This window comes from Pseudomonas sp. SAS7 (assembly GCF_052112345.1).
In the GTDB taxonomy this organism is placed as follows: domain Bacteria; phylum Pseudomonadota; class Gammaproteobacteria; order Pseudomonadales; family Pseudomonadaceae; genus Aquipseudomonas; species Aquipseudomonas putida_Q.
In genome coordinates, this window is record NZ_JBEGGO010000013.1 from 57,136 (window position 1) to 112,585 (window position 55,450).

The window sequence follows — 55,450 nt, forward strand, 5'->3', positions numbered from 1 at the left end:
GTACGTTCATGAACGGGTTGAGCCCGTCCACGCCATAGCTCAGCCAGTCATGGGTGATGCTTTCCGGCAGGTTGCCCAAGGCGAAGACGTTGACCACGTTGGCGCCGACGCCCGCTACCACGGCCACTGCACCCAGCGGGATCTCGTAGACCTCCCGCCAGGGCTGGTAAGGCGTGTAGCGGTCATAGCGACGGGTGACTTCGAACTCGGTGACTTCGAAGCGCTTCTGCTCATGCACGCGCACACGTCGTTGCGGCAGCTCCATCACCTTCGGCTCGCCGACATCGATCTGCAGGGTGTGCTCGAGCAATTTGCGCTCGACGCGCTCCTCATGGTCGCTGCGCTGGGACATCTGGTTGGCGCAGCCGCTGACGAGCAGGGCGCCGCACAGTGCGGCGCCCCCCAGGGTAAAGGTACTTCGCTTGAACATGATCACTCGTGCATTGGTTATCAGCGGCGAACGCGGGCCTGCAGGAAGCTCAGCACTTCATTGAGCGGCAACGCCTGGGCGTCCTGCTCGGTGCGGTGCTTGTACTCCAGGTTGCCTTCGGCCAGGCCGCGATCGCTGACGACGATGCGGTGTGGGATGCCGATCAGCTCCATGTCGGCAAACTTGATGCCTGGGCTGGTCTTCTTGTCGCGGTCGTCCAGCAGCACTTCAAAGCCGGCAGCGGTCAGTTCGGCGTACAGCTTGTCGGTTGCCTCGCGAACCACCTCGGTTTCATAGCGCAGCGGTACCAGAGCGATCTGGAACGGCGCCAGGGCATCGTTCCAGATGATGCCCTTGTCATCATAGCTCTGCTCGATGGCAGCGGCGACCACGCGGGACACGCCGATACCGTAGCAGCCCATCGACAGAACCACCGGCTTGCCGTTCTCGCCCAGTACCTGGCACTTCAGCGCTTCGCTGTACTTGGTGCCCAGCTGGAAGATGTGGCCCACTTCAATGCCGCGCTTGATCACCAGGGTGCCCTGGCCGTCCGGGCTTGGGTCGCCTTCGACCACGTTACGCAGGTCGGCGACCTGTGGAACCGGCAGGTCGCGCTCCCAGTTCACGCCGAAGTAGTGCTTGTCGTCGATGTTGGCGCCGATGCCGAAGTCGCTCATCAGGGCAACCGAACGGTCGATGATGCATTCCAGCGGCAGGTTCAGCGGGCCGAGCGAGCCGGCACCGGCGCCAATGGCGTCGCGCAGTTCGGCTTCGGTGGCCATGACCAGAGGTTCGGCAACCTGTTCCAGCTTGGTGGCCTTGATTTCGTTCAGCTCGTGGTCGCCGCGAACGATCAGGGCAATCAGCTTGCCTTCTTCAGCGCCGCGCACGATCAGGGTCTTGACGGTCTTCTCGATCGCCAGGCCGTGGTTTTCAACCAGTTGCGCGATGGTCTTGGCCTCTGGCGTGTCGACCAGGCGCAGCTCCTCGGTAGGAGCAGGGCGCACGGTTTCACGCGGAATGGCTTCGGCCTTCTCGATATTGGCGGCATAGTCGGAGCTGTCGCTGAAGATCACATCGTCTTCGCCGGAGTCGGCCAGTACATGGAATTCGTGCGAGTAGCTGCCACCGATCGAACCGGTGTCGGCCTGCACTGGACGGAAGTCCAGGCCCAGGCGGGTGAATACGTTGCTGTACGCCTGGTGCATGCGGTCGTAGGTTTCCTGCAGGGAAGCCTGGTCGGCATGGAACGAGTAGGCGTCCTTCATGATGAACTCGCGGCCGCGCATCAGGCCGAAGCGCGGGCGGATCTCGTCACGGAACTTGGTCTGGATCTGGTACATGTTGAGTGGGAGCTGTTTATAGCTGGACAGCTCGTTACGGGCCAGGTCAGTGATGACTTCCTCGTGGGTCGGGCCAACGCAGAAGTCGCGCTGGTGGCGGTCCTTCAGGCGCAGCAGCTCAGGGCCGTACTGCTCCCAGCGGCCGGACTCCTGCCACAGCTCGGCAGGCTGGATGCTTGGCATCAGCACCTCCAGGGCGCCGGCGGCGTTCATTTCCTCACGCACCACGGCCTCGACCTTGCGCATTACCCGCAGGCCCATCGGCAGCCAGGTGTACAGGCCGGAGGCCAGTTTGCGGATCATGCCGGCACGCAGCATGAGCTGATGGCTGATGACCACTGCGTCGGCAGGGGTTTCTTTCTGGGTGGCGAGCAAATATTGACTGGTGCGCATGGTTAGCCGTGTCGATTGCCTAAGACGTTGAAATAGCCCCGCATTGTACGGGGGCGAAACGAAGGCGTACAGGATGCCCCAGGGCGGGCCGCTTGTCAGCCAAGAAAAAGCCCGGCGAGATCGCCGGGCTTTTCAGGTGCGGGGCACTGCAAGCCAGGCTTACAGGATGCTCAGCGGGTACTCCACGATCAGGCGCAGTTCGTCGATCGATGGGGAACCGTAGTAGACGCCATCGCCCGAACGGTAGGTGGCCTGACGTACGCGCAAGCTCAGGTCCTTGGCAGGGCCGCTTTGCAGCACGTACTTCACGTCGATGTCGCGTTCCCATTCCTTGCCGTCGTCGGTGGTGCGGGTAGTTGCACCAGTACCGCGCACGTAACGGGTCATGAAGGTCAGGCCTGGTACGCCGAATTCGGCGAAGTTCAGGTCGTAGCGTGCCTGCCAGGACTTCTCGTCTTCGGCGTTGAAGTCGGAACGGGCCACGGAGTTGGCCAGGAAGACCGTACCGCCACCGTCGACGCCGTAGGCATAGTCGCCGTCGCCGCTGACTTTCTGGTAGGCCAGGGTGAAGGTGTGGGCGCCAATGTTGTAGGCGGCCGAGAGGCTGGCTGCAATGTTGTCGAGTTCGTTGCTGCCGTCGGCCTTGCTGACGAATGCGCCGGTCAGGTTGTTGCCGATGGACTTGGTGTCATAGATGTTGAAGTCGAACACCAGGCCTTGCTTGTCGCTGATCGGCAGCGCCCAGTTGATGTTGCCGTACCATTTGCGGAAGTGGTCTTCGATATGCGAGTAGTAAACGCTGGTGCTGAGGTTGTCATTAATGGCGTAGGTGCCACCAAAGACGTTGGCCTCGGTCATGTTCAGGCTGTCGTGGTAAGTCTGGGCCTGGGCGTTCATGGCAGTGAAGTGACCGGCGTGCAGGGTCAGGCCATCGATCTCGTTGCTGGTGATCAGGCCGCCTTCGGCAACTTCCGGCAGCAGTCGGCTGTCGTCGGTAGCCAGCACTGGCAGGGCGGTGAACTGGTCACCCCATTTGAGCACAGTGTTGGAGATGCGCATTTTCACTGCGCCGCCGCCTTCGGAGTAGTCGTCCTGCGAGCGACCGTCGGAACCTGTCGGGAACAGACCGGTGCCGGCGCGGCCCCTGCCGCTGTCCAGTTTGAGGCCCAGCATGCCGATGGCGTCGACACCGAAGCCTACGGTGCCTTGGGTGAAGCCCGATTCGAAGGTGCCGAGGAAGCCAAGGCCGGTTTCTTCAACGCGGCTCTGGGTGCCAGGCGCGTTGTTACGGAAGTCACGGCTGAAGTACAGCATGCGGGTTTTTACGTTCAGCTTGCTGTCTTCGATGAAACCTTTGGACTCGTCTTGTGCCGAGGCCATTGCCAACTGCGAGGTCCCTGCCGCAACGGCCAGGGCGATCATGCTCCACTTCATCACGCGCATCGTGATTTGCTCCTTTGGTTTTTAGGAAGAGTACCGCCGCGCCCAAGTGTTTTAGTTATAGGGTGCAGCTCTTTCTTGTTATGTCGGCGAAAATGTATAGCACGCTGACTGTTGTTGGCGATATGGCTATATAGACTCTTTACGGAACTTTTTTGCCATGTCGCTTTTAGGTATATCCATGTCGCAAATCACGCCCCGGTTTATGGGCCGTATAACGCCAGCGCTGTTCCTGTCACCGTAACGAATCTGTAACTGCGGATTCTGGTTGAGGAAACTCCCTGGTAACCAATGCGGCTGTTGTTATTTGTCGCGTACACCTGCCAGTGCAGATGTCGTGCCGACTTGGTGTGAAGTGAATGCAACAAGCGTGCACAAAATTCGCAACACTTCATGAAATTTTCACAAAACCTGCTACCGAGGGTCGGAAAGTGCCGTAAACACGGGGCGAAGGCTGCCTGAGGGCATGATGGAGTCGAGAATCATTAAAATTTAAAAAGCTGTCATGAAAGTCAATGTGTTACCGCAACTTGTTCATCCAGAGTCGTTTGTGGGGTGACAAGTGTGGTGGCGGCGTGCAGGCGGCCTCATTTTGGTGCGAAAAGTAGCGCTGTGTTACCGGGAATGTGCAGGGTATCCTTGCAGGCCTGTTTTCCGCTTGAAAGCGGGTTGTTTTTGCCTGAAGGAGATATGCCGTGTTCGTCCTGGATTCGCGTTTGCAGCAGGATTCCCTGGTGCTGGGGGAGTTTGCGTTGTGCCAGCTGTTGCTGAGCAAGGATGCCAACTACCCATGGTTCATCCTGGTGCCCAAGCGCGCCGGCATCAGCGAGCTGTTCGAGCTGGAAGCGGCAGAGCAGGAGCAGCTGTGGCAGGAAACCACCTTGCTGGCTGAGGCACTGAAGGCCAGCTATGGCGCCGACAAGATGAACGTGGCCACCCTCGGCAATGTCGTCAGCCAGTTGCACATGCACGTGATCGTGCGCCAGCGTGACGATGCCGCCTGGCCAGCACCGGTGTGGGGCAAGTGCCCGGCCGTGGCATACAGCGACGAGCAGCTGCAAGCCGTGCGCCAGCGCCTGCGTGGGTTGCAACTTGCTGGTTATCAGGAGGCCTGACATGTCGCTGGAGTTGCGTATCGTCGAACTGGAAACCCGTCAGGCGTTTCAGGATGACACCCTTCAGGCGCTGAATGATGTGGTGGTCGAGCAAGCGCAGGTGATCGAGCGGCTGAAGCTACAGGTAGCCGAGCTGATCAAGCGCCATGAAGAGATGGTCGGCCAGTACGGCACCGAGGGGGAAGAGGCGCCGCCGCCTCATTACTGATCGAATCTTGTGGGAGCGGGCATGCCCGCTCCCACAAGCAGCGTTACTGCAAGAAAATCAGCGGCGGTTAACTGCCACCACATCCTCGGCCTGCAGGCCCTTATCGCGGTGCATCACCGAAAACTCCACGCGCTGGCCTTCGACTAGAATGCGGTGGCCTTCGCCGCGAATGGCGCGAAAGTGCACGAAGATGTCATCACCCGAATCGCGGGAGATGAAACCAAAGCCTTTCGAGGTGTTGAACCACTTCACGGTGCCGGTATCACGGCTGCCGGCATCCTGGGCGGTATGCTGGCTGCTGCGTGCCTTGCGCGGGCTGCGGGCAAAGCCCACCGCCAGGTGCAGGGCAACGGCCAAGGCCGCGCACACCAGCGCGGCAAGGTTGCCCATTTCCGGGCGGGCCAGCAGCGTCAGGGTCTGCAGCACCACTGCCACCACCAGCAAGGCGCAGGCAAGGTGCTGCAACTGCTGGCGTGCGCCGCGGTAGTACAACGGCACGACCGGGGCCAGGACCAGGTTGAGCAGGCCGAGCAGGGCAAGGTAGACCGCGTCGGGTTGTAGCAGGAAGGGTGTTGCATCGGTTTTCAGGCTGGGTATGAGCGATAGCAGCAAGGCTGCCACGCCCGTCACCAGATGGACGATCTTGAACATGGGGTTGGCTCACAGTTGATAAGGCCGATCACAGGAAGAGCTGGCAGCACGGTGCGCATGAGGTGTAAAGCGCGAACACGTGACAGGCCAGCCTATGCACCCGGCAATAACAGTCCGCACGGGTGGCACGGTGCCTATTTAACAGCAAAGCCGAAGGCTACTCAAACCGCAGGCCCCGGTGGGCGATGTGTTGCGCCATGTCACAGGCGGGGTGGGGCAAGTGTTGCTACAGTGGTCGGCGTCCGCTTGAGTCTCAAGCCTTATGAAAAGGGGAACTTCAATGGCAATTGATATCGGTATCAGTGAAGAAGATCGCAAGTCCATCGTCGATGGGCTGTCCCGCCTGTTGTCGGATACCTACGTGCTGTATCTGAAAACTCATAATTTTCACTGGAACGTCACCGGTCCGTCGTTCCGCACCCTGCACCTGATGTTCGAAGAGCAGTACAACGAACTGGCACTGGCAGTCGATTCGATTGCCGAGCGCATCCGTGCCCTAGGCTTTCCTGCGCCGGGGTCTTATGCATTCTATGCACGGCACTCCTCTATCAAGGAGGAGGAAGGCGTACCCCCGGCGGACGAGATGATCCGCCAGCTGGTCCAGGGTCAGGAGGCCGTGGTGCGTACTGCACGCAGCATTTTCCCGGTAGTGGACAAGGTCAGTGACGAGCCGACTGCCGACTTGCTGACCCAGCGCATGCAGGTTCACGAGAAAACCGCGTGGATGCTGAGGGTATTGCTCGACGGCAAGTAATCAACAAGCGGTGCGTCCCCGGCAGGTGCAGCACAAGGCTGCGCCTGTCGGTAACTGTGCGGGAAGACTTTGCCGCTGCTCTAAACCTGCTGCCCAGCGCTTCATTGGTCACCTGTTACCGGTGACGAGGAAGTAGGGCGCATGATGCAAGCGAGCAAGCGTGTGGCTGGTCAGGGGAGCTGGCCAGGAAAACAGTGCATTGATCCGTTCAAGGCAGATTTCGATATGTTGCAGACGCAGCCGGTGTCACGTTCGGTGCGGCTCAACGGTTTTTCCACCTGTCTGCGTCTGGAGGCCGTCTACTGGGGCATCCTGGAACGCATCGCCGCCGCCAACCGCTGCTCGGTCAGCGCGGTGTTGTCCTACGTGGACCGCGAGGTGCACCTGCGCCAGGGCGGGGTGCGTAACTTCAGCGGGCTGATCAGGGTAATCTGCGTCGCCTGGCTGCAGGACCCGCCAAGTGCGCGCTGATCGCCTGGCGGGCTGCGCAGTGCTTGCTAACCATATATAATCCCGCTTTTTGCTGCCCCGGCAGCCAGCGTTATGGTTGACGAGAGACACCCATGCCCCTTTATGACTATCTATGTGCGTCCTGCGAGCATCGCATGGAAGTGCTGCAGAAGATCAGCGCCGCGCCGCTGACAGATTGCCCGGCCTGCCAGGCACCGGCGCTGAAGAAGCTGCTGTCGGTGCCAGGCTTCCGCCTGAGCGGTAATGGTTGGTACGAAACCGACTTCAAGACCGGGGCGAAAAAGAATCTTGCAGGCGGCGACAAGGCCGACTGAGTTGAATGCTGTGACCGGGTCTTGCAGTATTAGCCCTCCGGGCGGCCAAGGCCTCCACCGAATACACGAATCACGAGAAGCGAAACCACCATCATGATGCGCAGCCATTATTGCGGCCAACTGAACGAGAGCCTGGACGGCCAGGAAGTCACCCTTTGCGGCTGGGTCCATCGTCGCCGCGACCACGGCGGGGTGATCTTCCTCGACATCCGTGACCGCGAAGGCATGGCCCAGGTCGTGTTCGACCCGGATCGCGCCGAAACCTTCGCCGCCGCCGACCGCGTGCGCAGCGAATACGTCGTGCAAGTCACCGGCAAGGTGCGCAAGCGCCCTGACGGCGCGGTGAATGCCAACATGGCCTCCGGTGCCATCGAGATCCTTGGCTACCAGCTGACCGTGCTCAACGAAGCAGAAACCCCGCCGTTCCCGCTGAACGAATACTCCGACGTCGGCGAGGAAACCCGCCTGCGTTACCGCTTCATCGATCTGCGTCGCCCGGAAATGGCCGAGAAGCTGCGTCTGCGTTCGCGCATCACCACCAGCATCCGTCGCTTCCTCGATGAAAACGGCTTCCTCGACGTCGAAACGCCGATCCTGACCCGTGCCACCCCGGAAGGCGCGCGTGACTACCTGGTGCCAAGCCGTACCCACGCCGGTAGCTTCTTCGCCCTGCCGCAGTCGCCCCAGCTGTTCAAGCAGCTGCTGATGGTCGCCGGCTTCGACCGCTACTACCAGATCGCCAAGTGCTTCCGTGACGAAGACCTGCGTGCTGACCGTCAGCCGGAGTTCACCCAGATCGACATCGAGACCAGCTTCCTCGATGAATCCGAGATCATGGGCCTGACCGAGAGCATGATCCGCAAGCTGTTCAAGGAAGTGCTGGACCTGGAATTCGGCGAATTCCCGCACATGACCTTCGAAGAAGCCATGCGCCGCTACGGCTCCGACAAGCCAGACCTGCGTAACCCGCTGGAACTGGTCGACGTTGCCGACCAGCTGAAGGATGTCGACTTCAAGGTATTCGCAGGCCCGGCCAACGATCCGAAGTGCCGCGTTACCGCCCTGCGCGTGCCTGGCGCCGCCAGCATGCCGCGCAGCAAGATCGACGAGTACACCAAGTTCGTTGGCATCTACGGTGCCAAGGGCCTGGCGTACATCAAGGTCAACGAGCGCGCCAAGGGCGTCGAAGGCCTGCAGTCGCCGATCGTCAAGAACATCCCTGAAGCCAACCTCAACGTGATCCTCGATCGCGTTGGCGCGGTCGATGGCGACATCGTTTTCTTCGGTGCCGACAAGTTCAAGATCGTCAGCGAGGCTCTGGGCGCACTGCGCATCAAGGTCGGCAACGACTTCAACCTGCACACCTGCGAGTGGGCACCGATGTGGGTCGTCGACTTCCCGATGTTCGAAGAGAACGAAGACGGCAGCTTCACCGCGCTGCACCACCCGTTCACCGCGCCGAAGTGCTCGCCGGAAGAGCTTGAGGCCAACCCGGCCACAGCCCTGTCCCGTGCCTACGACATGGTCCTGAACGGTACTGAACTGGGTGGCGGTTCGATCCGTATCCACCGCAAAGAGATGCAACAGGCTGTGTTCCGCCTGCTGGGCATCGAAGCGGCGGAACAGGAAGAGAAGTTCGGCTTCCTGCTCGACGCCCTGAAGTTCGGTGCGCCGCCGCACGGTGGCCTGGCCTTTGGTCTGGACCGCTTGGTCATGCTGATGACCGGCGCCCAGTCGATCCGTGAAGTGATCGCCTTCCCGAAAACCCAGAGCGCCGCGTGCGTCATGACTCAGGCCCCTGGCCTGGTCGACGCCAAGGCCCTGCGCGAGCTGCACATCCGACTGCGCGAACAGACCAAGGTCGAGTAAGCGGTCCCCGGGCGCATCCACATGGATGCGCCTTTGCGTTTCGGCGCAGGTATTTTCCCGTCCCGCCCCGTACAGGGGCGGGGCTGTTTGTGATTCAAAGGATTCGGAGTCGTTATGGCTGGTCATTCCAAGTGGGCGAACATCAAGCACCGCAAAGAGCGCCAGGATGCCAAGAGAGGCAAGGTCTTCACCAAGTGGATCCGCGAGCTGACGGTCGCTGCCAAGCAGGGCGGCCCTGACCCGGCATCCAACCCGCGCCTGCGTCTGGCGCTGGACAAGGCCTTGGGCGCCAACATGAGCCGCGACATCATCGATCGCGCCGTGGCCCGTGGTGCTGGCACCAATGAAAGCGACAACGTCGAAGAGCTCAGCTACGAAGGTTACGGTCCGGGTGGCGTGGCGATCATGGTCGAGACCATGACCGACAACCGCAACCGCACCGCCGCCGCCGTGCGGCATGCCTTCACCAAGTGTGGCGGCAACCTGGGTACCGACGGCTCGGTGGCCTACCTGTTCGAGCGCAAGGGGCAGATCAGTTTTGCCCCGGGCGTGGATGAAGACGCGCTGATGGAAGCGGCGATGGAAGCCGATGCTGACGACGTGGTGGCCAACGATGACGGCTCGTTCGACGTGTTTACCTCGTTCAACAGCTTCTATGCCGTGCGTAACGCCCTGGAAGAGGCTGGTTTCAAGGCCGATGACGCGGAAATCGTCATGCAGCCGACCACCAGTGCCGAGCTCGACCAGGACGGTGCTGAAAAGGTGCTCAAGCTGATCGACATGCTCGAAGACCTGGATGACGTGCAGAACGTCTACTCCAACGCCCAGATTTCCGACGAGATCATGGAAAACCTCGGCTAAGGTGACCTGGCGATCCACGCCGGCTCTTTGAGTTTTTCAGTGCCTGTACCGGCCCTTTCGCGGGTGAACCCGCTCCCACAGGTACTGCACCGCATTCGAACGCGGTGCAGTACCTGTGGGAGCGGGTTCACCCGCGAAAGGGCCGGTACAGTTTGCAAAGACGCATCATTTTTACGACAGGCACTATGACGCTTATTCTTGGTATCGACCCCGGTTCGCGCATCACCGGCTACGGCGTAGTACGCCAGACCGCCCGTGGTTGCGAGTACGTGGCGTCGGGCTGTATCCGCACCGGCAGCGGCGAGCTGCACGAGCGGCTGCAGATCGTTTTTCGTGGTGTCAGTGAAATCATCGCCCAACACGAACCGGTGACCATGGGCATCGAGCGCGTGTTCATGGCGCGCAACGCCGACTCGGCGCTGAAGCTCGGCCAGGCCCGCGGCGCGGCTATCGTCGCTGCCGCCGAAGCCGGCCTTGAAATCGCCGAATACAGCGCCACACAGGTCAAGCAAGCGGTGGCCGGCACCGGTGGGGCGAACAAGGAGCAGGTGATGATGATGGTCATGCACCTGCTGAAACTGACGCAAAAGCCGCAGATCGACGCCTCCGACGCCCTGGCCATCGCCCTGTGCCACGCTCATACCCGTTCCAGCCTGGTGCCGCATGGCCTGGCCACGGCGCGGCGACGTGGCGGACGCTTGCGTCTGTAGGCGCTTCATGCGCTGATACATATTTTGTGCGGGTGATGCGTTCACCCGTTGCATTTGCTGATAGGGTTGAGCGGTCTTTGACCGGCTCCCCGAGAGGAAGGATCGGAACGTGATTGGACGTTTGCGCGGCACCCTGGCGGAGAAACAGCCGCCGCACCTGATTATCGACATCAACGGCGTGGGTTACGAACTGGAAGTTCCCATGACCACCCTGTACCGTCTGCCCAAGGTGGGCGAACCCGTCACCGTGCACACCCATCTGGTGGTGCGTGAAGACGCCCATTTGCTCTATGGGTTTGCCGAAAAGCGCGAGCGCGAGCTGTTCCGCGAGCTCATCCGGCTCAACGGCGTGGGGCCGAAGCTGGCACTGGCACTGATGTCCGGCCTGGAAGTCGACGAGCTGGTGCGTTGCGTGCAGGCCCAGGATACGTCGGCCCTGGTGCGCGTGCCCGGTGTCGGCAAAAAAACCGCCGAACGCCTGCTGGTAGAGCTCAAGGACCGTTTCAAGGCCTGGGAAACCTCCCCGGCCATGTTTACCCTGGTGTCCGATGGCCCGTTGCCGGTCGCCAGCGAATCCAGCGCCGAGGCTGATGCCGTCAGCGCCCTGGTCTCGCTGGGCTACAAGCCGCAGGAAGCGAGCAAGGCGATCGCCGCGATCAAGGACAAGGCCGGCCTGAGCAGTGAAGAGCTGATCCGCCGCAGCCTGAAAGGGATGATTACCAAGTGATCGAAGCCGACCGCCTGATCGCCGCAAGTGGCCGCGACCGCGAAGAGGTCCAGGACCGTGCGATTCGCCCGCTGAGCCTTGACGATTACATCGGCCAGCCGGTGGTGCGCGAGCAGATGGCGCTGTTCATCCAGGCTGCCCGGGGCCGCAGCGAGTCGCTCGACCACACCCTGATCTTTGGCCCGCCCGGGCTGGGCAAGACCACCCTGGCCAATATCATTGCCCATGAGATGGGCGTGTCGGTAAAAAGTACCTCCGGGCCGATCCTCGAGCGCCCCGGCGACCTGGCAGCCATGCTGACCAACCTCGAGCCGCACGACGTGCTGTTCATCGACGAGATCCATCGCCTGTCACCAGTCGTCGAAGAGGTGCTGTACCCGGCCATGGAGGACTTCCAGCTCGATATCATGATCGGCGAAGGTCCGGCGGCCCGCTCGATCAAGCTCGACCTGCCACCGTTCACGTTGGTAGGGGCTACTACCCGTGCCGGCATGCTCACCAACCCGTTGCGTGACCGCTTCGGTATCGTTCAGCGCCTGGAGTTCTACAGCGACAAGGACCTGGCCACCATCGTCAGCCGTTCTGCCAACATCCTTGGCCTGGTTATCGAAGACCAGGGCGCCTACGAGATTGCTCGGCGTGCCCGGGGCACGCCGCGTATTGCCAACCGCCTGCTGCGCCGCGTACGCGACTACGCCGAGGTGCGTGGCAAGGGCCAGATCACCAAGGCCGTGGCCGACATGGCGCTGAACCTGCTGGACGTCGATGAGCGTGGTTTCGACCATTCCGACCGCCGCTTGCTGCTGACCATGATCGAGAAGTTCGATGGCGGCCCGGTGGGCGTCGACAACCTGGCTGCGGCCATCAGCGAAGAGCGCCATACCATCGAAGACGTGCTGGAGCCTTACCTGATCCAGCAGGGCTACATCATGCGCACGCCGCGCGGTCGCGTGGTCACCCGGCATGCCTACCTGCACTTTGGCCTGAATATTCCCGGGCGGTTGGGGGAGGGCGCTGATTTTTCCGAGCCAGGCGATGAATGACAGATCAAAAGCGACTTTTCGTGGTCCTACCGCTGGCATGCCCAAGGTGCGCTGGCAATAAGACATTAATGAAGAAAAAACAGTTGCCGCAGCGGATTGGCAAGCTGAGGAGTAAGCACTAGAGTATGCGCGCGCAAAATCAGCTCGAACCGTTCGCACACCGTTGTCGCGTCTATTACGAAGATACCGATGCGGGCGGCGTGGTGTATTACGTCAACTACCTGAAATTCATGGAGCGCGCGCGCACCGAGCGCCTGCGGCACCTGGGTTTTTCCCAGTCGCAGCTGGCCGAAGACAACCTGCTGTTCGTGGTCCATTCCAGCGAAGCGCGCTATCACGCGCCGGCGCGGCTGGACGACGAATTGCGGGTGACCGCGCACGTACTTGAACTCAATCGCGCCAGCCTGCGTTTTGTACAGCAGGTCTGGCGGGAAAAGGATGAAACGCTGCTTTGCGAAGGGCAGTTCCTGGTGGCCGCCGTGCGCGCCGACACTTTCAAACCCCGAGCCATACCCCCCCAGCTGCGCGACGCCTTTGCGGCGGACGGCTCGGGTAATCAATCGAATGCAGGAGAATAAGCGTGGAAGCTAACGTCGTCGACCATACCTCCATGTGGAGTCTGGTCAGCAATGCCAGCGTGGTGGTACAGCTGGTAATGCTGATCCTGGTGGCCGCCTCGGTCACTTCATGGATCATGATCTTCCAGCGCAGCACCATGCTGCGCGCCGGTCGTCGTGCGCTGGATGCCTTCGAGGAGCGCTTCTGGTCGGGCATCGACCTGTCCAAGTTGTACCGCCAGGCAGGCAGCAACCCAGACCCGGATTCTGGCGTGGAGCAGGTGTTCCGTGCCGGCTTCAAGGAGTTCTCGCGCCTGCGTCAGCAGCCGGGCGTTGACCCGGACGCCGTCATGGAAGGCGTTGGCCGTGCCATGCGCGTCGCCATCTCGCGCGAGGAAGAAAAACTCGAGCAGAGCCTGCCGTTCCTGGCCACCGTCGGCTCCACCAGCCCGTACATCGGCCTGTTCGGTACCGTGTGGGGGATCATGAACTCCTTCCGCGGCCTGGCCAGCGCCCAACAGGCCACCCTGGCAACCGTTGCCCCGGGTATCGCCGAAGCGCTGATCGCCACCGCCATCGGCCTGTTCGCAGCAATCCCGGCGGTAATCGCCTACAACCGTTTCGCCGCGCGCAGCGAAGTGCTGATCGGTCGTTACTACACCTTCGCCGACGAGTTCCAGGCGATCCTGCACCGCAAAGTGCACACCAGCGAAGAGTAATCAGGTAGAAGCCCATGGCCCGAGTTCGCCACAAACGCAAGCCCGTCGCCGAGATGAACGTGGTGCCCTACATCGACGTGATGCTGGTGCTGCTGGTCATCTTCATGGTGACGGCGCCCATGCTCAACCAGGGCGTGAAAGTCGACCTGCCCAAGGTTTCCAGTGAAGCCTTGCCGCAGGACAACAACGTCCAGATCCTCACCATCTCCATCAAGGCCGACAAGACCTACTACTGGAACCTTGGCAGCGAAGTCGATACCGACAAGCAGATGGACAAGGCCATGACCTTGCCCGACATGACCAATGCAGTGACCAAGATCATTGCTGCCGGCCGTGACCAGGGCAAGCAGACCCAGGTGTTCATTCGTGGCGACAAGGCTGTCGACTATGGCGCGGTCATGGGTGCCATGGGCGGGTTGCAGAAGGCCGGTGTCGGTAACGTTGGCCTGATTACCGAGGCGCCCTGATGCAACAGCGAGAGCCATCCGCCTCGGAAAGCTACTTCTGGCCCAGCGTCTGGGCCATCGGCCTGCATGTGCTGGTGTTCGCCATGCTGTTCGTCAGTTTTGCCATGACGCCTGAACTGCCGCCTTCCAAGCCGATCGTTCAGGCTACCCTGTACCAGCTCAAGTCCAAGAGCCAGGCGACCACCCAGACCAATCAGAAGATTGCCGGGGAAGCGAAGAAAACCGCTTCGCGCCAGACCGAGGTCGAGCAGCTGGAGCAGAAGAAGGTCGAGCAGGAGGCCGTGAAGGCCGCGGAACAAAAGAAGGCCGACGCCGCTCAAAAGGCCGAGGAGGCTCGCGAAGCCGCCGAGGCGAAAAAAGCCGAGGACGCTGCCAAGGCTGCCGAAGCCGCCAAGGCTAGCGAGGCCAAGAAAGCCGCAGAAGCCAAGAAGGCCGATGAGGCGAAGAAGGCCGCCGAGAAGCAGCAGGCCGACATCGCCAAGAAGAAGGCCGAGGACGAAGCCAAGAAAAAAGCCGAAGAAGAGGCCAAGAAAGAGGCCGCTGAAGAGGCGAAGAAACAAGCCGCCGAGGACGCCAAGAAAAAGGCAGCCGAAGAGGCCAAGAAGAAAGCAGCCGAGGACGCCAAGAAGAAAGCGGCGGCCGAGGACGCGAAGAAGAAGGCAGCTGAAGAGGCCAAGAAAAAGGCCGCTGCAGACGCCCAGAAGAAAAAGGCACAGGAAGCGGCCCGCAAGGCGGCAGAAGACAAGAAAGCCCAGGCCTTGGCCGAGCTGTTGTCCGACACCACCGAGCGGCAGCAGGCGCTGGCTGACGAGCAGGGTGACCAGGTGGCCGGCGACTTCGACGACCTGATCCGTATGCGCGCGGCCGAGGGCTGGGCGCGTCCGCCTTCCGCGCGCAAGGGCATGACGGTGGTCCTGCAGATCAACATGTTGCCGGACGGTACCATCACCAGTGTCAGCGTGGCCCGTTCCAGTGGTGACGGCCCGTATGACAGTTCGGCGGTGGCTGCGGTGAAGAACATTGGTCGTTTGACCGAGATGCAGGGTATGAAGCCGAGCGATTTCAACCAATATCGTTCGTTCAAGATGACATTTACACCTGAGGATCTAGCGTTGTGATTAAACGTCTGAGAGGACTGCTGGTCATGCTCTGCTGCGTGGCAGGCATGGCGGTGGCAGAGGAAAAAAACATCCTGGTCACCAGCGGCAGCGACCGGGCAACGCCCATCGCGGTAGTGCCGTTCGGTGTGCAAGGCGGTAGCGTGCTGCCCGAAGACATTGCCGACATCATCGGCAACGACCTGCGCAACTCTGGCTACTACTCGCCGATTCCGCGGCAGAACATGATCAGCCAGCCGTCGCAGGCCAGCGAAGTGATCTTCCGTGACTGGAAAGCGCTGGGTGCCCAGTACGTGATGGTCGGCAGCATCGTGCCATCGGGCGGTCGCCTGCAGGTGCAGTACGCCCTGTTCAACGTCGCCACCGAGCAGCAAGTGCTGACCGGCAGCGTTGCGGGCAGCACCGACCAGTTGCGTGACATGGCGCACTACATCGCCGACCAGTCGTTCGAGAAGCTCACCGGCATCAAGGGTGCGTTCTCTACCCGTATGCTGTACGTGACGGCCGAGCGTTTCTCCACCAACAACACCCGCTACACCCTGCAGCGTTCGGACTACGACGGTGCACGTGCGGTCACCCTGCTGCAATCGCGTGAGCCGATCCTGTCGCCACGCTTTGCGCCGGATGGCAAGCGTATCGCCTATGTGTCGTTCGAGCAGAGACGCCCGCGCATCTTCATCCAGAACATCGATACCGGCCGCCGCGAGCAGGTGACCAACTTCGAAGGCCTGAACGGTGCGCCAGCCTGGTCGCCGGATGGTTCGCGCCTGGCATTCGTGCTGTCCAAGGACGGCAACCCGGACATCTATGTGATGAACGTGGCGTCGCGCCAGATCAGCCGAGTTACCGCGGGCCCAGGTATCAATACCGAGCCGTTCTGGGGTAAAGATGGCAATACCCTTTACTTCACCTCCGACCGTGGCGGCAAGCCGCAGATCTACAAACAGTCGGTCAGCGGTGGTGGTGCCGAGCGCGTAACCTTCGTCGGCAACTACAACGCCAACCCGAAACTGTCGGCTGACGAAAAGACCCTGGTGATGATCCATCGCCAACAAGGCTTTACCAACTTCAAAGTGGCGGCACAGGACTTGCAACGCGGAAGTGTAAAGATTCTCTCGGAAACAAGTCTTGATGAGTCTCCCACTGTTGCGCCAAACGGCACCATGCTAATCTACGCCACCCGCCAGCAGGGCCGGGGAGTCTTGATGCTCGTGTCGCTTAATGGCCGCGTGAGGCTCCCACTTCCTACCGCTCAAGGCGAAGTCAGAGAACCGTCCTGGTCCCCTTACCTGAACTGATTGCGGCGTAATACGTTTTGCTTAACACACTGGGGTTTCATTAGGAGTTTCACGATGGAAATGCTGAAGTTTGGTAAATTCGCTGCGCTGGCTCTGGCCATGGCCGTAGCTGTAGGTTGCTCCTCGAAGGGCGGTGACAACGCAGGCGAAGGCGCTGCTGTAGATCCGAACGCTGGCTACGGTGCCAACACTGGCGCTGTTGACGGTTCCCTGAGCGAAGAAGCCGCCCTGCGCGCAATCACCACCTTCTACTTCGAATACGACAGCTCGGACCTGAAGCCAGAAGCCATGCGCGCTCTGGACGTTCACGCCAAGGACCTGAAGTCCAACGGCAACCGCGTTGTCCTGGAAGGCAACACCGACGAGCGCGGCACCCGCGAGTACAACATGGCTCTGGGTGAGCGTCGTGCCAAGGCCGTTCAGCGTTACCTGGTTCTGCAGGGCGTTTCCCCTGCTCAGCTGGAACTGGTCTCCTACGGTGAAGAGCGTCCTGTTGCCACTGGCAACGACGAGCAATCCTGGGCTCAGAACCGTCGCGTAGAACTGCGTAAGTAAGTTCTTATGCGTATGTGCCGCCGTGTAGTAACCGTCCTCGCACTCAGCCTGCCGCTCGCGGCCTGGGCTGAGGTCCCTGTAGTAGATGACAACGCAGGCAGCTATCCGCCTGTGGGTTATGGCACGAGCGGCGCCTATGCCGGGTCAGGGGCTTCGGCCCCTGCCTCTGCACAAGGCCAGCTGTTCATGCAGCTGCAACAGATGCAGGACCAGCTTTCCCGCCAGCAAGGTATCATCGAAGAGCTGCAGAACGATGTGTCGCGCATGAAGCAGGAAAACCTGGAGCGATACCAGGACCTGGACCGTCGCATCAACAGTGGCGCTGCACCTGCCGCGACCCCTGACAATTCCTCCGGTGGTGGTGCTTCAAATGCCGCCCCCGATGCAGCAGCTGGTGCTGCTGCGCAACAACCGGCCGCCAGTAGCGAGCCCGGCGATCCAGCGAAAGAAAAGCTTTACTACGATGCTGCTTTCGACCTGATCAAACAGAAAGACTTTGACAAGGCCAGCCAGGCGTTCAATGCCTTCCTGCGCAAGTACCCCAATAGCCAGTACGCGGGCAATGCCCAGTACTGGCTGGGTGAAGTGAACCTGGCCAAAGGCGATCTGCCGGGTGCCAGTCAGGCCTTCGCCCAGGTCAGCCAGAAGTATCCCAAGCACAGCAAAGTGCCGGATTCGCTCTACAAACTGGCCGACGTCGAGCGCCGCATGGGCCATACCGACAAGGTCAAGGGCATCCTGCAGCAGGTCATCACCCAGTACCCCGGCACCTCTGCCGCGCAACTGGCTCAGCGCGACCTGCAAAAGCTCTAAGCGTTACCGTTCAAAAGAAACCCGCGCCAGTCGCGGGTTTTTTCGTTAGAATCACTGCCCTTTTTTCGTAAACACGCTGTTGCGGATAACGCCATGTCGAGTCCGCGACAGTGCCTGACGGAGGCGGACAGCCTGTTTAGCTGTCACGCCCGTGGCGAGCATGCAAGACACATTACGCATCACAGAAGTCTTTTACTCTTTGCAGGGTGAAACGCGAACGGCTGGCCTGCCCACCGTATTCGTGCGCCTCACCGGCTGCCCCCTGCGCTGCCAGTACTGCGACAGTGCCTATGCCTTCACTGGCGGCACTGTTCGTACTCTGGATTCAATCCTTGAGCAGGTTGCCGGCTTCAAGCCTCGCTACGTCTGTGTCACCGGTGGCGAGCCGCTGGCTCAGCCCAACGCCTTGCCGTTGCTGCAGCGCCTGTGTGATGCCGGTTACGAGGTGTCGCTGGAGACCAGTGGCGCGCTGGATATCGCGGGCACCGATACCCGCGTCAGCCGCGTTGTCGACCTGAAGACCCCGGGTTCCGAAGAATCGCACCGTAACCGCTACGAGAACATCGAGCAGCTGACCCGCAACGACCAGGTCAAGTTTGTCATCTGTTCCCGTGAGGACTATGACTGGGCGGTTTCCAAGCTGATCCAGTACAACCTGGCTGAGCGTGCCGGTGAGGTGTTGTTCTCGCCAAGCCACCACCAGGTGAGCGCAAGCGACCTGGCCGACTGGATCGTTGCCGACAACCTGCCTGTACGTTTCCAGCTGCAGTTGCACAAGCTGCTGTGGAACGACGAACCCGGACGTTGATAGAGAGTAAAAAGCACATGACTGAGAAACGCGCGGTAATCCTGCTGTCTGGCGGCCTCGATTCGGCCACCGTTGTAGCCATGGCCAAGGCCGAGGGCTACAGCTGCTACACCATGAGCTTCGACTATGGCCAGCGCCACCGCGCCGAGCTGAATGCTGCTGCCCGCGTCGCCCGCGACCTGGGTGTAGTCGAGCACAAGGTGATCGGCCTGAACCTCGATGGTATCGGTGGTTCGGCGTTGACCGACAGCAGCATCGACGTGCCGGAAGCCCCTAGCGAAGGCATCCCGGTCACCTACGTGCCGGCGCGTAATACCGTGTTCCTGTCGCTGGCCCTGGGGTGGGCAGAAGTGCTGGAGGCGCGTGACATCTTCATCGGCGTCAATGCCGTGGATTACTCCGGTTACCCCGATTGCCGCCCCGAGTTCGTCGAAGCCTTCGAGCGCATGGCCAACCTGGCGACCAAGGCCGGTGTAGAAGGGCAGGGCTTCCGTATTCAGGCTCCGCTGCAGAACCTGAGCAAGGCGCAGATCGTGCAGGCCGGTATGGCCCGTAGCGTGGATTACAGCCTGACCGTTTCCTGCTACCAGGCCGACGATGAGGGCCGCGCCTGTGGCAAATGCGACAGCTGCCGCCTGCGCGCCGACGGCTTCAAGGCGGCCGGTGTAGCAGACCCGACCCGGTATGCTTGAAAAAACCTTGAGGGGGTATTGATTTCTCGTTAGAAATCAGTATTATACGCGCCATCAATCGGGTCGTTAGCTCAGTTGGTAGAGCAGTTGGCTTTTAACCAATTGGTCGTAGGTTCGAATCCTACACGACCCACCATATGCATTACGTAAAAGCCCGCTACCAGAAATGGTCGCGGGCTTTTACGTTTTCGGCATCTTGGGGCCGCAAAGCGCCCCCAGCTTACTCAGCCCACTCCGGGTCGCCGGTGAACACCACCGTCAGCCAGCGGTCCGGCCCTTCGCCGCCTACTGCATCACCAATCTCGTTGCGCCACGTATCCCATTCATCGATGGTCTTCGCAGCCATGGTCTTTGGCACGATGAAATACAGTTCTATCTCCCGTGAGCGCCCGACCTTGGCGACATAGGCGCGGTACGACTGCAGCCCGTTGCGGGCGACGAAGGCCTTGGCCACTTCATCGACGTGCAGCTTGAGGTCGCCGGGGGTAACCAGGAAGATCTCAGATAGCGCCTGGCGCACCACCGACAGCGGCAGCGGAATGATCACCAGGCACACCAGCGCCAGTACCGCCGGGTCGATGTACGGCGACACCCACTCCAGCGACGTGCCCTGCACCGCGTAACCAAAGCAGAAGGCGATCAGCAGCGCGGCAGTGATGCTGGCCGACATCACCCAGCCCTTGACGTCCATGCGCACGAAGTCTGACTTCAGCTTGCGGTTGGCGCGGGCTTCGACGACGGCGATGGTGACGCATGTGATAACGGTCAGTACCGCATAGACCATGGCAATGCCGAACTCCAGGTGGCGGCCGCCTTCCAGCAGGCTGCTGACGGCGTTGATCAGCGCGTAGATGGCCACACCGCTTAGCAGGATGCCGTTGAGTGCCAGCACCATCGGTTCCAGGTGCCAGAAGCCCATGGTGAAGCGCTCGCGCAGCTTGCGCGACATCTGCACGCTGGTGGTGTGCGAGGTGATCAGCTTGACCACCACAAGCGACAGGCCGCTCATGCTGGCGTCGACCAGCGAGTACACGCCGTCGAAAACGATGGAGAACGAGCCGGAAGCCAGGCCAAAGGCGATGCCGATGGTGGCGATGAACAGGGTCACGGCAATCGAGGTGCGTAATAGGCCCTGTTCGCTGGTGATGTCGAAGAAGGTGGATCTGGTTGCGGTTTGCATGACGTGTGCTCAGTAAAAACGATAATGCTGTGGTGTCTGCAAGGGCTTCTTCGCGGGCACGTCCGCTCCCACAGAGTCTGCGTCGGCCTGGAGGGCGACGGCGCACCTGTGGGGGCGGGCGTGCCCGCGCAAGGGCCCTTGCAGGTTAGACGCGAAATTGCTCCATGAGCGCCTGTTGCTGGTTGGCCAGCCGGTTCAGTGCCTGGCTGATGCGCGCCGATTCGTCGGCCTGGCCAGCCAGTGATTCTGTCACATCCCGGATGCCGGCCACGTTGCGGTTCACTTCCTCGGCCACTGCGCTCTGTTCTTCGGCCGCCGAGGCAATCTGCAGGTTCATGTCGCTGATCACCGTCACCGCCTCGCCAATGCGCTGCAGCGCAGGCAGCGCCTGTTCCATGCGCTGCGCGCTGGCCTGGGCCTGGCGCTGGCCTTCGTGCATGGCGCCCACGACATCCTGGGTACCTTGTTGCAGGCCTTCGATGACCTGGCGAATTTCCTCCACCGACACTTGCGTGCGCTGGGCCAGGCCGCGCACCTCATCGGCGACCACGGCAAAACCACGCCCGGCTTCGCCAGCGCGGGCGGCTTCGATGGCAGCATTGAGTGCCAGCAGGTTGGTCTGCTCGGCGATGGTGCGAATCACCTCCAGCACCGAGCCGATCTGGCCGCTGCGGCCTTCCAGTGCTCGCGCCTCATCCATGGCCGTGTTCATGCCGGCAGCCAGGCTATCAATGCCCTGGCGGGTGCTGTCGATCAGTTGCAGGCCTTCGCGGCTGGCCTGGTCGGCGGCACGTGCGGCCTGGGCGGCCTGTGATGCGTTGTGGGCGACATCCAGGGCCGTGGCGCTCATCTCGTTGGCCGCCGTAGCCACTTGCTCGATTTCGCGGTGCTGCTGCTGCATGCCGTTGCTGGTCTGGCTGGCGATGGCGGCCGACTGGTCGGCGGTACTGCGGGCCTCCTGCAGCGAGCCTTTGACTTGGGCGATGACGGGTTGCAGCTTGTCGAGGAAGCGGTTGAACCAGTGGGTGAGCTGGCCCAGTTCGTCCTGGCGGGCGTAATCCAGGCGGCGGGTGAGGTCGCCTTCGCCGCTGGCGATGTCTTGCAGGCGTGCGGCCACGGCCAGGATTGGCCGGGTAACGCCGCGTGCGGTCAGCCACACCAGCAGCAAACCTGCGATGGCGGCGCCAAGGCCGATCAGCAGGCTGGTGAGGTTGGCATTCTGGTTATGGGCGTCCAGGCGCTGGTTGAGTGCCACGGCGGGTGCCTGCAGCACGCTTTCCGGCAGTTCCAGCAACACCTGCCAAGGGGCTGCGTCAGGGATCGGGGCGAAGGGGTGGGCCACGCGCAGCAGGCCGTCGGCCACCGTATTGTCCATGGGCTTGCCGAGCGCGCTGGCATCGCGGCTGTTGCCTGCCAGCAGGCAGGCTGCGCTGGCGATGCTGACATGGCCCTGGCCATCAAACAGCTCGCGGCGGCCGTCCAGGCTCAGCTGCTGCAGGTTGGCCAGACCGATGTCCAGGCCGACCACGCCGACCACCTTGCCCTGCTCAAGCAGCGGCAGGGCAATGCTGGTCATCAGCACCTGGCGGCCATTGACCTCGTCCAGGTACGGTTCGAGCATGCAGGCACGGGCGGTGTCCTGCGGGCAGGTCAGCCAGCGGTTTTTCGCGGCGCCGTTGCTGCCGATGCTGGCATCGCCGAGCATCGCTTCCGGCATGGCTTCAAGCTCCAGGGTGCCGGGGCGCGGCTGCGACCAGTACAACGAGAAACGCCCGCTTTCGTTGCTGCCCACGGCGTCCTGGCCGAGGTACTGGCTGTCCTGCTGGTCCAGCGCATTGGGCTGGAACACCAGGTACAGGCCGATCACATCCGGGTTGCCGGCCAGGCTGGCACGGGCCTGGCGTGTCAGCTCGGCGCGCAGGTCACTGCCGCCTCGGGCCTTGAGCACCTGCACCATGCGGGCAAAGCCATTGCCGTACTGGTAGGCGTCCATGAAGTAGCGCTGCACCCGCAGGGCCTGGGTTTCGGCATGGGCCTGCAGGCGCTGGCGCGCGCTGCTGTCGAGCATGGCGGTGTTGGCCTGGTTGACCAGGGCGGCGCTACGCTGCGCCTGGGTCAGTGAGGTGGCCACCAGCAGGGCGACGATGGCCAGCAGGCACAGGCCGGCGAGCAGGGTGATCTTCCACTGGATGGTGAGGCGACGCAGCGGCATGAGGGCTTTCCTTTTCGATCAAGTACAACGCCCGCGGTCAGGCGCGGGCGTTGTTGGCAGCATGGGTCATTCGGGGACGTAGTTGGGTGGTGCCGAGCGGAAGGCTTTGGTCAGCCAGCCCAGGTAGATCAACCCGACCGCGGCCCAGATGCCGCCGAACATCAGCGAATGCGCGTTCAGGTCCAGCCACAGCGAGACGATGATGCAGAAGCCTATGGTTGGCAGCACCAGGTACTTCAACTGGTTGGCCAGGCCCCGACGGTTGCCTTCGCGCAGGTAGCAGTGGTTGATCACTGACAGGTTGACGAAGCTGAATGCCACCAGCGCACCGAAGTTGATGATCGAAGTGGCAGTGACCAGGTCGAAGAAGATCGCCGACAGCGCAACCAGCCCCACCACCGCAATGTTCAGTACCGGCGTCTTGTAGCGCGAGTGCAGGCGGGCAAAGAGGCTGGCCGGGATCACGTTGTCGCGGCCCATCACGTACAGCAGGCGCGACACGCTGGTTTGCGAGGCCAGGCCGGACGCAATGGTGTTGATCACGGTGCAGGCGATGAAAATCGACTGGAACAGCTTGCCGCCAACGTACAGGGCGATTTCCGGCAGGGCTGCTTCCTGGTCGTGGAAGCGCGCCATGGTCGGGAAGTAGGCCTGGATGAAATACGACACGGTGATGAACACCACGCCACCGATCAGCGCAGTGAGGAAGATCGCCCGCGGGATGGTCTTGGCCGGGTCGCGGGTTTCTTCGGACAGGCAGGTGACCGCGTCGAAGCCCAGGAACGAGAAGCACAGGATGGTCGCACCGGCGGCCAGCGCGCTGAGGTGGGTCTGGTTGTCGGCGAACGGCAGCAGGCTCCAGGTGGTGCCCAGCCCTTCACCCTGGCCCAAGCCGCGCACGCACAGGTAGATGAACACGGCGATGATCGTCACCTGCACGCCCACGAACAGCAGGTTGAAGTGCGCCACCAGGTTCACGCTGCGCATGTTGATCAGGCTGATCAGGGTGACGAAGCCGACTACCCATAGCCACTCCGGTACTTCGGGGAACATGGCCGAGAGGTACAGCTTGGCCAGTAGTGCGTTGACCATCGGCAGCAGCAGGTAGTCCAGCAGCGACGACCAGCCGACCAGGAAGCCCACATGCGGGTTGATCGCGCGTTGGGTGTAGGTGTACGCCGAGCCCGACTGCGGGAAGCGCTTTACCAGAGTGCCGTAGCTCACGGCGGTGAACAGGATGCCCGCCAGCGCCAGGATGTAGGCGCTGGGCACATGGCCGGCGGTGATCCCGCTGACGATGCCGAAGGTGTCGAACACGGTCATCGGGGTCAGGTAGGCCAGGCCGATGATGATCACGTGCCAGAGGCGCAGGGTTTTGCGGAGTTGGCCGTTGCCGGAAGCGCTGTGATCAGGCTGCATGCTGGCATGGCTCCTGGGCGTAAACGGCGGGCACGATGTATTGCGCATGCGGCAAGGGCGAGCGGGTGGGCTCCATGTTGTTCACCTTTTTTGTAGGAGCGGCGGAAGGCGCGGGGGGGAGACGCGCTAAGTGGTGAAAATAAAAAACGATGGGTAGGTTAGTGTCAAGTTAAACATGACAAGATGTTACCAAATTGAAATATTTATCGATTTATAGGGGCTTTTGTTCGGTTTTTGCGCGGTTTTTTGCGGTTTTGATCAATTGGAATGTTCGTAAAAATTAACGAGTGATGCTCCTTTTGAGGGGGGCAGACTCCTCTGAAAAATGTGTTTTCTCTTTTCGGACCGGTCATCGTGTTCTGTCGCAGTGCTACTCTTCGCCTCCTGCGTGGCCTTTGTCGCCCAAGAAGCCCTTACGGACAATCGGTTCTATTCATGAAGAAATCAGTTGGCATCCTTTCCGGCCTGGCGATTGCCATTGCCGTCGCATCCACCGCTGGCGCCTGGTACACCGGCAAGCAGTTGCCTGCCGAGCTGGACAACGCCCTTGTCCGCAGCAATGCCGAGCTCAAGAAGGCCCTGGTGACCACCGGCGGCAGCATGAGCATCGAGCGGGTGTCGCTGGAGCAGCATTTCTTCAGCAGTACCGCCCATTACCGGCTCAAGGCCCGCGATATCAATGTGGGTGATGGCGAGGTAGTGAGTTTCGACGTGGGCGTGACCGACCAGATCGAGCACGGCCCGTTTCCCTGGTCGCGGGTCAAGGCGTTGAAGCTGATGCCGGTGATGGCGGTCAGCAACAGCACCTTGCAAAAGGACGATGCCACCGCAGCGTGGTTCGCCGCTGCAGGCGAGCAGGCCCCGGTCAGCGCACAGACCAGCCTGGGTTACGGCGGCAGTGTGGCCAGCCAGGTCCGGCTGGCGCCGGTCAAGCTCGACGAGGCTGACGGCAACAGCCTCGACTTCTCGGGTATGCAGCTGGAAGTCAGTGGCGACAAGGAGGGCAAGGCGTCGAAGTTCCACGGCCAGGCCGACCGTTTCGTGATGAAACTTGTGCGCGATGACCAGCCGCCTGCCACGTTCGAACTCAAAGGCCTGAAGGTGGGCGGCAACCTTCAGGCCACCGCGCACGACGCCATCTATGTGGGCAATGTTGACCTCGCGCTGGCCGAAACCAAGGTCACCCTGGGGCCGAAGCAGCAGGTGCTGCTGATCAACGGCCTGCAGCAGAATGTGCTGCAAACCCTCGATGGCCCGGATACCGTGGCCGGTCGCGTGGAGTACAAGGTCGGCGACATCACCTGGGATGGCCGTGCGGTGGGCAAGGCGCAGATGGTGGCGAGTGTCTCCTCGGTCAACGCACCGGCATTGCAGGCGTTGTCGAAGTGGTACCAGGCGCACCTGCCGGAGTTCGAGGCCGCTTCTGCAGCCGGCCAGCCTGTGCCGCAAATCCGCATGGACGACGCAGAGAAGGCCCGGTTCCAGGGCGACCTGCGCCAGTTGCTGGCCGCCAAGCCCAAGGTGGCGATAGAAAACCTGTCGTTCAAGACCGCCAATGGCGAGAGCCGTTTCAACCTGTCGATGGACTTCGCCGCCCCGGCCAGCTTCGACCTGCCGCCGGACCAGTTGAGCAAGCAGCTGATCAGCGAGGTGAAGAGCAAGCTGTCGCTGTCCAAGCCGATGATGGGTGACCTAGCGACCTTGCAGGCGCTGCTGGATGGCCAGACCGATGCCCAGGCGATTGCGATGCAGTCGAGCCAGGCGGGGGAGATGGTCGGCATGATGGCGCTGCAGAGTGGCTTGGCCACCGTGGAAGGCAATGATGTGGTGAGCAGCCTGCACTATGCCGATGGCATGGTTGATTTCAACGGCAAGAAGATGACCGTGGAAGAGTTCGCCATGCTCATGGCTGCGCACCTGGCAGCGCTGTCGCCACAGGGTTGACTGATTGAACCTGTGCTGGCCTTTTCGCGGGCATGCCCGCGAAAAGGCCAGCACAGGCAACACAAAAACCACTTTAGTAATCGCTGGTTTGTCTGTAGCCTTCGGCCTCCGATAATAATCCGCGCCCGCAGAGGGCCGTGGCGGCCTGCGTACCGTCCGGCACCCTTAGCCGATCTGCCAGGGCCGGGTGATACACTCGATTTGACGCGCACGCGCGCCTGCAGGTCCAGCGATCATGACCCAGATTTCCGAACGCCTGTTGGTTCAGGCTCACCTCGACGCCAAGCAGCCCAACCCGCTGACAGCCGAGCAGGAGGCCGAATACCGTGCGGCCATCGCTGCCGAGCTCAAGGCCCAGAATGCCGTGCTGGTTGCCCACTATTACTGCGACCCGGTCATCCAGGCCCTGGCTGAAGAAACCGGCGGCTGCGTGTCCGACTCGCTGGAAATGGCCCGCTTCGGCAAGAATCACCCGGCCGAAACGGTGATCGTGGCCGGTGTGCGCTTCATGGGCGAGACCGCGAAAATTCTCACCCCGGAAAAGCGCGTGCTGATGCCCACCCTGGAGGCCACCTGCTCGCTCGACCTGGGCTGCCCGGTAGAAGAGTTCTCAGCCTTCTGCGACCAGCACCCTGAACGCACCGTGGTGGTTTACGCCAACACTTCCGCTGCCGTGAAAGCACGTGCCGACTGGGTAGTGACTTCAAGCTGCGCACTGGAAATCGTCGAAAGCCTGATGGACAACGGCGAAACCATCATCTGGGGCCCGGACCAGCACTTGGGCCGTTACATCCAGAAGCAAACTGGTGCCGACATGCTGCTGTGGGACGGTGCCTGCATCGTTCACGAAGAGTTCAAGTCGCGCCAGCTGGCCGACATGAAAGCGTTGTACCCGGACGCAGCCATCCTGGTGCACCCCGAGTCGCCGGAAGCGGTGATCGAGCTGGCCGACGCGGTGGGTTCCACCAGCCAGCTGATCAAGGCGGCGCAGACCCTGCCGAACAAGACCTTCATCGTCGCCACCGACCGCGGCATCTTCTACAAGATGCAGCAGCTGTGCCCGGACAAGGAATTCGTCGAAGCCCCCACCGCCGGCAACGGCGCGGCATGCCGCAGCTGTGCACATTGCCCGTGGATGGCGATGAACACCCTGGAGCGGGTGCTGGATTGCCTGCGCAAAGGGGGCGATGAGATTTTCGTTGACCCGGCGCTGGTGCCCAAGGCGATCAAACCGCTTAACCGCATGCTGGACTTCACCCAGGCGGCGCGCCTGAAGCTTTCCGGTAACGCCTGAAAATGCTGGGGCCGCTCTGCGGCCCATTCGCAGCACAAGGCTGCTCCTACAGGGGAATGCGGTCTCTGTAGGAGCAGCCTTGTGCTGCGAATGGGGCGCAAAGCGCCCCCAGGTTCTCAGCGCCCCATCATATCCCGAACCATACGCTGCTGCTCCAGGATCTCGCGCTGGCGCTGGTCGATCTGCGACGCCAGCGGGAAGTTGCCGCCCGCCCGGCGCTTGGCGTAATCCAGCTGCTGGATCGCCTGGTCAAAGTCCCCCACCAACGTGAAGTACTCGGCACGCGCCCGGTGCAAGCCGATGGTATTGCCCGACAAACCCCGCACTTCGGCCATGTCGTACCACACGTCCGGGTCATCCGGCCGGCTCTTGATCAGCTCGTTCAACACCTTTTCCGCCTCGGCAGGCTTGTTCTGCTTCACCAGCAGATCGGCACGCACCTGTTTCAGCGGGTAGTTGCCTGGGTATAGCCCCTGCATCCGCTCGGCCCGCTGCTGCGCGTCGGCCAGGCGATTGTTGGTGATGTCGAGGTCGATCTGCGCCAGGTTGTAAGTGATGTCGCTCGGCGCCTTGGCCAGCAGCGGCTTGAGCATTTCGCGCGCTTCGTTCAGCTGGCCACCCTTGATTTGCGCCAGCGCCAGGCCGTAACGCGCGGCGTCCAGCTTGGGGTCTTCGTCCAGCTGGGCACGGAAGCGTTTGGCGGCGAGCCCCGGGGTGCCTTCATAGGTCAGTGCCACCCGGGCGCGGATCAGCTGGTAGCGCATGCTGTCTTCCACGCCACCCTTGGGCGCCTGCTCGGCACGGTTGCGGGTATCGGCGATACGTGACTGGGTCACCGGGTGGGTCAGCAAAAATTCTGGCGGCTTGGCGTCATAGCGGTACTGCCGCGCCAGGCGCTCGAACATGGACGGCATGTTGCGTGGGTCATAGCCGGCTTTTTCCAGGTTCTGGATGCCGATGCGGTCGGCTTCCTGTTCGTTCTGCCGCGAGAAGCGCCGCTGCTCCTGGATCGCCGCCGCCTGGGTGCCGGCAATCATGCCGATACCCGCATCGCCAGCGCCACCTGCCGCCAAAACGATACCGGCCAGCAGTGCGGCCATCATCGGCAGCTGCATGCGCTGCTGCGCCTCGACGCCACGGGCGAAGTGGCGCTGTGACAAGTGCGCCAGTTCGTGGGCCAGCACCGAGGCGTACTCGCCCTCGGTCTGTGCGTTGAGGAATAGCCCACCGTTGACCCCGACGATGCCACCCGGTGCGGCAAAGGCGTTGAGCTCGCGGCTGTCGATAAGGATGAATTCCAGGCGCCGGTCCTGCAGTTGGCTGGTTTCGGCCAGCTTGTATACGCTGGTTTCGACGTAGTCCTTGAGCTGCGGGTCGTTCAACTGGTTGACCTGGCCGCGCAGCAGGCTTAGCCAGGCACGGCCCAGTTGGTGCTCCTGTTGCGGCGAGACGATCGCAGAGCTGGCGTCACCCAGTGATGGCAGGTCGTCAGCATGGCCGGGAAGGGCCATCAGGCAGGCCAGCGTCAGCAGGGTAGGGCGCAGTAGATTCATGCATGAAGCTCGCGTCGGTCAAAGATACCTACTGTAGCGGGCTCACACGTTGGCGACCAGTGGCGCTATCCTAGCCGACCCTGTGAAGCAGCAACCCGGCAATGCCTTTGGAGAGCCCCGCGATGAGTGACACCCTGACCTGCGACGCCGAACTGGACGCCAGCGGGCTGAATTGCCCTTTGCCGCTGCTCAAGGCCAAGATGGAGCTCAATCGCCTGGCCAGCGGCGCCGTGCTGAAGGTGATCGCCACCGACGCAGGTTCCCAGCGCGACTTCCGCACTTTCGCCAAGCTGGCCGGTCATACCCTGCTGCAGGAAACGGCTGAGGCCGGCACCTACACCTACTGGCTGCGCAAGGCCTGAGTCTTTTCCAAGGATCGTCAATGTTCAAAGTGCTTCGCGACTGGATGCACCGCTACTTCTCCGATGAAGAAGCGGTGGTGCTGGCGGTCCTGCTGTTCCTGGCTTTTACCGCTGTGCTCACCCTGGGCGGCATGCTGGCGCCGGTGCTGGCGGGCATGGTGCTGGCGTTCCTGATGCAGGGGCTGGTCAATGCCCTGGAGCGGCTGCGGGTACCGACCCGGCTGGCAGTGATGCTGGTCTTTGCCCTGTTCATGGGTGCGCTGGCGGTGTTCATGCTGGTGCTGGTGCCGCTGCTGTGGCACCAGCTGATTACCCTGTTCAACGAGCTGCCGGGCATGCTCGGCAAGTGGCAGTCGTTGCTGTTGCTGTTGCCCGAGCGCTACCCGCACCTGGTGTCGGACGAGCAGGTGCTGCATGCCATCGAGTCGGTGCGCGGGGAAATCGGCAAGTTCGGCCAGTGGGCGTTGACCTTTTCGCTGTCGAGCCTGCCGTTGCTGGTCAATGCCATGATCTACCTGGTGCTGGTGCCGATTCTGGTGTTCTTCTTCCTCAAGGACCGCGAACTGATCGGCCGTTGGGTCAGTGGCTACCTGCCCACCCAGCGCGTCTTGCTGAACCGGGTGGGCAGCGAGATGAACCGGCAGATTGCCAACTACATTCGCGGCAAGGGCATCGAAATCCTGATTTGCGGCATTGCCACCTACATCGCCTTCATCAGCCTGGGGCTCAACTACGCCGCGCTGCTGGCGCTGCTGGTGGGGCTGTCGGTGGTGGTGCCGTATGTGGGCGCGGTGGTGGTGACGGTACCGGTGACGCTGATTGCGCTGTTCCAGTGGGGCTGGGGCGACCAGTTCATCTACCTGATGACGGTGTACGCGATCATCCAGGCGCTGGACGGCAACGTGCTGGTACCGCTGCTGTTCTCCGAGGCCGTGAGCCTGCACCCGGTGGCGATCATTTGCGCGGTATTGCTGTTTGGCGGGTTGTGGGGGTTCTGGGGGATCTTCTTCGCCATCCCGCTGGCGACGCTGATCAAGGCCGTGCTGGATGCCTGGCCGCGGCAGGAGCCTAGCGTTTCGCCGTTGCTTTGATGCAACTGGGGCCGCTTTGCGGCCCATTCGCAGCACAAGGCTGCTCCTACAAAGTCATGCGCAGTCCCTGTAGGAGCAGCCTTGTGCTGCGAATGGGCTGCAAAGCAGCCCCATCAATCTCAAGCCTTGTTCAAGGCTTGGGCTGCCGCCAATACGGCATCCACATGCCCTGGCACCTTCACCCCACGCCATTCCTGGCGCAGCACACCGTCCTTGTCGATCAGGAAGGTGCTGCGGTCAACGCCCATGTATTCCTTGCCGTACAACTTCTTCAGCTTGATCACGTCGAACAGCTGGCACAGGGCCTCGTCCTTGTCGCTGATCAGCTCGAACGGGAAGCCTTGCTTGGCCTTGAAGTTCTCGTGCGACTTGATGCCGTCGCGCGATACCCCGAACACCACGGTGTTGGCTGCGGCAAAGGCGTCGTGCTGGTCGCGGAACCCCTGGCCTTGGGTGGTGCAGCCCGGCGTGCTGTCCTTCGGGTAGAAATACACCACCACTTGCTGGCCTTTGAGCTCGGCCAGGCTGACGGTTTGCCCGCTGGTGGCCTGGGCCTCGAAGTCGGCAACGGGTTGGTCGAGTGCTACAGCCATGGTCGGTTTCCTTACATTGGGTTCTGTGGACGCCAAGGCTCGATCAGCGCATCGAGGTTCAGGGCGTCGGCAAAGTCCAGGAACTGGTCACGCAGCCAGCTGATCTGGGTGCCGGCCGGCAAGATCACCGTGAACTGTGCGTTGAGCATGCTGCTGCCGGTCTGCGGCGCCAGGTAGGTGTCGCAGGTCATGGCTTCAAGCTCGACGCGGTGATCGAGGAAGAACTGGCACAGCTCGTTGATGATGTCCGGGCGGTAGGCGGCGCTCACATAAGCCACGTAAGGCAGGGCCTGTGGGCGCACTTCCTGGTCGGCGCTGCGCACCACGTCCAGGGTCAGACCGTGTTTCTTGCCCAGGCCAGGCAGGGTGGATTCGAGGCGCGCCAGGGCGTCCCAGCTGCCGCCCACCTGCAGCACCAGGGCGCTGGTCTCGCCGTGGCGACTCAGGCGCGAGGTGACAACCGCGCAGCGGTTTTCGAAGGCAGCGCGGCTGAGGACGTTGGCCAGTTCCATGGGATTCGGTCCCAGGGCACTGATGACAAGGAATTGTTCGCGGACAGTGGTGGGGGTGGACATGCAGCATTCCTAAAACGATGAGCGGTCGGTGCAGGACGGCCAAAAGCCTCCTGTCGGCGGGGCCCGGGGCTCGCATGCGAGGTCTTGGACGCCGGCGGGGAGCAAGGTCGACGGCCCGGCGGGCCGCGCTGCACCGATCAAAGGGCCAAGGGTAGCGAAATAAGGCGCCGAGGGGAATGCTCCGCCCGCCTGCTTCGCTTGTGCAAGGTCGATGCCCCCAGTACCATTACCGCTCTCTTTTTCCGGCAGGAGCAGTTACATGATTGCGGGCAGTATGGTGGCATTGGTCACACCCATGGATGCACAAGGGCGTGTTGACTGGGGCAGCCTCGACAAACTTGTAGACTTCCACCTGGAAAACGGCACCCATGCGATCGTCGCTGTCGGCACCACCGGTGAGTCCGCCACGCTGGATGTCGAAGAGCACATCCTGGTCATCAAGCATGTGGTCGAGCGCGTCAAGCGCAGCAAGCAGCCGATCCCGGTGATCGCCGGCACCGGCGCCAACTCCACCGCCGAAGCCGTGCACCTGACCCAGAACGCCAAGAACGCCGGCGCCGACGCCTGCCTGCTGGTCGTGCCGTACTACAACAAGCCGACGCAAGAAGGCCTGTACCAGCACTTCAAGCACATTGCCGAAGCCGTCGACATTCCGCAGATCCTCTACAACGTACCCGGCCGCACCTCCTGCGACATGCAGGCCGAGACGGTGATCCGCCTGTCGACCGTGCCGAACATCATCGGCATCAAGGAAGCCACCGGCGACCTGGTCCGCGCCAAGGCCATCCTCGATGGCGTCAGCAAGGACTTCATCGTCTTGTCCGGCGACGACCCGACTGCCGTCGAGCTGATCCTGATGGGCGGCAAGGGCAACATCTCCGTTACTGCCAACGTCGCCCCGCGCGAAATGGCCGACCTGTGCGAGGCCGCCCTTGAGGGCAATGCCGAGAAGGCCCGCGCAATCAACGAAAAACTCATGCCGCTGCACAAAGACCTGTTCTGCGAAGCCAACCCGATCCCTGTGAAATGGGCGCTGGTCGAAATGGGCCTGATGCACAAAGGTATTCGCCTGCCACTGACCTGGCTGAGCGAAGGCTGCCACGAAAAAGTCCGTACTGCCTTGCGCCAGTCCGGCGTACTGGTTTAAGAGGAAGTACACCGCATGAAGCGACTGGCTGGTCTTTCCGCCCTTGCCCTGATTATCTCCAGCACCAGTGGGTGTGGCTGGCTGTGGGGCGAGGATGGCTATTTCCGCGACCGCGGCAGCGACTACCTGCAGGCGCACCCGACTGCGCCGATGCAGCTGCCGCAGGACGCCAGCAACGTCAAGCGCCTTGACCCGTTGCTGCCCATCCCGCGTAACGTCGCCGACGATAACGTCGCTGGCGAGTTCGAGGTGCCGCGCCCGCAACCGCTGACCGGTGGCGCCGCCCAGGTCACCGACTACAGCCTGCAACGCAGCGGCAGCAGCCGTTGGGTGCTGGCCCAGCATTCGCCTGCCGAGGTGTGGCCAGTGGCCCGCCAGTTCTTTGAGGACAACGGCTTCCGTATTGCTGAAGAGCGCCCGCAGACCGGTGAATTCAACACCACCTGGCAGCGTTTCGACGAGCTGTCGGCATCGCTTGGCCAACGCCTGGCCAGCACCGCCAGCAGCGGTGACAGCGAAGTGCGCGTACGTGTGCGCATGGAGCCTGGCGTGCAGCGCAACACCTCCGAGGTGTACGTGGTCAGCGTCGAGCGCCCGGCTGGCAGCACTGCCGAGCCAGATTTCCCGTCCACGTCCAGCAATACTGGCGCCGATGCGCTGCTGGTCGACGAAATGCTTGCCAGCATGAACCGCAGCGCCGAGAAGGGCGGTTCGGTGTCGCTGCTGGCCGCGCGCGATTTCGATGCGCCAAGCCGCGTCAGCCTCAGCGAAGACGGCAGCGGCAACCCGGTGCTGTACCTGGGCTCCGACCTGGATCGCGCCTGGTCTGGCGTGGGCCGTGCCCTGGAGCAGGGTGGCGAGTGGCGTGTCGAAGACATCAACCGCAGCCTGGGCCTGTACTACATCAACCTCTCGGAAAAGCCTGACGACAAGCAGAACCAGCCTGGCTTCTTCAGCCGCATGTTCGGCAGCGAGCCGACCAAGGAAGAGCGTGAAGCCCGTGCCGAGCGCTACCAGGTTCGCCTGAGCAAGGTGGGTGAGAGCGTGCAGGTCACGGTCGAGAAAAACATCAACACCGTGGCTCCGGCCGATGTCGCCCGCCGCGTGCTGAGCGCCATTCAGGACCACCTGGGCTAAGTGCGCTTCGCGGTACTCGGAAGCGGCAGCCAAGGGAACGGCACGCTGATCGCCAGTGGTGACACGTTCATCCTGGTCGATTGCGGCTTTTCGCTGCGCGAAACCGAGCGGCGCCTGGCGCTGCTCGGCGTTTCGGCGGCCCAGATCAGCGCGGTACTGGTCACCCACGAACATGCCGACCACGTGCATGGGGTCGGCTTGCTGTCACGGCGCTACAATGTACCGGTCTACCTCAGCCAAGGGACCTTGCGCGGCATGCGCAAGCCGGTGGAGGTGGCCGGTTTTCTCGCTTGTGGCCAAAGCCTGCGTATCGGCAGCCTGGAAGTGACCGCAGCGCGGGTCGAGCACGACGCCTACGAGCCGCTGCAATACGTGATCAGCGACGGCCAGCGGCGCTTCGGCATGCTGACCGACCTGGGCTCGTACGACGCACTGTTGCTGGAACGTTACCAGGGCCTGGATGCACTGCTGATCGAGGCCAACCACTGCCGCGACCTGCTGGCACGCGGTCACTACCCGGTCTTCCTGAAGCAGCGGGTAGGTGGCATGCAAGGGCATTTGAACAATCACCAGGCCGCGTGCCTGGTGCACGAGTTGGGCTGGAGCAACCTGCAACACCTGGTGCTGGCCCACCTCAGCAGCAAGAACAACCTGCCACACTTGGCCCGCCAGTGCTTCGTCGACACCTTAGGGTGCGACCCGGACTGGCTCCAGGTGGCGAATCAGGAACACGGGCTCGACTGGCGCGAAATCGCCTAGCCCAACACCTCAAGCAAGCGGAGCCCAATCATGGAAAAACGCGACGAACTCTACCGCGGCAAGGCCAAATCGGTTTACAAGACCGACGACGCCGACCGCTTGATCCTGCTGTTCCGTAACGACACTTCGGCGTTCGACGGCAAGCGTATCGAACAACTCGACCGCAAGGGCACGGTGAACAACAAGTTCAACGCCTTCATCATGCAGAAACTGGAAGAAGCCGGCGTGCCGACCCAGTTCGACAAGCTGCTGGGCGACAACGAGTGCCTGGTGAAGAAGCTGGACATGATCCCGGTCGAATGCGTAGTGCGTAACTACGCTGCCGGCAGCCTGGTCAAGCGCCTGGGCGTGGAGGAGGGCATCAAGCTGGAGCCGTCCACCTTCGAACTGTTCCTGAAAAACGACGAGAAGGGCGACCCCTTCATCAACGAATCCCACGTTGTCGCGTTCGGCTGGGGCACCGCCGAGCAGCTGGTCGAAATGAAAAAGCTGTCGCTGAAGGTCAATGAAGTGCTGACCAAGCTGTTCGATGACGCCGGCCTGCTGCTGGTCGACTTCAAGCTGGAGTTCGGCGTATTCCACGGCCAGATCGTGCTGGGCGACGAGTTCAGCCCGGACGGCTGCCGCCTGTGGGACAAAGAAACCCGCAAGAAGATGGACAAGGACCGCTTCCGTCAGGGCCTGGGCGACGTGATCGAAGCCTACGAAGAAGTTGCCAAGCGCCTGGGCGTGCCGCTGTAAGCGGCGCGTTCACGCAAGCGCCTGATACCACGCGATTTTTTTTAAAAAAAGGTTTGCGTTTTAAAAGAACGCTGGTATGATGCGCGGCATTGGAGAGATGCCGGAGTGGTCGAACGGGACGGATTCGAAATCCGTTGTACTGGCAACAGTACCTAGGGTTCAAATCCCTATCTCTCCGCCATACAAGATAAAGCCCCTGGAAGCGAAAGCTTCCAGGGGCTTTTTCGTTGTGCCTTACTTTTTCATCATCCCCAATTCAGCATCATCCAGCAGCGCCTTAGCCATCGCGCTGAGGTAGTGCGAGGCCCAGATCAGTTTCTGGTCGCCGTCCATCAGGCCGGTGATGATCAGGTCGCGCACGTAGCCCATCAGTTCGGATGCCTGTTCGCGGGCGTCCTGGCAGGGGATGCCGGGTTCGATGCGGAACAGCGGGTGGGTGTTGTTTTCGCCTTGGTAGAAGCAGGTCTTGCCGACTGTGGTGGGTTCTTGTGTGTTGTCGGTGGGCATTGATTTGTTTCCCTGGGTTCTGGGTTGCCTGGGCTGGCCTCTTCGCGGGTGAACCCGCTCCCACAGGTGCTGTGCAGTGCCTGAGGGCGGAGATAACCCTGTGGGAGCGGCTTTAGCCGCGAAGAGGCCTGGCCTGCTAGTGCAAGGTGTACGGTTCACTGGGTAAGTGCGACCGCATCTGCAATTGCATCAATGCCGACTCCACCAGGCTCTGTACCTCCTCCATTTCATGGATCACGGCCTGCATCACAATCGAGCTGTGGGCGGTAGGCTTGAGTTGTATGGGCTGGCGGGCCACGGATAGGGCGCAGAGTATGTACTCTGAGGACTGGACCAGTGTGTCTTGCAGAGCCTGGGTGGAATCGAGGGAGTAGGGTGGATCGGGGACCATCTTGCGCATGTAAGCTCCTTGGGTAGTGGAGCCGCCTGGCAACGCTGTCAAACGAATGGAGGCAGCTATACATGGGTTGACAGACCGGTACCCAAGGACCCGGCGCACACGAATGTGCCCCATGCACAGCTGCCATTAAGCGCTGCAACGGAAACTTGAGTAGTCGGCCTGTCAAAGCCGGTCGCTGATTTCACAACGACAAGCCGAGACTAGAGCGCGACCGAATCCGTCGCAACAGTTTGAGCGGGTTGCCAGTATGTTTGGGAAACTCCCTACAAGGAAGGGAATAATTCTGAGTTCAAGCTGTAGGACGGGGGCTGATTTGCAGTGCCCAAGGGCAAACGCTACCGAAATCTACTAATAGATAGCGAAAATCGCTAGACTTCGCTATCTATTGCTATAACCGTTTAGCGCGCGGTCCATGATGCTGCTTGGCTTGAGAGGGACGGGCAAGACGGTAATCTTGAACGAAGTCGGGAGCCATGTCGGAGCTTGGCCACGGGCCTTATGCGGTAGGTGATATCGCCAAGGCGATGGGCCGAACCCAATCTTCACCAGGCCCCACAAGAGCCAAGGTCATCGCCAAGGGCATGGCCTACAGCACCGATCATGGTGTGCTGGATTTCACCGTACCGCTTTTTGCAGAGTTTATGCGTCGCCAGGGTTGAGCCACAAACTGTGCCGCGGCCTTGCTCAGCGCATCGCCGCCAACTTGATACCAAACCCTACCAGACAAGCCCCCGCCAACCGCTCGAACAGGTTACTGATTCGTGGGTTGGCACGCATGCGTTCAGCCAACTGGTGCGTCAGCACCACGGCAATCAACCCATACACGAAGGTCACCACCGCCACCGTCGCAGCCATGAAGCCGAACGTCACCAGCCCCTGGTGCTTCACCGGGTCGACGAACAGCGGGAAAAACGCCATATAGAACATGATCGCCTTGGGGTTGAGCAGGGTGATCATCATGGTCTGGCGCAGGTACTGGCCGTTGTCCATGCGGCAGGTGTGTGCTGCACCACCGGGTTTGCTCAGGAGCATGCGCAGGCCCAGGTAAGCCAGGTACGCGGCACCGGCCCATTGCACCATGTGGAAGGCCGTGGGGTACGTGGCCAGCAGGGTGGCAACGCCCGCTACTGCCAGCCACAGCAGCACCTGGTCACCCACGATCACTCCAAGTGTCGCGGCCAGGCCGGCCTTTATACCGCCTTTGCCGGTGGCGGTGATCAGGGCGAAATTGCCCGGGCCGGGGATGGCCAGAAGAATGATGAAGGCGATGACGAATGCGCCGTAGTCGGTGACGCCGAGCATGGTGAGTTCCTGTTGGGCAATACGAAGGCAGTGCCCTGAACTATCGTCGGCAAAGGCTCGCTTTACAACCCAGTCGAGCGATTGGCTGGCCTCTTCGCGGGTGAACCCGCTCCCACAGGGACTGTGCAGTGCCTGAGGGCGGAGAGGCAGGGGTGCAAACGCTGCCGGCTTGTACTCGTAGATCACACCGGCTTCTCGCAACATTTTGTCTTGAACTGTCAATGGCACCTTGCGCTACAATGCGCCCTCTACAAGCCCCTCACGCCCAGGCCAAACGCCGTAATGATTACGTGCGCTGGGCGGTGACCTCTTCCTGACATGGATTCGTTGGATGCTTCGCGCCGTACTGGTATGCCTCTGCGCCCTTCGCTCGACGGTTGGATTGCCGTTCGTGGCCAGTGCTGCTCTCTCACCCCAAAAACCGCACAACTATGAATGCTGCCGCCAACTATTGGCTGCGGTACGCGGCTGTGCGCCCCACCGAAAATGGAGTGCTCCACTTGCGTAAGAAATTCGTCGCGTCCCTTCTGGCGGTCGCCATCGCCTCTACCACGGCCTGTGCACAGCTCGGGATCAGCAAAGAGCAAGCGGGCACCGTGATCGGCGGCCTGGCCGGTGTGGCCATCGGCTCGACCATGGGCAGCGGCAACGGCAAGATCGCCGCAGCCCTGATCGCCGGAGGCATCGGTGCCTACGTGGGCAACCGCATCGGCCACATGCTGGACGAGAAGGACCAGCAGGCCCTGGCGCTGCGCACCCAGGAAGTGCTGAGCCAGCAGCAGACCACTGCCAGTACCCAGCCAGTGACCTGGAAGTCTGACCACTCGGGCGCCACCGCCCAGATTGTGCCGGGCAAGGAATACACCCAGACCAAAAAGGTTGAGGTCAAGCGTGCGCCGAAGATTCAGGCGGTGCCGTCGATGAAGCTGATCAACGAGCCATACGTGACCATCAGCGACAACCTTAACGTGCGCGCCGCCCCTAACCAGACTGGCGAAAAAGTCGGCAGCCTGAAGAACCATACCGAGTTCACTGCCGTCGGCTCCACTGGCGACTGGATCCTGGTCGGGCGCAAGGGCGTGACCGTGGGTTACGTGCACAAGAACTATGTCGAGCCCAAGGCGCAGGCCTTGGCCAAACGCGTGACGCCAGCGGTGAACCTGGACGAGCTGGATGTTGCCGCCAGCAAGGAAACCCAAGGCTTCGACCTGGATTCGGTGCAGTCGCTGCCGACCGAAACGGTCGCCGCCGAAGCTGCATGCCGCCCGGTCACTGTCAGCCTGAAGTCGCAAAGCGGCCAGACCGAGCAAGAGCAGAACACCTTCTGCAAACAAGCCAACGGCACCTGGGAACTGATCTGAGGAACTCCATGAAAAAGCACGCGCTCGCGCTGGCTGTGATCGGCGCTTGTGGTCTGGTACCGCAGGCGTTCGCCCACGAGCTGGCCTTCTCGAAGAAAGAAAACATCAAGGTCGAAGTGCCAGGGGATGCCACCACGTGGTGCAAACCCGAGGTTGAACTGACCATCACCCGCCCGGCCTGGGACAACCAGGAACTGCTGTCGGGGTTGCTGACCAAGCTGCCGTTCGTGTTCGCCAAGGATTGCTCAACTGCCAAGGTGAGCTGGAAGGCGGTTGATGCCAAGGGTAACCTCTACGCCAGCGGCTCGGGCAATGCCGGCAACCTGGGCCTGGTGACTTTGGCTGCCGCGCCGGCTGCACCAGCCGCCGCTGCTGCCCAGGCGCCCACCCAGGCAGCACCTGCTGCACCGGCCCCGGCACCCGCTGCTTCGGCAGAAGCCCCGGCCGCCGCAGCCGCTGCGCCAGCCCCAACCGCTGAGCCGGCCCCTGCGGTCGTTGAAGCAGCGCCGGCGAAAGCAGAAGCAGCCCCAGTCCCAGCCCCAGCCCCAGCCCCGGCCCCGGACGTTGCCGCAGCACCTGCGCCCGCCCCTGCCGCCGAAGCGCCGGCAGCAGCCCCCGTCGTTCCGCCCGTCCCTGCACCTGCCGCTGCAGTCGCCGCTGCCCCCACGTCGGACTTCGGTCGCGCCGTGGTGCTGGAGAACCGCAACCTGATGCAGGTGACGGACGGCGCTGGCTGCAAATGGGTGCTTAGCCGCGAGATCATCAGCAACGGCGACACCCTGTCGTTCGGCACCACCCCGGCCATGCCGTGCCCGGCGTCCGGCTTTGGTGAAGGCAGCTTCGAAAAAATCAGCTGGAAGGCCGTGGGTACCTACCGTGGCGATAACTGGAACCGCGTATACGCCCACCCGAGCGGCTTGATCTTCAACAAGAACCTCGAGCCTGCGGTAAAGGACAAAGCCGTTTCCTACCTCACGGCGCAAGCAGACCAGGCCGCGTTCCTGGTCGGCGAAATCCCCAGCCGGCAGATGAAGGTGTACCTGACGTTCACCCGTTCCAGCTACGGTGTACTGCGCCCGTTCAGCAGCGACCCTTACTACGTGGCGGTTACCCCGGACGAGTCGTTCGCCCTGGACGCGGCCAAGTACAAGGAAGCCGCGCTGGAAATTTTCGACCTGATCAAGGCCACCTCGCCGACCACCACCGACGTGGCCAACCTGTTCATCGTCAAGGACCTGTCGGCGATTTCGAACAACATCTGGGGTAACGATGCCCAGAAGATCACCCGCAACCGCATCGGCATCAACCGCCAAGGGCTGTTCTTCGATGTGCGCGATGGTGCGAACTGGGCGGTTCAGCGTGAGCAGCAGCGTGTGCGTGAAGAGCGTCAGCGCCAGCAGGAACTGGCCCGCGTGCACACCCGGGTGCTGGAGCGTTACCAGCAGTTGCAAGACGGCATGAGCGACTTCAAGGGGCGCGAAACCGAGGCCCTGGCGCAGATGGCCGGTATCAAGGTGCGCTTCGCTTCGCCGCTGGCGCAGCAAGACCCTGCGACGTCGGCCCGCGTGGCGCCGATGATGGTGCACGTTACCGGCAAGAAAGGCGACTTCTACACCATCGACTTCCCGAGCAAGGGCCGTCTGGTCGCCGACGAGGAATACGGCGAAGGCTGGTACGTGACCCAGGTGGCGAACGCCACGCCGTACTACCCGCTGGACGATGGCCGCGCCGTGCCTACCTACCGCGCCTATAGCGTGGGTGAGCCCGAGGCCTGCAAGCAGGACCACTGTGCCGACCGTGTGTCGTTCGGTGCCGTGCTGGCCAAGGAATTCCCCAACGCCGGTATCGATTTCAGCTGGACCCCCGAGGTCTCCCAAAAGTACGTGAACGACTGGAACAACGCTTCCGCGATGGTCCAGTGAGGCAAACACCATGATCAAACAGATGAACAAGAAGCAGCTGCTGATTGGCGGTGTTGCCGCGGCGGTGCTGGTGCTCGGCGGTGGCTATGCCATGGTTGCCAGCTCGGGCAAGAAGGCTGCGCTGGCCTACTACGAGGACTTCAAGGAGCGCTACTTCCTTGAGGATGTGCTGTCCGAGGGCGATATTTCCTACTCGGCGTTCTCTGGCAACCTGACTGTCGCCGACCCCGAAATCCGCAAGGCAGCCGCGCAGACCAATGGCGCGCAGCAGTTCATGCGCGGGCTGACCAGCCTGATGGAATCCGCACGCGGTGGTTCGCCGGAAGAAGGCCTGGCGGGTTGGGCCAAGTACCAGCTCAACGTCAGCCGCAATGTTGCCGGCATTTACCTGAAGGCTGATGCGCTGAAGCTGTCCCACGACGGTGACAGCAAGGACGGTAGCATTCACATCCAGCTGGTGGGCATGCAGATGGCCAACCCCTTCGTTGCCAGCAAGGGCGCTGAGGTGGTGCTGGTGGCTGATGTCAGCGACGAAATCCAGCCACGCGCAGAGCTGGCCGCCAATGGCCGCGCCACTGAGTCGAGCTTCGACTGGGGTGCCAACATGGCGGTGCGCCAGCCGTTGACTGGCGCGTTCCTGGTCAGCAGTACGGGCGATTTTGGCACCACGGTTGACCTGGACTTCAGCATCAAGCGTTCAAGTGACGGTGAAGGCTCGATGGAGTTTGTGGTGACCCACCGTAACGACGGCTCCAAGGTGGGTGAGATCGTGCGCAGGGCAGACTTCGAGTCGCTGCCGGAGCTGGACGATGTCGAATCCCAGCTCAAGAGTGCGCTTAGCGCCATGCTGATTGGTGCATACAGCCCGTACACCGGTCAGGCGGTATTGGCCGAAGCGGTGAGTGGTTTTGCGCGCAAGGCCAAGGTTGAGAACTACTCGGTGAGCTACAGCGGCTTCAAACCGCTGAAAGAGGCTTACAGTGCCTTCCAGGAAACTGTACCGAAGGCGAAGTTCGCAGCCTTCTGTGAAGAGGTTGGCCTGTCGTCGTGGAGCAGTGATTTCGGCGCCAAGGGCAAGAACCACAACGACTCGGAATGTGCCATCGGGCAGAAACTGGTCGAGGAAGGCAAGTTCGAAGAGCAGTACACCTTCAAGGAAGGCAAGAGCCTGTTTGCAGCGTTGTTCGTGAGCAAGGCGTATCAGCTGGAAACCAATTGATTGGGTGATTGCTGATTGAAGAAGCCCCGGGAACCATGAGTTGCCGGGGCTTTTTATCGCAACTGACTATGGGGCAGCCACTTTTCAGTTGCACGCTTGCAACGAACTTGTGCCACGCACGGCTTGGATCCAATGCTGGGAATCTGTATGATCCCGCGGCCATCAGACGATGGCCGAAGATGATTCATTTAAAGGACTTTGTATGAAAAAGCTGTTCAAGGCCACCGTAGCCGTTGCTGTTGTCTCGGGTGTTGCCCTGCTGTCGGGTTGCACTGGCCAGGTTTACAATCAACCGAAAAACTGCACTTACGACTACCTGTTCCACCCTTCGGTTTCCATCTCCAAGATCATCGGTGGCTGCGGCCCGATCGATAAACTGCCTCAGCAGCAGTAATCTTGGCGGTACCCTGATCGCGACGCTTGCGACGTGATCCAAGGCCCCCGGTCATGTAAATGGCCGGGGGCTTTTGTTTGTGGGCCACTTACCAGCGCAGCGACACGGTTCCCAGCAGCGTGCGCTCTTCACCCCAGTAGCAACGGCCGGCGTTGTTGCAGCCTGCCACATACTCTTTGTCGAACAGGTTGCGGGCGTTGACTTCGACCGACCAGTTTTCGTCGATTTCATAGCCCACTTTGGCATCCACCAGCGTCACGTCACCGGTATCCAGCTTGCCGTACAGGCTAGCCGGGGTATAGGCGAAGGTACTGTCGAAGTGGCGCACGCCGCCACCGATCTGCAAGCCTTTGAGCAGGCCGTCACGGAAGCGGTAGGTGCTCCATACCGACGCCTGGTTGCGTGGCACACCGGTCATCTGGTGGTCTTCATACAGCGACCCGGCCACATCCTTGGTAATACGCGAGTCGGTGTAGGTGTAGGCAGCGGTGAGGTTGAGGTTTTCGCTCAGGTCGCTGTTAAGTTCCAGCTCCACGCCCTTGGCCCGGCTGGCACCGATCTGGCGGTAGTCACCCACGGCGGAATCGAACAGTACGTCGTCTTTCTTGCGCAGGTCGTACACAGATGCGGTGAAGGCAGTGTTCCAGCCTTTCGGCTCGTACTTGATACCCCCTTCGTACTGCTCGCTGGTGGTGGGGTCCAGCGGGCCGCTCTTGCTTTCGGTCTGCTGGGTCGGGGCGAAGGCGGTGGAGTAACTGAAGTACGGCGACAGGCCGTTTTCGAACTGGTACATCACCCCGGTCTGCCAGGTGAACTTGCTGTCCCAGCTGTCCATGTCGGCTTGTGCGTTGAGGGTACCGGCCTTGTTGCGGAACTGGCTGTTGACCCGGTCCAGGCGCCCGCCCAGCAGCAACACCCAGTTGTCCACCTTGGTTTGCAGCTGGCTGTAAAGGCCATACATGGTCTGATCCAGCAGCGCGTTCTGTACATGCAAGGGCGTGCTCGGCTTGCCGTTCCAGACCGGGTCGAACACATTGATGGTGCCGCCGTTGCCCGCGTCCCAATCCTGGTTGAACGACGTGCGGTCCAGGCTCGCACCGATCAGGAAGGTGTGGTCGAACGCGCCGCTGGTGAAGTGGCCTTCGAACTGGTTGTCCAGCGAGTAGGCGATGGACTTGTTGTAGCGGTCGTAGGCCGTGTTGCTCAGGGTGGTGCCGAAGCCGCCGTTGTTCAGGCTGCCTGGCCACATTTCCTGGCGGTCGATGCGCGACTGCATGTAGCGCGAGTTCTGGCGGAACTGCCAGGTGTCGTTGAAGCGGTGGCTGAACTCGTAGCCCAGGCTCCAGGTTTCCCGCTCGAAGTTGTCCCAGTCCGGGTTGCCGGACAGCTGGTCCTTGTCGATCTTGCCGTTGGGGTTGTGCAGCAGGGTGCCGGCGGCCGGGTAACCAAGCTCCATCAAGGTGCGGTCGCGCTGGTAGGTGGCCAGCACGGTCAGGCTGTTGAAGTCGTCGAAGTTCAACGTCAGTGATGGCGCGATGTACATGCGGTCGTCGGGCTGATGGTCGACCTGAGTGTCGGCCTTGCGCCCCATCATCACCAGGCGGCCGAGAACATTGCCCTCATCGGTCAGCGGGCCGGAAACGTCGACGCCCAACTGGCGGCGGTTGTGCGAGCCGTAGCTCAGTTGCACTTCGCCGCGCGCTTCGGCAGTAGGCCGCTTGCTGACCAGGTTGACCACGCCACCCGGGGCGTTTTCGCCATACAGGATCGAAGTCGGGCCGCGGAACACTTCCACCCGCTCCAGGCCGTAGGGTTCGCTGCTGGTGTCGTAGCGGTTGCCCTGCACCCGCAGGCCATCGCGCAGCAGGCCATAGCCATAGTCGGTGGCGTTGAAGCCGCGGATGAAGAACAGGTCACCCGCTTGGCCATCCCCGCCGGCAAACGGCGGGGAGAAAATACCTGGTACATAGCCCAGCACCTCGGTGAGGGTTTGCGATTGCTGGTCATCCATGCGCTGGCGGGTTACCACCGATACCGAGCGCGGGGTGTCGGCCAGGGCGCTGCTGGTTTTGCTGGCGGTGGCACTGGCGACTGCGCGGTAGCCGCTATCGCCTTGGCCGTTGCTGGCGAGCAGGGTAGCGGCGTTGATCGACGTGGCATCCAGTTGCAGGGCGGTGCCATCGGCAAGCGGTTGCAGCACATAACCCGCGCTACCTTGGGGCACGGCTTGCAGGCCACTGCCCTGCAGCAGCCGGGCCAAGCCTTGGGCGACGCTGTAGTGGCCTTGCAGCCCCGGGCTGGTCTTGCCGGCGGCCAGTTCGTTGCTGCCGGCCAGGTAGATGCCGGCCTGGCTGCTGAACTGGTTGAGGGCGCTGGTGAGCGAGCCGGGTGCGATGTTGAAGCGGGTTTCGGCGTTGGCTGCCTGTTCGGCGTGGGCCTGGCTGGATGGCAACAGCAGTGGGGCGGCGGCGCACAGCGAGAGGGGCGCGGCAAGTGCCAGGCGAAGCGCGGGGTGGAAGGGCGTCGGCATGCTGGTCTCTGGGATCGGAAGGGTGAGTTGGGAGGGCTATGCCGGGTTAACCGAACGAGATTGGAAAAAGGGAACTGGTTTGGCAGATTTTTTATGGGTTGGCGCTGATGTACGTGGGTAGCACCATCACTCAGGCTTCCGCGTTTCTGTGTAGGAGCAGCCTTGTGCTGCGAAGAGGCCACTGCAGCCAAGATAATCTTTAGCCTTACCGGCCTCTTCGCAGCGCAAGGCTGCTCCTACAGGGGTTGTGTTTGCCTTGAAACAGGTGCCAATCAGGCAGGCTCGACTGTGACCCACCAAGGTGTCAGCCGCTGCACCCGCACCGGCAATGCCGCTTGCAACAACTCCAGTGCCCGGTCGGTATCGTTGAGCGGGAAGGCACCCATCACCGACAGTTTGGCGACATCCGGGTGCCAACCCAGGTGCCCGTGGCGATAGCGCCCCAGCGTTTGCAGCAAATGCGCCAATGGCATGTCTTCGGCATTGAGGCGGTGGTAAATCCACGATTCGCCGGCGCTTTGGGCCGGGCGAGTGTTGCTGATTGCCTGAGCGCTGAAGTCCACCTGCTGGCCCGCTGGCACGATACAGCGCTCGCCGCTTTGAGCCGTGCACACCTCCACGGCGCCGGCGTATACATCCAGCCGGGTATTTTCGCCCAGCTGGCAAACTGCAAAGCGTGTTCCCAGCGCCTGCATGCGCCCTTGGGCAGTGTCGACGAAGAACGGGCGGCGCTGGTCGTGGGCGGTTTCCACCAGCAGCTCGCCAAAACGCAGCCGCAGTACCCGGCTGAGGGTGGAAAACTCCATGTCCACGGCGCTCTGCGCCCCCAGCCACAACTGGCTGCCATCGGCCAGACGGGTTTGGCGGGTTTCACCGATGCCGGTGGCCATGTCGGCATCCCAGCCCGACAAAGGAGCACCGTGCCACGCCCGCCAGCCAAGCAGCGAGCTGGCGCCAAGCACCAGCAGCGACTTGAGCCCGGTGCGCCGGCTGAAGCGACGCGCGTCGTGCTCGCGCAGTGCCCGGCCCGCAGCGGCGCCTTCGGCTTGCAACGGGGCAAAACGCTGGCCGACCCGTTGCACATAGTGCCAGGCCGCCTGATGGTCGCCGTGCTGGTCAAACCAGTGTTGCCACTGCGTGTGCAACTGCGGTGCGGCGTTTTCGTCCTGCAACTGCACGTACCAGTGCGCGGCCTGCTGCAGGCTGGCGTGGCTGAGTTTTTGCGCGGGCGCGGTCATGGCGTCACTCCACCAACAAGCCGTCGAGTTCGGCTTCAAGAATGGCGCAATGCAGGAACGCCTGGGCCAGGTACTTCTTGATCATACGTTCGCTCACCCCGATGTGTGCGGCAATATCGCGGTAGGCCAGGCCATCGATCTGCGCCAGCAGGAATGCCTGGCGCACCTTGCTCGGCAAACGCAGCAGCATGGTGTCCACCTCGTGCAGGGTCTCGACAATGATCGCGCGCTGTTCGGGGGAGGGTTGCAGTGCCTCGGGCTGCAAGGCCAGCTGCTGCAACCAGGCCTGTTCCAGCTTTTGCCGGCGCCAGTGGTCCACGCACAGGCCGCGGGCGATGGTCGCCAGGTACGAGCGCTCGCCGCGTTCACCGTCAAACTGCCTAGGGCGGTTGAGGATGCGCACGAAGGTGTCCTGCACCAGGTCGGCGGCATCGCAGCGGCTGCCTAACCGGCGGTACAGAAAGCCGAGCAACCAGCGCGAGTGGCTGTGGTACAGGGTATGGAGCGAGGTGTTCAACTCTGGGATCGAAACCACGGCGGCATCCGGCGCGAGCGCATAATGGTGCGAATGAGAAATGATCGCAATAGTAGGGGCGCCGAGAGAATACTGCAATCACTGCAAAGCTTGCGGGTATGCCCTGGGACAACCCGTCACCTTGACGCGAGGACCGGCAATTTGTTTGCGCTGGCATTTCGGATACAATCAGAAAAACGATTCAGCCCTGTCGGTCAATTCGACAAAAGGCCGAGTCGTTTTCTGGTTCTCTGGCTGCCGAACAATGATCAACAACAAGCCTGCGCTGAAGAACACGGAACACCTGGGCCAGCCACAGGCCCTCCCTCCGTTCTCCTGACTGGAATAGATCAATGTTCAAGAAAGCTGGCAAGACCTTGCTGGGTCTGGCTGTCGCTGCGAGCTTCATGCAAGCGCACGCCGCAGAAACCAAAAAAGTAGATGTGCTGCTGGTCGGCGGCGGCATCATGAGCTCCACCCTGGCTGTGTGGCTGCACGAGCTGGAGCCAAGCTGGTCGATGGAGATGGTCGAGCGCCTGGACGGCGTGGCTGAAGAAAGCTCCAACGGCTGGAATAACGCCGGTACCGGCCACTCCGCGCTGGCCGAGTTGAACTACACCCCGGAAGACAAAGACGGCAACGTCAATATCTCCAAGGCCATCGAAATCAACGAAGCCTTCCAGATCTCCCGTCAGTTCTGGGCCTGGCAGGTTCGCCAGGGCGTGCTGAAGAACCCGCACTCGTTCATCAACACCACTCCGCACATGAGCTTCGTGTGGGGCGATGACAACATCAAGTTCCTGAAAAAGCGCTACGACGCGCTGCAGGCCAGCCCGCTGTTCCGCCCGATGCAGTACTCCGAGGACCACGCGCAGATCGCCAAGTGGGTCCCGCTGATGATGGAAGGGCGCGACCCGAACCAGAAGCTGGCCGTGACCTGGACGCCAATCGGCACCGACGTCAACTTCGGCGAGATCACCCGCCAGATGGTCGGCCACCTGAAGACCCAGGACAAGTTCGACCTGAAGCTGTCCAGCGAAGTGCAGGACATCACCCGCAACAAGGACGGCTCCTGGCACGTCGAGTACAAGAACCTGAAGGACGGTACCGAATCGGCTACCGACGCCAAGTTCCTGTTCATTGGTGCCGGCGGTGGCGCACTGAAGCTGCTGCAGAAGTCGGGCATTCCTGAAGCCAAGGAATACGCAGGCTTCCCGGTGGGCGGCTCGTTCCTGGTGACCGAGAACCCGACCGTGGCCATGCAGCACATGGCCAAGGCCTACGGCATTGCCTCGACCGGCGCGCCACCCATGTCGGTACCGCACCTGGACACCCGCGTGCTGGACGGCAAGCGCGTGATCCTGTTTGGCCCGTTTGCCACCTTCTCGACCAAATTCCTGAAGAACGGCTCGTATCTGGACCTGCTGAGCAGCACCACCACTCACAACGTGTGGCCGATGACCAAGGTCGGTATCGAGCAGTACCCGCTGGTGGAGTACCTCGCTGGCCAGCTGATGCTGTCTGACGATGACCGCTTCGAAGCCCTGCGCACCTACTTCCCGAATGCCAAGAAGGAAGACTGGCGCCTGTGGCAGGCCGGCCAGCGTGTGCAGATCATCAAGCGTGATGCCGAGAAGGGCGGCGTGCTGAAGCTAGGTACCGAAGTGGTCGCGTCCGAAGACCGTACCATTGCCGGCCTGCTGGGCGCTTCGCCAGGTGCTTCGACTGCTGCGCCGATCATGCTGAACGTGCTGGAAACCGTGTTCAAGGAGAAGGTCGCTACCCCAGAGTGGCAGGCCAAGATCAAGCAGATCGTGCCGAGCTATGGCACCAAGCTGAACGATTCGGCAGCGGCCACCCAGAAAGAGTGGAACTACACCGCTGAAGTGCTGCAGCTGGAGAAACCGCCAGTGATCGACGCCAGCGTTGACTTCGGTGGCGCTGCGAGCGAGCCGGTTGAAAGCAAGCCTGAGAACGACATGGCGCTGTAATCGGCCATTGTTGTGAAAGAAGCCACGGGGGAAACCTCGTGGTTTTTTTTTTGCCTGTTAGGACCTTGCCGCGGCGGTTCGACGCATTGATGGGCCCACGGGTTCATCACTATCCCCAGGGCCTGCGGCAAAAATCATCTCTGGCGCAGGATGCACTCCAGCAGCCCGGGAAAACGCTCGCCCAGCATTTCGCTGCGCAATGAATTCATATGGGTCGTCCCCACATTGCGGGTATGCACCAACCCCGCATCACGGAGCACGCGGAAGTGGTGCGACATGCTCGACTTGGGCCGCCCCCCGTCCAGCTCGCCACAACTGGCCTCGGCAACGCCGGCCAGATGGCGGACGATTTCCAGGCGCACGGGGTCGCTGAGCGCATAGAGCAGGCGTTCAAGGATCAGGTCTTCAGCGTCGGGATGTTTATAGGCTCGCATGGCCGACATGATAACGGGGGTTTCACTAATTGCCATAGTTCGATTATGATCGAACAACAGTATTCAGATGAACCCGGAGTTTCCCATGTCCGCACTGTTCGAACCCTACAGCCTCAAAGACGTCACCCTGCGTAACCGCATTGCCATTCCGCCGATGTGCCAATACATGGCCGAAGACGGCATGATCAACGACTGGCACCACGTGCACCTGGCCGGCCTGGCCCGTGGCGGTGCCGGGCTGCTGGTGGTCGAGGCCACTGCGGTGGCACCGGAAGGGCGCATCACCCCCGGTTGTGCCGGTATCTGGAGCGATGCTCACGCCCAGGCATTCGTACCGGTGGTGCAGGCCATCAAGGCCGCAGGTTCCGTGCCGGGCATTCAGATCGCCCACGCCGGGCGCAAGGCCAGCGCCAACCGCCCGTGGGAGGGTGACGACCACATCGCCACCGACGACGCGCGCGGCTGGGAAACCATTGCCCCGTCCGCCATTGCCTTTGGCGCGCACCTGCCGAAAGTGCCACGCGAAATGACGCTGGGCGACATCGCCCGGGTCAAGCAGGACTTCGTCGATGCCGCCCGCCGGGCGCGTGATGCCGGCTTCGAATGGATCGAACTGCACTTTGCCCATGGCTACCTGGGCCAGAGCTTCTTCTCCGAGCACTCCAACAAGCGGACCGACGCCTACGGTGGCAGCTTTGACAACCGCAGCCGCTTCCTGCTGGAAACCCTGGCTGCGGTGCGTGAAGTGTGGCCAGAAAACCTGCCGCTGACCGCGCGCTTTGGTGTGCTGGAATACGATGGCCGCGACGAGCAGACCCTGGATGAGTCGATCGAACTGGCGCGCCGCTTCAAGGCAGGCGGCCTGGACCTGCTGAGCGTGAGTGTCGGTTTCACCATCCCCGAGACCAACATCCCGTGGGGCCCGGCGTTCATGGGGCCGATTGCCGAGCGTGTGCGCCGCGAGGCGAAGCTGCCGGTGACTTCGGCGTGGGGCTTTGGCACACCGCAGCTGGCTGAGGCCGCGTTGCAGGCAAACCAGCTGGACCTGGTTTCGGTAGGGCGTGCGCACCTGGCCGATCCGCACTGGGCGTACTTCGCGGCCAAGGAACTGGGGGTGGAGAAAGCCTCCTGGACCTTGCCGGCGCCGTATGCGCACTGGCTTGAGCGCTATCGCTGAGGCTTGGAGGGGCTGCCATGCAGCCCATTCGCGGCACAAGGCCGCTCCTACAGGATAACGCGTGCTCTTTGTAGGAGCGGCCTTGTGCCGCGAATGGGCCGCCCGGCGGCCCCCGAATCTAGAACCGATCCAACCGGTAGGTTCCCACCTCTGGCCCCGCGGCCCGCTCAGCCAACCGCCCCACCCATTCCGCCGTCACCGCCGCCTGGGTCAACCCCAGGTGCTGATGCCCAAACGCCAACAGCACCCGCCCATCACACACCCGGTCGATCACCGGCAACGAGTCCGGTAACGAAGGCCGGAAACCCATCCACGGCGTCGCCCCTTCGACGCTCAAGTCTTGCCGGAACAACCCCTGGCTCAACCGGTGCAACTGCCACGCCCGCTGCATGCTCGGCGGTGCCTCCAGCCCGGCGAACTCCACCGTGCCGGCCAGGCGCAAGCCTTCGGCCATGGGCGTCATGATGAACTTGCGCTCCAGCGAGGTGACTGCAAACGGCAGGCGCTGGTGCTCACCCGGCAACATCAGGTGATAACCGCGCTCAGTGTCCAGCGGTACCCGCTTGCCCGTCAGCGCGGCGGTCAATTTCGCAGAATGGGCACCACAGCTGATCAGCACCTGGCGGGCATTGAGCGTGCCCTGGTCGCTGGCCAGGCTAACGCCGGCACTGTGCAACTGCCCGCCATCGACCTGCGCCTGAACAAAGCGCACGCCGCTGGCCTTGGCCGCTTCGAACAATTCGCACACTACCCGGTAAGGGTCGATGAAGTGCCCGGTGCGCGGAAAGAACAGCCCGCCCAGCAGTGTCGGGCTCAGTTGCGGCGCTGCCTCGCGCACGGTGTCGGCCGACCAGACGTCCACCGGCACCGCCTGCTGTTGCATGCGGGTGCGCAACGCCTCCAGCGCCTGGCGTGACTCAGGCTTCTCGAACACCAGCAACGAACCATCCTCCTGGAACAGTTCGCTGCGCCCAATCGAGCCCAGCAGCCGCTGCCAGGCACCCAGGCTGGCCTCGTTCAGCGTGCGGATGCCGGCCACACTGCGCTGGAACGGGGCCGGGCGCAGGTTGAGCAGCAGGCGGGTGAACCAGGGCATGGCCGTGGGCAGGTATTTCCAGTCCAGGCGCAGCGGGCCCATCGGGTCCAGCAACATGCGCGGCAAGCGCTTGAGGATCGACAGGTCGGCAATCGGGAACACCTGCTCGGTGGCCAGGTGCCCGGCGTTGCCATAGGACGCCCCATGGCCGGGTGCCTGGCGGTCGACCAAAAGCACCCGGCGGCCCTGGCGGGCCAGTTGCAGGGCACAGGCAACGCCGACAATGCCGGCGCCCACCACGGCGATATCGGCTTCAGGGTTTTCGACCATGCTCAGCCTTCCCGTTTGCCGTCGAGCAGGCGCCGCAGTTGCAGCGGGTTGCCATGCTGCAAGGCCTGCGGCAGAAGGGCATTGGGGAAGTCCTGGTAGCACACCGGCCGCAGGAAGCGCAGGATCGCCGCCGTGCCCACCGAAGTCGTACGGGCATCGGAGGTGGCCGGGAACGGCCCGCCATGGACCATGGCATCGCACACCTCGACGCCGGTCGGCCAGCCATTGACCAGAATGCGCCCAGCCTTGCGTTCAAGGGTCGGCAGCAGCGCACGGGCGCGGTCGATGTCGGCATCGTCCAGTTGCAGGGTCGCGGTCAACTGGCCTTCCAGGTGCTCAGCCACTTGGCGTACCTGTTCATCGCTGGCGCACACCACCACCAGCGAGGCCGCGCCGAACACTTCAGCTTGCAACGCCGGGTCGGCGAGGAAGGCTTCGGCTTGGGTGACGAACAATTGCGCCTGGCATTGGTTGGGGCCTTGCCCTGCCTGGCCGCTGGCCGCAGCCTGGGCATTGGCGTTTCCTGCCAAGCCACTGACACCGGCCTGGTAAGCACTGAAGATGCCCGGGGTGAGCATGGTTTGCGCAGCGGCCTGGCGAACGTGCTCGCTGGCAGCGTCGATAAACCGCTGTAACGCCGGCCCTTGGGGGGCAATCACCAGGCCGGGGTTGGTGCAGAACTGGCCGGCACCTTGGGTCAACGAGGCGACGAAACCTTGCGCCAGCGCTTCCGCGCGGGCCTGCAGGGCTGCCTCGAACAGGAACACCGGGTTGATCGAGCTCATTTCGGCGTACACCGGGATCGGCTCCGGGCGTGCCTGGGCCGCCTGGCACAGCGCGATACCACCACTGCGTGAGCCGGTAAAGCCAACGGCCTTGATGCGTGGGTCGCTGACCAGCGCAATGCCGACCTCACGGCCGGAGCCGTACAACAGCGAGAATACGCCGGCCGGCAAGCCGCACAGCTTCACCGCTTGCGCCACCGCCTGGCCGACCAGTTCGCTGGTGCCAGGGTGGGCGCTGTGGGCCTTGACCACTACTGGGCAGCCAGCCGCCAATGCCGATGCGGTATCGCCACCGGCCACCGAGAAGGCCAGCGGGAAATTGCTGGCGCCGAACACGGCTACCGGCCCCAGGGCCACCTGGCGCTGGCGCAGGTCGGCGCGCGGCAAGGGCTGGCGTTCTGGCTGGGCGTTGTCGACCCGCACATCCAGCCATTCACCGGCCCGCACTACCCGGGCGAAGGTGCGTAGCTGGGTACAGGTGCGGCCACGCTCGCCCTGGATACGCGCCTTGGGCAGGCCGCTTTCGGCCACGGCGCGGTCGATCAGGGCATCGCCCAGTGCTTCGATCTGGGTGGCGATGGTTTCGAGGAATTGTGCCCGTTGTTCGAGCGTGGTTTCGCGGTAGCCATCGAACGCCGCCCAGGCCAGGGCGCAGGCTTGGGCCACGTGTTCGCCGGTGCCGCCCAGGTAGGCCGGTTCCAGCGGCCGGCCGGTGGCCGGGTCGATGCCGCGGATGGCTTCGCGGCTGCCGGTTACCGGCGTCTGGCCGATCAGCATGTTGCCGGTGAGGGTCATGTAGCCTCCTTGTGAATCAAATTCGGGTATCAAGGTGAACCGCAACCCTTGTAGGAGCGGCCTTGTGCCGCGAAGGGCTGCAAAGCAGCCCCAGCAATTTGTGCATCTGCGTGGAAACCCCGGGGCTGCTTTGCAGCCCTTTCGCGGCACAAGGCCGCTCCTACAAGGGCCAAGCAGGGCAAGGGTCAGGCGATGTTCTGTTCGGCCGACCAGCTGGCGTACCAGTTGCGGAACAACGCGTACTGCTGCTCGGCATAGTTGCGCTGGGCGTCGGTCAGCACGTCGGTTTCGTTGAAGTGCAGGCTGTACTCGCTATCGCCGTTCAGCACCATCAGGTGCTTGTAGTACAGCACCAGGTCGCAGCCCTCATCGAACGACGACAGCACCGCCAGCGCCGCTTCCAGCTCGCGCGCCAGGCGGCGGGCCTTGGCATCGCCCTTGGCCGCCTGCTTGCTCAGGCTTACCAGGTGCAGCACCTCACGGGGCAGGGCGTTGCCGATGCCGGTGATGGCGCCGGTGGCGTTGCAGTTGACGAAGCCATGCACCACCTGGGTGTCCACGCCCACCATCAGGGTCACGTCGTCATCCTTGGAGGTAATGTGTTCGGCGGCGTAACGCAGGTCGGCGCCACCACCGAATTCCTTGAAGCCGATCAGGTTGGGGAATTCGCGGCGCAGTTCGAAGAACAGGTCGGCGCGGGTGGCGAAGCCGTAATAGGGGCTGTTGTAGATCACCGCTGGCAGCTTGGGCGCGGCGGCGAGGATGGCCGAGAAGTGGTGCTTCTGGGCGATCAGCGAAGCGCCGCGGCTGAGCACGCGGGGGATGACCATCAGGCCGGCGGCGCCGACCTTGGCCGCGTGGGCGGCATGCGCTACCGCTTCACGGGTGTTCACCGCGCCAGTGCCGACAATGGTCGGGATGCCGGCGGCCACCAGGCGCGCCACACCTTCCTGGCGCTCGGCCTCGGTCAGCAGTGGCCAGTCGCCCATCGAACCGCAGTACACCACGGCGCTCATGCCAGCCTCGATCAGCTGGTGGCCCTTGCGCACCAGCGCGTCGAAGTCCGGCTTGCGTTCCGCAGTGCACGGGGTCATCAGGGCGGGCATGGTGCCGGTGAAGATGTTGTTGGTCATTGTTGTTACTCCTGGCGAAATTGGGTTTGCGAAAAAGCCGGGGCTCAGATGCCCCAGGCGAACGGATCCTGTTCGTCGATCAGCAGGGTGCTGTCGGCGGTCATGTAGGCGCGGCCGGTGATGAACGGGCGAATGTGCTCGCCGTCGCGCTCATAGCGGCCATGGAACTGGCTGCCGGTGATGCTGGCCTGTACCCAGGTCTGGCCTTCGGCAAGCTTGCCGTCGGCGGCCAGGCAGGCCAGCTTGGCGCTGGTGCCGGTGCCGCACGGGGAGCGGTCGTACGCCTTGCCGGGGCACATCACGAAGTTGCGGCTGTCGGCGTTGGCGTCGTCGGCAAACAGCTCGACGTGGTCGATAGGCGCGCCGTTTTCGCCTGTGATGCCCTGGGTTTCGAGGGCCTTTAGCATGGCCCAGGTGTACTCGGTCAGCGCCTCACGGTTGCCCAGCTCGATACGCTGGCCGTGCTCGGAAACCAGGAAGAACCAGTTGCCGCCCCAGGCGATGTCGCCACGCACCACGCCATGGCCGGGTACATCCACCGCCACCTGCTGGCGGTAGCGGTAGGAGGGCACGTTGCCGACGGTGATGGCGCCGTCTTCATGCAGGGTGGCGCTGACCTGGCCGACCGGGGTGTCGATCTTGTGCACACCCGGTGCGATCAGGCCCAAGTGCTGCAACGAGGCGACCAGGCCGATGGTGCCGTGGCCGCACATGTTCAGGTAGCCGGCGTTGTTGAAGAAGATCACCCCGCAGGTGGCGTCAGCCGACACCGGTGGGCAATACAGCGCGCCGACCAGCACATCGTTGCCGCGTGGCTCCAGCAGGCAGGCACGCCGCCATGGGTCGTGCAGCTCGCGCAGTTCGTCGCGCTGTTCGGCCATGCTGCGGCCGTGCAGTTGCGGGAAGCCCTTCATCACCAGGCGGGTTGGTTCGCCGCCAGTGTGGGAGTCGATGACGTGTATCTGTTTCATGGGCTTGTCCCTTGCGTAAAAGATCAGGAAGCGACGGCGGCAGGGCGG

56 protein-coding genes, 2 tRNA genes and 1 pseudogene (2 of these 59 running past the window's edge) are annotated in these 55,450 nt (G+C 62.3%); 36 read left to right on the forward strand and 23 right to left on the reverse strand.

All coding sequences use genetic code 11. The features are described 5' to 3' along the window. The 3 genes from ABI582_RS20350 to ABI582_RS20360 form a co-directional block, all read right to left on the reverse strand. Positions 1–430 carry the 5' end (the start) of a hypothetical protein gene (locus ABI582_RS20350; RefSeq protein ID WP_338744940.1) on the reverse strand. Its footprint begins 524 nt before the window's first position, so 430 of the gene's 954 nt are visible here — the first part of the coding sequence; the start codon lies at positions 428–430; the stop codon falls past the left edge of the window. Positions 431–450: 20 nt separating this feature from the next. Further along, positions 451–2,166 carry a proline--tRNA ligase gene (locus ABI582_RS20355; RefSeq protein WP_442120110.1) on the reverse strand — a complete coding sequence of 572 codons (1,716 nt, stop codon included), beginning with the start codon at positions 2,164–2,166 and terminating at the stop codon, positions 451–453. 159 nt (positions 2,167–2,325) lie between these two features. Continuing rightward, positions 2,326–3,609, reverse strand: coding sequence for an OprD family porin (locus tag ABI582_RS20360; RefSeq protein ID WP_338744939.1), 1,284 nt, complete (start codon positions 3,607–3,609; stop codon positions 2,326–2,328). Positions 3,610–4,301: 692 nt separating this feature from the next. Between ABI582_RS20360 and ABI582_RS20365 the strand changes: the two genes are divergently transcribed. Together ABI582_RS20365 and ABI582_RS20370 are read left to right on the forward strand one after the other, a co-directional pair. Further along, positions 4,302–4,721: an HIT family protein gene (locus tag ABI582_RS20365; RefSeq protein ID WP_442120111.1), complete on the forward strand. Its 420-nt coding sequence runs from the start codon at positions 4,302–4,304 to the stop codon at positions 4,719–4,721. A gap of 1 nt (position 4,722) precedes the next feature. Continuing rightward, positions 4,723–4,929 (forward strand): SlyX family protein, encoded by a 207-nt coding sequence (locus ABI582_RS20370; protein WP_016498318.1) that lies wholly within the window; start codon positions 4,723–4,725, stop codon positions 4,927–4,929. A 57-nt stretch (positions 4,930–4,986) separates the two neighbouring features. Here the strand turns inward: ABI582_RS20370 and ABI582_RS20375 are convergent, their stop codons facing one another. After that, positions 4,987–5,580 carry a cold shock domain-containing protein membrane protein gene (locus ABI582_RS20375; protein ID WP_442120112.1) on the reverse strand — a complete coding sequence of 198 codons (594 nt, stop codon included), beginning with the start codon at positions 5,578–5,580 and terminating at the stop codon, positions 4,987–4,989. A 280-nt stretch (positions 5,581–5,860) separates the two neighbouring features. On the opposite strand from ABI582_RS20375, the gene ABI582_RS20380 reads away from it, so the two are divergent. The 18 genes from ABI582_RS20380 to ABI582_RS20465 all read left to right on the forward strand — a co-directional run bounded on the left by ABI582_RS20380 (position 5,861) and on the right by ABI582_RS20465 (position 19,492). After that, complete coding sequence (locus ABI582_RS20380) at positions 5,861–6,334, forward strand: Dps family protein (protein ID WP_003254783.1); 474 nt, start codon at positions 5,861–5,863, stop codon at positions 6,332–6,334. A 141-nt stretch (positions 6,335–6,475) separates the two neighbouring features. Then, positions 6,476–6,805 carry a ribbon-helix-helix domain-containing protein gene (locus tag ABI582_RS20385; RefSeq protein WP_338744936.1) on the forward strand — a complete coding sequence of 110 codons (330 nt, stop codon included), beginning with the start codon at positions 6,476–6,478 and terminating at the stop codon, positions 6,803–6,805. Positions 6,806–6,897: 92 nt separating this feature from the next. Next, positions 6,898–7,119: an FmdB family zinc ribbon protein gene (locus ABI582_RS20390; protein ID WP_338744935.1), complete on the forward strand. Its 222-nt coding sequence runs from the start codon at positions 6,898–6,900 to the stop codon at positions 7,117–7,119. Positions 7,120–7,212: 93 nt separating this feature from the next. Continuing rightward, entirely contained in the window at positions 7,213–8,988 is a 1,776-nt protein-coding gene (aspS, locus tag ABI582_RS20395) for an aspartate--tRNA ligase (RefSeq protein WP_016498321.1), read from the forward strand. A 114-nt stretch (positions 8,989–9,102) separates the two neighbouring features. After that, positions 9,103–9,849: a YebC/PmpR family DNA-binding transcriptional regulator gene (locus ABI582_RS20400; protein WP_338744933.1), complete on the forward strand. Its 747-nt coding sequence runs from the start codon at positions 9,103–9,105 to the stop codon at positions 9,847–9,849. Positions 9,850–10,034: 185 nt separating this feature from the next. Then, positions 10,035–10,559, forward strand: a complete 525-nt coding sequence (gene ruvC, locus ABI582_RS20405) for a crossover junction endodeoxyribonuclease RuvC (protein WP_016498323.1) — start codon at positions 10,035–10,037, stop codon at positions 10,557–10,559. Between the two features lie 109 nt (positions 10,560–10,668). Further along, complete coding sequence (gene ruvA / locus ABI582_RS20410; RefSeq protein ID WP_442120113.1) at positions 10,669–11,286, forward strand: Holliday junction branch migration protein RuvA; 618 nt, start codon at positions 10,669–10,671, stop codon at positions 11,284–11,286. Beyond that, complete coding sequence (gene ruvB / locus ABI582_RS20415; protein WP_019472555.1) at positions 11,283–12,329, forward strand: Holliday junction branch migration DNA helicase RuvB; 1,047 nt, start codon at positions 11,283–11,285, stop codon at positions 12,327–12,329. The genes ruvA and ruvB overlap by 4 nt, the downstream gene beginning before the upstream one ends. 125 nt (positions 12,330–12,454) lie before the next feature. After that, entirely contained in the window at positions 12,455–12,907 is a 453-nt protein-coding gene (ybgC, locus tag ABI582_RS20420; protein WP_016488652.1) for a tol-pal system-associated acyl-CoA thioesterase, read from the forward strand. Positions 12,908–12,909: 2 nt separating this feature from the next. Further along, positions 12,910–13,605: a protein TolQ gene (tolQ, locus tag ABI582_RS20425; RefSeq protein ID WP_008090219.1), complete on the forward strand. Its 696-nt coding sequence runs from the start codon at positions 12,910–12,912 to the stop codon at positions 13,603–13,605. 14 nt (positions 13,606–13,619) lie between these two features. Then, positions 13,620–14,072: a protein TolR gene (gene tolR, locus ABI582_RS20430; protein WP_012273765.1), complete on the forward strand. Its 453-nt coding sequence runs from the start codon at positions 13,620–13,622 to the stop codon at positions 14,070–14,072. Continuing rightward, entirely contained in the window at positions 14,072–15,190 is a 1,119-nt protein-coding gene (tolA, locus tag ABI582_RS20435; RefSeq protein WP_258653732.1) for a cell envelope integrity protein TolA, read from the forward strand. The genes tolR and tolA overlap by 1 nt, the downstream gene beginning before the upstream one ends. Positions 15,191–15,216: 26 nt before the next feature. Then, positions 15,217–16,488 carry a Tol-Pal system beta propeller repeat protein TolB gene (tolB, locus tag ABI582_RS20440; protein WP_338747529.1) on the forward strand — a complete coding sequence of 424 codons (1,272 nt, stop codon included), beginning with the start codon at positions 15,217–15,219 and terminating at the stop codon, positions 16,486–16,488. 54 nt (positions 16,489–16,542) lie between these two features. Then, the gene (gene pal, locus ABI582_RS20445; protein WP_012273762.1) at positions 16,543–17,043 is read left to right on the forward strand and encodes a peptidoglycan-associated lipoprotein Pal; all 501 of its coding nucleotides are present in this window, start codon (positions 16,543–16,545) and stop codon (positions 17,041–17,043) included. A gap of 6 nt (positions 17,044–17,049) precedes the next feature. Then, positions 17,050–17,856 carry a tol-pal system protein YbgF gene (gene ybgF / locus ABI582_RS20450; protein ID WP_016498328.1) on the forward strand — a complete coding sequence of 269 codons (807 nt, stop codon included), beginning with the start codon at positions 17,050–17,052 and terminating at the stop codon, positions 17,854–17,856. Between the two features lie 160 nt (positions 17,857–18,016). Continuing rightward, positions 18,017–18,664: a 7-carboxy-7-deazaguanine synthase QueE gene (gene queE / locus ABI582_RS20455; protein WP_442120114.1), complete on the forward strand. Its 648-nt coding sequence runs from the start codon at positions 18,017–18,019 to the stop codon at positions 18,662–18,664. 17 nt (positions 18,665–18,681) lie between these two features. Further along, a complete protein-coding gene (gene queC, locus ABI582_RS20460) occupies positions 18,682–19,356 on the forward strand; it encodes a 7-cyano-7-deazaguanine synthase QueC (RefSeq protein ID WP_442120115.1) in 675 nt (224 codons plus the stop codon). A 60-nt stretch (positions 19,357–19,416) separates the two neighbouring features. Continuing rightward, positions 19,417–19,492: transfer RNA gene (locus tag ABI582_RS20465), tRNA-Lys, on the forward strand. 84 nt (positions 19,493–19,576) lie between these two features. On the opposite strand, the gene ABI582_RS20470 is transcribed toward ABI582_RS20465, so the two are convergent. From ABI582_RS20470 to ABI582_RS20485, 4 genes and pseudogenes are all read right to left on the reverse strand, one after another. After that, positions 19,577–20,536: a cation diffusion facilitator family transporter gene (locus ABI582_RS20470; RefSeq protein ID WP_442120116.1), complete on the reverse strand. Its 960-nt coding sequence runs from the start codon at positions 20,534–20,536 to the stop codon at positions 19,577–19,579. A gap of 145 nt (positions 20,537–20,681) precedes the next feature. Beyond that, positions 20,682–21,437: a methyl-accepting chemotaxis protein gene (locus ABI582_RS20475; RefSeq protein ID WP_442120164.1), complete on the reverse strand. Its 756-nt coding sequence runs from the start codon at positions 21,435–21,437 to the stop codon at positions 20,682–20,684. 102 nt (positions 21,438–21,539) lie between these two features. After that, positions 21,540–22,748, reverse strand: a pseudogene (locus ABI582_RS20480) (PDC sensor domain-containing protein); the annotation flags it as partial. 66 nt (positions 22,749–22,814) lie between these two features. Then, on the reverse strand, positions 22,815–24,167 hold the full coding sequence (locus tag ABI582_RS20485; protein ID WP_442120117.1) for an APC family permease: 1,353 nt from the start codon (positions 24,165–24,167) through the stop codon (positions 22,815–22,817). Positions 24,168–24,602: 435 nt separating this feature from the next. On the opposite strand from ABI582_RS20485, the gene ABI582_RS20490 reads away from it, so the two are divergent. Both ABI582_RS20490 and nadA read left to right on the forward strand, forming a co-directional pair. Then, positions 24,603–26,111 carry a YdgA family protein gene (locus ABI582_RS20490; RefSeq protein ID WP_442120118.1) on the forward strand — a complete coding sequence of 503 codons (1,509 nt, stop codon included), beginning with the start codon at positions 24,603–24,605 and terminating at the stop codon, positions 26,109–26,111. 235 nt (positions 26,112–26,346) lie between these two features. Then, positions 26,347–27,405: a quinolinate synthase NadA gene (gene nadA / locus ABI582_RS20495; protein WP_012273754.1), complete on the forward strand. Its 1,059-nt coding sequence runs from the start codon at positions 26,347–26,349 to the stop codon at positions 27,403–27,405. Between the two features lie 116 nt (positions 27,406–27,521). Here nadA and ABI582_RS20500 read toward each other — a convergent pair whose 3' ends face one another. Further along, positions 27,522–28,958 carry a M48 family metalloprotease gene (locus ABI582_RS20500; RefSeq protein WP_442120119.1) on the reverse strand — a complete coding sequence of 479 codons (1,437 nt, stop codon included), beginning with the start codon at positions 28,956–28,958 and terminating at the stop codon, positions 27,522–27,524. A 122-nt stretch (positions 28,959–29,080) separates the two neighbouring features. Here ABI582_RS20500 and ABI582_RS20505 point away from each other — a divergent pair, with 122 nt between their 5' ends. Beyond that, a complete protein-coding gene (locus ABI582_RS20505) occupies positions 29,081–29,320 on the forward strand; it encodes a sulfurtransferase TusA family protein (RefSeq protein ID WP_016498337.1) in 240 nt (79 codons plus the stop codon). A gap of 20 nt (positions 29,321–29,340) precedes the next feature. Next, positions 29,341–30,411 (forward strand): AI-2E family transporter, encoded by a 1,071-nt coding sequence (locus tag ABI582_RS20510; protein WP_442120120.1) that lies wholly within the window; start codon positions 29,341–29,343, stop codon positions 30,409–30,411. Positions 30,412–30,530: 119 nt separating this feature from the next. On the opposite strand, the gene ABI582_RS20515 is transcribed toward ABI582_RS20510, so the two are convergent. After that, positions 30,531–31,004, reverse strand: coding sequence for a peroxiredoxin (locus ABI582_RS20515; RefSeq protein WP_338744926.1), 474 nt, complete (start codon positions 31,002–31,004; stop codon positions 30,531–30,533). A gap of 11 nt (positions 31,005–31,015) precedes the next feature. Then, positions 31,016–31,579: a glycine cleavage system protein R gene (locus ABI582_RS20520; RefSeq protein ID WP_016488638.1), complete on the reverse strand. Its 564-nt coding sequence runs from the start codon at positions 31,577–31,579 to the stop codon at positions 31,016–31,018. 259 nt (positions 31,580–31,838) lie between these two features. Between ABI582_RS20520 and dapA the strand changes: the two genes are divergently transcribed. From dapA to ABI582_RS20545, 5 genes are all read left to right on the forward strand, one after another. Then, positions 31,839–32,726, forward strand: a complete 888-nt coding sequence (gene dapA / locus ABI582_RS20525; protein WP_338744925.1) for a 4-hydroxy-tetrahydrodipicolinate synthase — start codon at positions 31,839–31,841, stop codon at positions 32,724–32,726. A gap of 15 nt (positions 32,727–32,741) precedes the next feature. After that, a complete protein-coding gene (bamC, locus tag ABI582_RS20530) occupies positions 32,742–33,863 on the forward strand; it encodes an outer membrane protein assembly factor BamC (protein WP_338744924.1) in 1,122 nt (373 codons plus the stop codon). Then, positions 33,864–34,622 carry an MBL fold metallo-hydrolase gene (locus ABI582_RS20535; protein WP_442120121.1) on the forward strand — a complete coding sequence of 253 codons (759 nt, stop codon included), beginning with the start codon at positions 33,864–33,866 and terminating at the stop codon, positions 34,620–34,622. A gap of 30 nt (positions 34,623–34,652) precedes the next feature. Beyond that, positions 34,653–35,363 (forward strand): phosphoribosylaminoimidazolesuccinocarboxamide synthase, encoded by a 711-nt coding sequence (gene purC / locus ABI582_RS20540; RefSeq protein ID WP_016498342.1) that lies wholly within the window; start codon positions 34,653–34,655, stop codon positions 35,361–35,363. Between the two features lie 91 nt (positions 35,364–35,454). Beyond that, positions 35,455–35,544 (forward strand) — tRNA-Ser (locus tag ABI582_RS20545). Positions 35,545–35,597: 53 nt separating this feature from the next. Here the strand turns inward: ABI582_RS20545 and ABI582_RS20550 are convergent. Together ABI582_RS20550 and ABI582_RS20555 are read right to left on the reverse strand one after the other, a co-directional pair. Then, on the reverse strand, positions 35,598–35,870 hold the full coding sequence (locus ABI582_RS20550) for a DUF3077 domain-containing protein (RefSeq protein ID WP_060519570.1): 273 nt from the start codon (positions 35,868–35,870) through the stop codon (positions 35,598–35,600). A gap of 136 nt (positions 35,871–36,006) precedes the next feature. Further along, positions 36,007–36,270 (reverse strand): hypothetical protein, encoded by a 264-nt coding sequence (locus ABI582_RS20555; protein WP_442120122.1) that lies wholly within the window; start codon positions 36,268–36,270, stop codon positions 36,007–36,009. Positions 36,271–36,743: 473 nt separating this feature from the next. Between ABI582_RS20555 and ABI582_RS20560 the strand changes: the two genes are divergently transcribed. Beyond that, on the forward strand, positions 36,744–36,929 hold the full coding sequence (locus ABI582_RS20560) for a hypothetical protein (protein WP_442120123.1): 186 nt from the start codon (positions 36,744–36,746) through the stop codon (positions 36,927–36,929). 25 nt (positions 36,930–36,954) lie between these two features. Here the strand turns inward: ABI582_RS20560 and ABI582_RS20565 are convergent, their stop codons facing one another. Then, positions 36,955–37,572: a LysE family transporter gene (locus ABI582_RS20565; protein ID WP_442120124.1), complete on the reverse strand. Its 618-nt coding sequence runs from the start codon at positions 37,570–37,572 to the stop codon at positions 36,955–36,957. 500 nt (positions 37,573–38,072) lie between these two features. Between ABI582_RS20565 and ABI582_RS20570 the strand changes: the two genes are divergently transcribed. The 4 genes from ABI582_RS20570 (at position 38,073) to ABI582_RS20585 (ending at position 42,468) form a co-directional block, all read left to right on the forward strand. Next, a complete protein-coding gene (locus tag ABI582_RS20570) occupies positions 38,073–38,933 on the forward strand; it encodes an SH3 domain-containing protein (protein WP_338744921.1) in 861 nt (286 codons plus the stop codon). Between the two features lie 8 nt (positions 38,934–38,941). Continuing rightward, positions 38,942–40,855, forward strand: a complete 1,914-nt coding sequence (locus ABI582_RS20575; protein ID WP_442120125.1) for a hypothetical protein — start codon at positions 38,942–38,944, stop codon at positions 40,853–40,855. Between the two features lie 10 nt (positions 40,856–40,865). Further along, positions 40,866–42,074 (forward strand): hypothetical protein, encoded by a 1,209-nt coding sequence (locus ABI582_RS20580; RefSeq protein ID WP_442120126.1) that lies wholly within the window; start codon positions 40,866–40,868, stop codon positions 42,072–42,074. Between the two features lie 202 nt (positions 42,075–42,276). Further along, positions 42,277–42,468: a YhfL family protein gene (locus ABI582_RS20585; protein ID WP_003254720.1), complete on the forward strand. Its 192-nt coding sequence runs from the start codon at positions 42,277–42,279 to the stop codon at positions 42,466–42,468. A gap of 88 nt (positions 42,469–42,556) precedes the next feature. Here the strand turns inward: ABI582_RS20585 and ABI582_RS20590 are convergent, their stop codons facing one another. The 3 genes from ABI582_RS20590 to ABI582_RS20600 all read right to left on the reverse strand — a co-directional run bounded on the left by ABI582_RS20590 (position 42,557) and on the right by ABI582_RS20600 (position 46,771). Next, positions 42,557–44,998 (reverse strand): TonB-dependent siderophore receptor, encoded by a 2,442-nt coding sequence (locus tag ABI582_RS20590; RefSeq protein WP_442120127.1) that lies wholly within the window; start codon positions 44,996–44,998, stop codon positions 42,557–42,559. A 272-nt stretch (positions 44,999–45,270) separates the two neighbouring features. Next, complete coding sequence (locus tag ABI582_RS20595; protein WP_442120128.1) at positions 45,271–46,236, reverse strand: FecR domain-containing protein; 966 nt, start codon at positions 46,234–46,236, stop codon at positions 45,271–45,273. A 4-nt stretch (positions 46,237–46,240) separates the two neighbouring features. Beyond that, the gene (locus ABI582_RS20600; protein ID WP_442120129.1) at positions 46,241–46,771 is read right to left on the reverse strand and encodes a sigma-70 family RNA polymerase sigma factor; all 531 of its coding nucleotides are present in this window, start codon (positions 46,769–46,771) and stop codon (positions 46,241–46,243) included. A gap of 332 nt (positions 46,772–47,103) precedes the next feature. Here ABI582_RS20600 and mqo point away from each other — a divergent pair, with 332 nt between their 5' ends. Beyond that, positions 47,104–48,741: a malate dehydrogenase (quinone) gene (gene mqo / locus ABI582_RS20605; protein ID WP_019473514.1), complete on the forward strand. Its 1,638-nt coding sequence runs from the start codon at positions 47,104–47,106 to the stop codon at positions 48,739–48,741. A 134-nt stretch (positions 48,742–48,875) separates the two neighbouring features. Here mqo and ABI582_RS20610 read toward each other — a convergent pair whose 3' ends face one another. After that, positions 48,876–49,211: an ArsR/SmtB family transcription factor gene (locus tag ABI582_RS20610; protein ID WP_442120130.1), complete on the reverse strand. Its 336-nt coding sequence runs from the start codon at positions 49,209–49,211 to the stop codon at positions 48,876–48,878. 49 nt (positions 49,212–49,260) lie between these two features. On the opposite strand from ABI582_RS20610, the gene xenA reads away from it, so the two are divergent. Next, positions 49,261–50,352 carry a xenobiotic reductase XenA gene (xenA, locus tag ABI582_RS20615; RefSeq protein ID WP_338744915.1) on the forward strand — a complete coding sequence of 364 codons (1,092 nt, stop codon included), beginning with the start codon at positions 49,261–49,263 and terminating at the stop codon, positions 50,350–50,352. 118 nt (positions 50,353–50,470) lie between these two features. Here the strand turns inward: xenA and ABI582_RS20620 are convergent, their stop codons facing one another. From ABI582_RS20620 to ABI582_RS20640, 5 genes are all read right to left on the reverse strand, one after another. After that, positions 50,471–51,718 (reverse strand): NAD(P)/FAD-dependent oxidoreductase, encoded by a 1,248-nt coding sequence (locus tag ABI582_RS20620; protein ID WP_442120131.1) that lies wholly within the window; start codon positions 51,716–51,718, stop codon positions 50,471–50,473. 2 nt (positions 51,719–51,720) lie between these two features. After that, a complete protein-coding gene (locus ABI582_RS20625; protein WP_442120132.1) occupies positions 51,721–53,298 on the reverse strand; it encodes an aldehyde dehydrogenase (NADP(+)) in 1,578 nt (525 codons plus the stop codon). 185 nt (positions 53,299–53,483) lie between these two features. After that, positions 53,484–54,431 carry a dihydrodipicolinate synthase family protein gene (locus tag ABI582_RS20630; RefSeq protein WP_442120133.1) on the reverse strand — a complete coding sequence of 316 codons (948 nt, stop codon included), beginning with the start codon at positions 54,429–54,431 and terminating at the stop codon, positions 53,484–53,486. Between the two features lie 44 nt (positions 54,432–54,475). After that, positions 54,476–55,402 carry a 4-hydroxyproline epimerase gene (locus ABI582_RS20635; protein ID WP_138737197.1) on the reverse strand — a complete coding sequence of 309 codons (927 nt, stop codon included), beginning with the start codon at positions 55,400–55,402 and terminating at the stop codon, positions 54,476–54,478. A 23-nt stretch (positions 55,403–55,425) separates the two neighbouring features. Continuing rightward, on the reverse strand, positions 55,426–55,450 hold the end of the coding sequence (locus tag ABI582_RS20640) for an APC family permease (RefSeq protein WP_442120134.1). Its footprint extends 1,589 nt past the window's final position; 25 of the gene's 1,614 nt are visible here — the last part of the coding sequence; the start codon falls outside the window, past its right edge — the gene reads right to left on this strand; the stop codon is at positions 55,426–55,428.

Excerpts from the sequence above, each read along its gene's own strand:
- ABI582_RS20355 (WP_442120110.1), bottom strand. The coding sequence starts at position 2,166 with ATGCGCACCAGTCAATATTTGCTCGCCACCCAGAAAGAAACCCCTGCC.
- ABI582_RS20505 (WP_016498337.1), top strand. The coding sequence starts at position 29,081 with ATGAGTGACACCCTGACCTGCGACGCCGAACTGGACGCCAGCGGGCTG.
- ABI582_RS20515 (WP_338744926.1), bottom strand. The coding sequence starts at position 31,004 with ATGGCTGTAGCACTCGACCAACCCGTTGCCGACTTCGAGGCCCAGGCC.
- queC (WP_442120115.1), top strand. The coding sequence starts at position 18,682 with ATGACTGAGAAACGCGCGGTAATCCTGCTGTCTGGCGGCCTCGATTCG.
- ruvC (WP_016498323.1), top strand. The coding sequence starts at position 10,035 with ATGACGCTTATTCTTGGTATCGACCCCGGTTCGCGCATCACCGGCTAC.
- ABI582_RS20380 (WP_003254783.1), top strand. The coding sequence starts at position 5,861 with ATGGCAATTGATATCGGTATCAGTGAAGAAGATCGCAAGTCCATCGTC.
- ABI582_RS20590 (WP_442120127.1), bottom strand. The coding sequence starts at position 44,998 with ATGCCGACGCCCTTCCACCCCGCGCTTCGCCTGGCACTTGCCGCGCCC.
- ABI582_RS20635 (WP_138737197.1), bottom strand. The coding sequence starts at position 55,402 with ATGAAACAGATACACGTCATCGACTCCCACACTGGCGGCGAACCAACC.
- nadA (WP_012273754.1), top strand. The coding sequence starts at position 26,347 with ATGACCCAGATTTCCGAACGCCTGTTGGTTCAGGCTCACCTCGACGCC.
- ABI582_RS20520 (WP_016488638.1), bottom strand. The coding sequence starts at position 31,579 with ATGTCCACCCCCACCACTGTCCGCGAACAATTCCTTGTCATCAGTGCC.
- ABI582_RS20610 (WP_442120130.1), bottom strand. The coding sequence starts at position 49,211 with ATGGCAATTAGTGAAACCCCCGTTATCATGTCGGCCATGCGAGCCTAT.
- tolB (WP_338747529.1), top strand. The coding sequence starts at position 15,217 with ATGCTCTGCTGCGTGGCAGGCATGGCGGTGGCAGAGGAAAAAAACATC.
- ABI582_RS20370 (WP_016498318.1), top strand. The coding sequence starts at position 4,723 with ATGTCGCTGGAGTTGCGTATCGTCGAACTGGAAACCCGTCAGGCGTTT.
- purC (WP_016498342.1), top strand. The coding sequence starts at position 34,653 with ATGGAAAAACGCGACGAACTCTACCGCGGCAAGGCCAAATCGGTTTAC.
- dapA (WP_338744925.1), top strand. The coding sequence starts at position 31,839 with ATGATTGCGGGCAGTATGGTGGCATTGGTCACACCCATGGATGCACAA.
- ABI582_RS20390 (WP_338744935.1), top strand. The coding sequence starts at position 6,898 with ATGCCCCTTTATGACTATCTATGTGCGTCCTGCGAGCATCGCATGGAA.
- ybgC (WP_016488652.1), top strand. The coding sequence starts at position 12,455 with ATGCGCGCGCAAAATCAGCTCGAACCGTTCGCACACCGTTGTCGCGTC.
- ABI582_RS20510 (WP_442120120.1), top strand. The coding sequence starts at position 29,341 with ATGTTCAAAGTGCTTCGCGACTGGATGCACCGCTACTTCTCCGATGAA.
- pal (WP_012273762.1), top strand. The coding sequence starts at position 16,543 with ATGGAAATGCTGAAGTTTGGTAAATTCGCTGCGCTGGCTCTGGCCATG.
- ybgF (WP_016498328.1), top strand. The coding sequence starts at position 17,050 with ATGCGTATGTGCCGCCGTGTAGTAACCGTCCTCGCACTCAGCCTGCCG.
- ABI582_RS20595 (WP_442120128.1), bottom strand. The coding sequence starts at position 46,236 with ATGACCGCGCCCGCGCAAAAACTCAGCCACGCCAGCCTGCAGCAGGCC.
- aspS (WP_016498321.1), top strand. The coding sequence starts at position 7,213 with ATGATGCGCAGCCATTATTGCGGCCAACTGAACGAGAGCCTGGACGGC.
- ABI582_RS20625 (WP_442120132.1), bottom strand. The coding sequence starts at position 53,298 with ATGACCCTCACCGGCAACATGCTGATCGGCCAGACGCCGGTAACCGGC.
- ABI582_RS20360 (WP_338744939.1), bottom strand. The coding sequence starts at position 3,609 with ATGCGCGTGATGAAGTGGAGCATGATCGCCCTGGCCGTTGCGGCAGGG.
- ABI582_RS20620 (WP_442120131.1), bottom strand. The coding sequence starts at position 51,718 with ATGGTCGAAAACCCTGAAGCCGATATCGCCGTGGTGGGCGCCGGCATT.
- bamC (WP_338744924.1), top strand. The coding sequence starts at position 32,742 with ATGAAGCGACTGGCTGGTCTTTCCGCCCTTGCCCTGATTATCTCCAGC.
- ABI582_RS20630 (WP_442120133.1), bottom strand. The coding sequence starts at position 54,431 with ATGACCAACAACATCTTCACCGGCACCATGCCCGCCCTGATGACCCCG.
- xenA (WP_338744915.1), top strand. The coding sequence starts at position 49,261 with ATGTCCGCACTGTTCGAACCCTACAGCCTCAAAGACGTCACCCTGCGT.
- ABI582_RS20575 (WP_442120125.1), top strand. The coding sequence starts at position 38,942 with ATGAAAAAGCACGCGCTCGCGCTGGCTGTGATCGGCGCTTGTGGTCTG.
- ABI582_RS20400 (WP_338744933.1), top strand. The coding sequence starts at position 9,103 with ATGGCTGGTCATTCCAAGTGGGCGAACATCAAGCACCGCAAAGAGCGC.
- ABI582_RS20585 (WP_003254720.1), top strand. The coding sequence starts at position 42,277 with ATGAAAAAGCTGTTCAAGGCCACCGTAGCCGTTGCTGTTGTCTCGGGT.
- ABI582_RS20485 (WP_442120117.1), bottom strand. The coding sequence starts at position 24,167 with ATGCAGCCTGATCACAGCGCTTCCGGCAACGGCCAACTCCGCAAAACC.
- ABI582_RS20565 (WP_442120124.1), bottom strand. The coding sequence starts at position 37,572 with ATGCTCGGCGTCACCGACTACGGCGCATTCGTCATCGCCTTCATCATT.
- ABI582_RS20375 (WP_442120112.1), bottom strand. The coding sequence starts at position 5,580 with ATGTTCAAGATCGTCCATCTGGTGACGGGCGTGGCAGCCTTGCTGCTA.
- tolR (WP_012273765.1), top strand. The coding sequence starts at position 13,620 with ATGGCCCGAGTTCGCCACAAACGCAAGCCCGTCGCCGAGATGAACGTG.
- tolA (WP_258653732.1), top strand. The coding sequence starts at position 14,072 with ATGCAACAGCGAGAGCCATCCGCCTCGGAAAGCTACTTCTGGCCCAGC.
- ABI582_RS20550 (WP_060519570.1), bottom strand. The coding sequence starts at position 35,870 with ATGCCCACCGACAACACACAAGAACCCACCACAGTCGGCAAGACCTGC.
- mqo (WP_019473514.1), top strand. The coding sequence starts at position 47,104 with ATGTTCAAGAAAGCTGGCAAGACCTTGCTGGGTCTGGCTGTCGCTGCG.
- ABI582_RS20385 (WP_338744936.1), top strand. The coding sequence starts at position 6,476 with ATGATGCAAGCGAGCAAGCGTGTGGCTGGTCAGGGGAGCTGGCCAGGA.
- queE (WP_442120114.1), top strand. The coding sequence starts at position 18,017 with ATGCAAGACACATTACGCATCACAGAAGTCTTTTACTCTTTGCAGGGT.
- ABI582_RS20470 (WP_442120116.1), bottom strand. The coding sequence starts at position 20,536 with ATGCAAACCGCAACCAGATCCACCTTCTTCGACATCACCAGCGAACAG.
- ABI582_RS20500 (WP_442120119.1), bottom strand. The coding sequence starts at position 28,958 with ATGAATCTACTGCGCCCTACCCTGCTGACGCTGGCCTGCCTGATGGCC.
- ABI582_RS20560 (WP_442120123.1), top strand. The coding sequence starts at position 36,744 with ATGTCGGAGCTTGGCCACGGGCCTTATGCGGTAGGTGATATCGCCAAG.
- ABI582_RS20490 (WP_442120118.1), top strand. The coding sequence starts at position 24,603 with ATGAAGAAATCAGTTGGCATCCTTTCCGGCCTGGCGATTGCCATTGCC.
- ABI582_RS20475 (WP_442120164.1), bottom strand. The coding sequence starts at position 21,437 with ATGCAGCAGCAGCACCGCGAAATCGAGCAAGTGGCTACGGCGGCCAAC.
- ABI582_RS20580 (WP_442120126.1), top strand. The coding sequence starts at position 40,866 with ATGATCAAACAGATGAACAAGAAGCAGCTGCTGATTGGCGGTGTTGCC.
- ABI582_RS20555 (WP_442120122.1), bottom strand. The coding sequence starts at position 36,270 with ATGCGCAAGATGGTCCCCGATCCACCCTACTCCCTCGATTCCACCCAG.